The organism is Hydrogenothermus marinus (assembly GCF_003688665.1).
Classification (GTDB): Bacteria; Aquificota; Aquificia; order Aquificales; family Hydrogenothermaceae; genus Hydrogenothermus; species Hydrogenothermus marinus.
This window is the reverse complement of the sequence record NZ_REFO01000015.1, coordinates 1-57,671: the sequence shown is the minus strand read 5'-3', so window position 1 is coordinate 57,671 and position 57,671 is coordinate 1. Positions and strand designations below refer to the sequence as shown.

Below are 57,671 nucleotides of genomic sequence, written 5' to 3'. Positions count from 1 at the left end.
TTTGCTTTTTAAAGAAGAATTCTAAAGATTTTTTTAACTTCCTAATTTTTTCTAAAGATAACTCTATACTTTTATTAATATTATCAGAATAACTTTTAATTTCTTTTTTTATTTCTTCATTAACTTTTTTTATAAAATCATCTTGCATAGATTTAATTTTATTTTGGATAAAGGATTTTTCATATTCTTCATCTATTGCTGTATATAAAAATTCTATCAATTCACTTTCAAATTTTGATAATTCTACATTTATAACTCTGTTAATATTGCTTTTTAATAACTCTTTTTCTTTTTTTAATTTTTCTTTAGTAGCATATAAATGATCTTTAAAATCTTTAATTGCTTTATCCATATCCTTTTTAAAATATAAAATTTGACTTATAACTTGTTCTTGAGATTTTAATATCTTTTTTGTATTATCCCAAGGTATTATTATCTCTTTTTTTTGATTTTCTTTTTTTACAATCTCTTCTATCTGCTTTATTTTTGATAATTCTTCTAATTCTTCTTTTGATTGATAAATATTTAAAGCTTTTTCATAACTATTTTTTAAGTTATCTGGTATCTGTCTTGCTCTTGAAAAAAAAGCATATAATGTATGAACAATAAAAATATCTTTAAAAGCATCTTTAAGATATTCTTTAAGATGTCTTTCAGAATTTTCTTTTACAATTTTAATATTTTCATTAAGAATCTTTTCTAATGCTTGCTTAGGTAAATTACCTCTAATATTTATTAATCCATATACATAAGCATTTTTATTTAAATACTTTCTAATTTTCTTTAAAGTTTCCCTTTCTGGTTCTTTTGTATGTGGAAATATATAAAATATAATATGAGCTTTATTAACTGCTTTCCATATTTCATTTTTAACCTTTTTTTCATCTCCTTCAATTCCAGGCATATCTAATAATTTAATTTTTTCACCAAAAGAATAATTTTTTATTTCTGTAGTAAAATCTTTTACTCCTGTTCCTACAGTTCTACCATCACCTTTAATTAGGGCTTCTATTAATGTACTTTTACCTGCATTAGTTTCGCCAAAAAATGCAATATTTAATGTATCCCACTCTAAATTTTGAAATCTTTTTAAGTTATTAATTAAATTTTCAACTTCTTTTGTTATAGCATCTCTCAGATTATCTATTTTTTCAGTTTCAACACCTTCAAAAGAAATTTGCTTGGCTTTTTCTGAAGCTCGTATAAATCTATTAACTAAAAATTTTATTTCTTGCCTTAAACTTTGCATGTTAATTAGCTTTGCATTTAGTTAAAACATTATTCAGTTTTTTTAACTTTTCTAAATTTTCCTTTGTTTCTTCATACTGCTTTAGTACTATTTTTCCTTCTTTTTCATATTCAGCAACTACAGGAAAAATTTCTTTCAATACTTCTGGATTTGTATTTTTTATTAGTTCTCCAAAAAGGGAATTTATATTATTTTTTAATTCTTCTTTTTTATTATTAAATTTAATATCACTATATATTTTCCCTGCTGCTACTGCAACATCTAAAATCACTCCTCCTATTCTTGCTATTGTAGAAATGTTTGTTGCTAATTTATTAGCTCCCCATGGTTTAAATTTTATTGGAATTGAAAAGATTTTTCTTGTTTTAAAAATGGTTGATTTTATTAAAGTTTCTGATGTATTAGTTAACAAACCTTTTAATGCTGGACTTGTAGAAGATAACTTTTGAGCTACATTTAAAATTAAATCATCTATTTCTTCATATGCAAGAGCTATTTCCTCTAATATTTTTTGAACATTAAATAAATAATTATGGAAATCTTCTAATTCTTCATTATATATCTGTTCTATCTGTGATTTTAATGCTTCTGCTTCCTTAGGATTTCCTATCTCAGTCTGGATAAATTGCTTTAGTTCATCTATATTAGATGCAGAAGCAACTGAAGAAATTAAATCTCTTCTTAAACTGTCTAATCTATTTTTAATTCTATTGCTTGCTTTTACTAATTGAGAGTTAATTCCATTTAACTCACTTTCTAATTCTTTCTTTTTTATTTCTAAGTCCGCTAATCTTTCTTGAAATACTTCTATTAACTCTGATAAGTTATCTTGGGTATTTAATATAATATCTTGTAAAACAGAATTAACTTTTTCTTGAATCAAGTCATATTTTCTACTTTTTATTACAGAATCAATAATTTCTTCTAACTGCTTTATATTTGATAACCTTTCATACTCTTCTCTATTGTTTAACCAGTGTTTAATGCCCATTCCCCAAGGATCAGCAATTAAACATACAGTTAAATAATCATCTCTTTCTTCTTCTAAAATATTATTTAAAGTAGATACAACAACTTCCTTTTTCGTTGAACACATTTTATCAAAATCTTCTCTATTTTCTATATCTATTCCTGTTTCGTCTAGTTTATTAATCACAAATATAGTTTGATTTAGTTTTCCTAAATCTTTTAATAACCATTTGATTGTTGGATGTTGACTTTCTTTTAATGGATTTACTGCATCAGTTGTAAAAATAATAAGGTCAGCTTCAGAAATATAATGTTTTGTTTTTTCATCATGTTCTTCTTGCTCAGAAAAAAGTCCTGGTGTATCTATTACTATAAAATCCTCAAATTTATACTCTTCTATTTTATCTGTTGTTGGTGCTGGAGATATTTTTAAATCTGTTCTGTTCAATAGAGCAGATAAAATAGTAGTTTTTCCATCTGAAAAGCCACCAAAAAATACAACTTTTAATTTTTCTTCTTTTAAATCTTCAATTGTCCTATCTATTTTTTCTAAATAATCATTTACAGATATATGATCTTTTGCTTCATTAAGAATTTTTTTACAATTGCTAAGTTTTGATATTGCTTGTGTTTTAAATTCGGAAAATTTTTTCATTTTTCCCTCCATTTTAATCAAGCTTTAATAATATATACTAACTCTATTTTAAACTAAATTTGACTATATGTTAACTATTTCTTCGTTAACATAATTATATATAATCTTTATTTATAAGACAGTATAAATCTTTTCGGTGTTTAGTTTTAAGTAAATTCAAAGCTTTAAAAGTATATTTTTAGCTTTATTAAAAATCAAAATTTACTCTTTAACCAAAAATCAATTTTTTTAGAATCTAAATTCCTTATAGGTAGGCTACACACCCTTTATTCTTTATTCATATTCTGTTGCCAAGAAACCAGCATAAATATTAACTACATTTAAAATTTATATTAAAAAAATTTTCTCGTCAAATTGAGTTTAGCAGATTTTACAATATTATGGGAAAAGGTAATAATTTTGATAAAATCCTTTAAAATCTCATCTTTAGCATTTGCTAAATCTCTTTCAAGAAACTTAGAAGCTATATCCATTACATATAAGGTATGATCTTCTAAAAATCTATCTGGATAGGAAAGCAGATTTGAATTTTTATTTTTCACTATTGCTTTTTTTCAATTAAAGATTTAAGATAAAAATCTACATACAACATAATTAAAAAATTTTTTCTATGGGAAATTAATTATGAGAATAAAGCTTGTACTTAACTCAGAAAAAAATTTTATATCTTTACCTATCCATCATAATGAGATAATTCAGGCTATGTTATATAAAAGTCTTCCAAGTTCTATAGCTAAATATCTTCATGATACTGGTTTTTTCTTTAATGGTAGAAAGTTTAAACTTTTTACATTTTCTAAAATATATACAGAAAAATTTATTATTAAAGATGAAGAGATATTTTATAAAACACCTATTACAATATTTATTTCATCAGCTATAGAAGATATTGGCTTAAATTGGGGAGAAAACTTTTTAAAAAAAGATATAGTAAATTTAGGAAAAAATAAATTATTTCTTGAAGAGATTCAAATTTTAAAAAAACCAGACTTAAAAGAAACAAATATTATTAAAACATTATCTCCAATAACAGTTTATAAAACTTTAACAAAAGATGGAAAGAAATTTACTCAATATTATAGGCCTACAGATTTAGAGTTTAAGCAATTAATAAAAGAAAATATAAAGAAAAAATATAGCATTTTAACAGGTATGAATATAGATGATTTTGAGTTTGATATAAAGCTAATATCAAAATTTAGAGAAGTACCTTTAAAGTATAAAAACTTCTTTATAAAAGGTATAGAAGGTAAGTTTAAAATAAATATAGATCCAGTAATTTTTAATGCTATTTACGATAGTGGTTTAGGAGCTAAAAATTCACAAGGTTTTGGGATGATAGAAATAATAAATACTAAAAATTCAGTTGTTTAATATTTAGTAAAAATAATAGTCAGATTTTAGGAAAAAATTAGTTAATATAATATGAAAAAATAATTTATGAAGGTTTTAAAATGGTAAAAAATTTTTCAAAAGATGATGCAAAAAAAGAACTTTTAGAAAGAGCTAAAAACATTACAGAAGAAGATTTAGAAAAAGTTTTACAGAAACAAGAAGAAATTAGAAAAAAATTTGAAACAGGTGGTCCTCTTGGAAGATATATAGATGATGTAAAGCTTTTATTTTCTTTAATAAAGGATTATTTTAATGGAAGTTATAGAAAAATTCCTTGGTTTTCAATAGCGGCAATAATAGCGGCATTATTTTATGTATTAAACCCCATAGATGTAATACCAGATTTTATCCCTGTAATTGGATATTTAGATGATTTAGCTGTTATGGCTGTTTGCTTAAATTTTGTAGAACAAGACTTACATAAGTACAAAAAGTGGAAAATCAATAATATGTAAGATAGATTTGGATTAGATTTATACTAAATTTTTTTTTAACTTTATTTAAAAGTATTTTAGCCATATGAAAAAGGTTAAAATACTTGACAAGAGAAATTTTTTTATTAACCTAAACTAAAAGGGGTTTTATTTGAACTGTATGGAATAAAAAGCTAAGATAATAAGGATGAGGTGGAAGTATAATGTGGTTTTTAGGGTTTTTATTATTTATCATAGGCTTTTTTATAATATTCATAAGCGCAACAATTTTTTTAATTAAAAGCGCATTTTTCTTAGCAATATTCTTTGTTATTTTAATACTATATGGTCTTTCTGCTGTATTTTCATCCTGACAATAAAAGATCTTGTTGAAAGTATAGTAAAAAATGATAATACCCAGTGAATAAATTGAACTGGAAAGATAAGAATATATAGAAGTAGCTGATATAGGTTTAAAGGTTTAGATTGTAATAGGATTTAGGAATTACATAAAAAGATAAATGCAATTATTAGAGAAACTCTTGATCAGGAAAGTTTAGAAGCTTTCATTGATTGGATTTATAAAGATAATAACTCTTGGAATGTTTATTAAACTAAATCTCTAATTCTTTGTTTGATTAAGTTAATTTTTTCTTCCATAGTGTCCACCTCCTAAAATTTATTGAATTATTTTTACACACTTTGGTGGACACTCCCTTTAATTTACCCTATACCCTACATTCTAATTAGCACCTAAATATAATACTCCACTAAAAGTATATCCCTTAAATATCTATATATATCACTGCTTTCAGAAGACAAGCTATTTAAACTTATTGATTTTTAAGGATTTACCATAAAACAGGATTAAAGAAGGTAGTAAAGATACGACTTTACAGACTAAAAGGTATCTCCGAATCCCTGCTTGATGAGGGGATAGGAGTAGTTGGCAGCGTGAACCTGCTAGGAGGGACAAGGACAGCGTTAAGCTGTCAAACTCCCTCAGAAGCTCCCCGTCCGTAAGGGCGGGGAGTAGTTCACTAACATTTATGGAAAAGATAATCTTCTTATAGAAATTACAGAACAGCAAGCTCTTGAAAACTTTGATATTTTAGAAAATCTTAATAAAACTCATAAAGTAAAATTCGTAATAGATGACTTTGGAAGTGGCTATTCTTCTTTAAAAACTTTAGTAGATATGGTTAGTAAAGAACTTATAGATATATTAAAAATAGATGGTTCCTTAATAGTAAATTTAGATAAAGAAGAAGAAACTCAGAAAATCGTTCAAGTTATTACTAATATGTGTCAGATTCTTAATATAAAATCCTTAGCAGAGTTTGTAGAAAATGAAAAAACTGTAGAAATACTTTCTAAATTTGGAACTGACTTACTACAAGGATTTTATTTAAGTAAACCTCTAAGAGTTGAGGAAATTTTAGTAGTAAACTGATATAGAAATTTTGTGTTGATTTATGATAGAATATTTTTTTGCAATTTAAAAGTAGAAATAGGAGGTTTTTAATGTACGCTGTTATAAAAACTGGTGGAAAGCAATATAGAGTAGAACCTGAATCTATAATAAGAGTAGAAAAATTAAATGCTAATGAAGGTGAAACTGTTGAAATTCCAGCTATATTAGTTAGAGATGATAATGGAAATATAAAAACAGAAGGAAAAGTAAAAGCAGAAGTTGTAAAACATGGAAAACATAAAAAAGTTATAGTATTTAAATTTAAAAGAAAGAAAAATTATAAAAGATGGAATGGCCATAGACAGCCATTTACTGAATTAAAAATAACTGAAATATCTTAAGTAGGAGGTCATAAATAATGGCATCAAAAGCAAGTGGTGGTTCAACCCGTAATGGTCGTGATAGTAGATCGAAACGCCTTGGTGTTAAAAGATATGATGGACAAGTTGTAAAAGCTGGAAATATTCTTGTAAGACAAAGAGGAACTAAAATATATCCTGGAAAAAATGTAGGACTTGGAAAAGACTATACTCTTTTTGCACTTGTTGATGGTAAAGTTAAGTTTGAAACCTCAAAAGGTAAAAAAGTAGTAAGTGTTTATCCTGTAAATGCATAAATAGTTTGATTTTCACTTAAACCTATCCCCTTCTTTAAAAAAGAAGGGGATTATATTTTTTATATTTAATTGTCAATAAAATATTCCTATTCTCTAAAAATATTGCTATTACGGAGATATATAAATAGTAATGATGAATAATAAATCAACATGCAAAGTATTAATGTACCACAACATAGCAAAACCACCAAGAAATGCAAGATTAAAAAGTCTTTATATAACACCTGCACAGTTTGAAAGACAACTTAAATTTTTAAAATTAATTGGATATAAATATTCAGAAATAGATAAAATAGAAGATAAAACAGTTATTCCAACTTTTGATGATGCTTATAAGGATTTTATAGAAAATGCTTATCCTTTACTTGAAAAATATGGTTATAAAGGATATGTTTTTGTTCCTGCCAAACTTGTTGGTAAATATAATGAGTGGGATTATGAAAAATTAAATGTAAAAAAAGAAATAATGGATTGGGAAGATTTAAGATTTTTAGTAAGTAAAGGTTATAAAATAGGTTCACATACATTAACTCATCCTGATTTAACAAAATTATCAGATGAAGAGTTAAAAAAAGAGATTTTTGATTCTAAAAAAATACTTGAAGATAAATTAGGAGTTGAGATAGATACTTTCTGTTATCCATATGGATATTATAATGATAAAGTAACAGAAATGGTAAAAAAAGCAGGCTATAAATATGCATTTTTAGTTGAAGAAAAAAGATGTTCCTTAGATAAACCTTATGAAATAGGAAGAATAAATGTTGCTGGAAACAGAGTTTTTGTATTCTTAAGTTTTCTTGAGAAATTTTTAAGGTTTTGATAATGAAAGTATTATGGTTAAATGGAAGACCTGTAAAAAATCCAGGTGGTACAGAGCAACATACAGTTGATTTTGCAAATTCTCTAAAAAAAGTTAAAGATATAGAACTATTTTTGGCTGTTGCAAAGGATAGCTTTGTAAATTCAAAATTAGAAGATTTTAATAACAAAATATATGTAAAATTTAAAGCTGAATTTGCTCCAAGAAATAGTTATAAACTAATAAAAGAAAGTTTAAGAATAAAACCTGATGTAATTATTGCAAATAATGGAAATGAATATGTAAACGCTTTTGTAGCTGGTAAACTATCAAAGGCAAGAATATTTCTTTTTAGACATATGGTTGCAAATCAGCCTTTTACTATAAAAAAATTTATTTTTCCAAATGTAGATAAAATATTAGCTGTAAGTGATTATGTTAAAGAGTTTCTTATAAATGAAGAAAAAGTAGATCCAGACAAAATTGATGTTATATACAATTTTATAGATCCTGAGGAATTTAAATATTCTGATGAGAAAAAAAAGGAAATTAGAAAAGAGCTTAATTTTTCAGAAGAAGATATGATAATGCTTTTTTGTGGAAAAGTAGAGATTGGAAAAGGTATAAATGAGTTTATTGAAGTATTTAGGATTTTAAAAAATAAACATAAAAATCTAAAAGCTATACTTGTTGGAGGAGGAAAAAAACTAAAAGAAATAAAAAAAATCTTTGAAGGAAACAAAGATATATTAATCTTAGGACCTCAAAAAAAAGTTGCAAAATTTTATATAGCATCTGATATTTTTTTAATGCCTACTTATGCTAATGAAAGTTTTGGAAGAACTATAATTGAAGCATTTGCAACAAAAACCTCTGTTGTAGCAACAGACTTAGGAAATATCCCTTATCTTATTAAAGATGGAGTTAATGGTTTTCTAACAAAAGTTAGAGATATAAATGATATGATTAAAAAAGTAAATATTCTTATAGAAAATAAGCAGTTAAGAAATAAATTTCAAGAAGAATCTTATCAAATTTATAATAAAAAATTCCATAAAGATGTTGTATTTAATAAATTTTTAAATTTAATAAAATCTTAAGTGATATTAATCCCCTGTAAACTGTAATTTTTGCATTTTATTGATTCTTATCACACTTAAAACTGTACCTACCATTAAAGAAAAAGTAATTAAAGAACTTCCACCATAACTAATAAAAGGTAAAGTAATTCCAACAACAGGTGCAAACCCTATAGTCATAGCTATATTAATAAATGCTTGTGTTGCTATTAAACCGCCAAATCCATAACATATAAACTTACCAGCTTTATCTTTTACTTTACTTCCCCAGTATAATATTCTTAAAGCTAAAAGAAGAAAAACTAAAACTATAATTGCCGATAATACAAAGCCAAATTCTTCACTTAAAGTAGCAAATATAAAATCTGTATGTTTTTCAGGTAAAAATAAAAGCTTAGATTGGGTACCTTGTAAAAATCCTTTTCCAACTAATTTTCCTGAGCCTACTGCTATCTTTGATTGAATTATATGATAAGCAGTACCATATGGATCTGCCTCTGGTTTGATAAAAGCAATAATTCTATTTTTTTGATAATCTTTTAGATGCATCCATATAAAAGGTGAAGAAAAGATTATAATTAAAAAACTTCCTATTATAAATTTTTTATCTAAACCTGCTAAAAATATAATAAAAAGAATAGGGATTAATATAGTAATTGCAGTTCCTAAATCTGGCTGTTTTAAAGTTAAATAAAATGGAATTGAAACAACTATTAATATTTTTGCTACATCTTTATAAGATATAGGAATTTTTGCAACTGCTAAGATATATGCTACAAAAATTACAACTATATATTTCATAAATTCAGAAGGTTGTAATGAAAAAAATCCTAATTTTATCCATCTTTTAGCACCAAGAACTGTTATCCCAAAAAATTTCACATATATTAAAGACAAAATCCCAAGAATATATAACCAAATAGAGTTGTTTACTATCTTTCTATAATCTAAAAAAGGTAATGAAAATATTATTATCAAAGAAAGGATTGCAAATATTACCTGTTTTTTTATATATGAAGAAGATTCATTTATTGTTGCACTATAAATACCAATTAGACTTACTGATATTAAAAATAATACAGAAAATAATATTACAAAATCATAACTTTCAAAAATTTTTTTCATTGTTAAAATTTTATTATAAATTCATTATATTTTTTGTCTGTTTTTAACTTAATTTTTATATTATATGATTTTGCTATCTCTTTTACTATAGAAAGGCCAAGACCTGTTCCTTGAGAAGTTCTTGCTTTATCTCCTCTATAAAATCTTTCAAATATTAAATCTTTATCTTTTTCAGAAATAATCTGTCCTGTATTTTTTATTGAAACTTCTTTTTTATCTATTTTTATTATTATTTCTCCGTTTTCTTCATTATATTTAATTGCATTTTCTAAAAGATTTGAGAATAGCTTTTTTATATCTTCATAATTTGCAACAAAATCTATATTTTCCTTTTCTATTATCTCAAGGTTTATATTTTTTTCTTTTATATCTGTTTCAAAATCTGATATTAAATCTTTTAAAATGCTATTTATATTAAGTTTTGTTTTTTCTTTATTACCTATATTTGCCATAAAAAGCATATCATTTATTATTTTTTTCATATACTCAATATTTTTCTCTAAAATATTTATATTTTTATCTATATTCTTAAAATTTTTCTGTTTTATTAAATAAAAATTAGAAGAGATAATAGATAATGGTGTTTTTAAATCATGAGATGTGTTTTGAATAAACTTTTCTTGAGTTTCCAATGCTATTTGAAGAGGCTTTACTATATATTTTGATATATAAAAAGCAAAAACAAAGATGATTAGAGAAAGTCCAAAAAAAGTATAAAAAATTGTAGCTTTTAGTTTATATACAGATCTTAAGATTTTATTAAGATTTTCTCCAACATATATATGATATTGATCAAAATTTTTTGTTAAGGTAATACCAAAAATAACTTTATCATCTAAAACTTTAAATCCTGTAAAATTAGTTTTATAATTACACATTTTTTTATTATAAAAAAGAAGACCATTTGAATAATTATAAATACAAACAAAATTATCTTCAGGTATTTTTAACTCATTAATAACAGACCAATCATCTGTAGAACTTTCTAAATTTCTTGCAACATCAAAAGCAATACTTTTTAATCTATCACTTATTTCAAAAACAAGTTCCTTTTTATAATAATAATAAACAGTGCCACCAAAAGCAGAAAGTATAATAGTAGCTATAAAAGAAATAATAAAAGTTATTTTAAGACGGGCCTTTATAAACTCATTTAATCTCATTCTATTTTATAACCAACACCGGTGATATTTTTTATTAAATCTTTATCATTCAATGTTTTTCTTAAAAGTTTTATATTTGCTCTAACTGTTTCTTTTGTTGGATAATCATTTATATCCCAACATTTATTCATTAAACTTTCATAACTTACTATATTTCCTCTATTTCTAAGGAGTTGCTCTAAAATACAAAATAGCTTTGGTGTAAGTTGAATTTCCTGATTATCTTTAAAAACTTTTCTATTTTTTAAATCAAAAATATAATTGCTAATTTTAATAATATCCTTTTTTTGAGAAGATGTTCTTCTTATTAAAGCTTTAATTCTTGCAATTAGTTCTTCTATCTCAAAAGGTTTTACCAAATAATCGTCTGCACCAATATCAAGTCCTTTTACTTTATCCTTTGTTGTATCTTTTGCAGTTAGCATTAAAACAGGTGTATCTATTCCTTTATCTCTTATTTCTTTACATACTTGAAAACCATCTATTTTAGGAAGCATAATATCAAGAATTATAAGGTCATAATCAAAATTTTGTATAAAGTCTAAAGCCTCTTCTCCATCATAAGCAGAATCTGATAAAAACCCATTAATTTCTAATATCTCTTTTATAGTTTCATTTAAGTCTTTATTATCTTCCACTATCAGTATTTTCATTTTCTACCTTTTATATTTTTTCTTAATAATATAGACTTTTTCAGTGAAAAAACTATAAAAATTTTTGTTTTATATATTCTAAAGCTTGTTTTTTATCTTTTATCTCATTATCAAGATATTTTTTAAATATTTCAGTTTGTATTTTTGAAAATTTAGGTGATGGTTTCAAACCTAAGGATATTAAATCCTTTCCAGTAATAAATTTTTCTTTCTCTTTGTTTAAAATATCTAAAATTCTTTTAGATAAGTTTTCAGGTAGATATGATATTAAAAATATCTTTGTTTCTAATGTTATACCTTTTATATATTCATAAATTTCACTATTTTTTAAATTTTCATTTATTTTATCTTTTAGATAATAAAACTCTTCAAAAGATTTAAATGCTTTTTCAAAATAATATTTTTCTAAAAACTCAGTAGCTATTTCTAAAGGAAGATGATATAAAAGTCCTAAAAGATAGATTATAGATTTATCTGCTTTTTTGTTAAAAATTAATTCAAAATATAAAATATTGTCTCTTATCTTCTCTAAAACTTTTTTTCTAAAATCATTTAGCACAAAATATTTTATTAAATGATTTAACAGCTTATATTCATCCATTAAAAATAAGATTTCAATTACATTTTCTTCATTAAAAGTTAAGTTTAGTTCAAGATTTATTCTCCCTTCAGGGGCTACTTTTATAAAGTTTTGCTGAATAGCTACCTTTAATAGTTTTTCAGTATGACTTCCAAGTTTAAATCCAAATCTTCCTGCAAATCTTAAAGCTCTAAATATTCTTATTGGATCTTCTATAAATGAAAGCTCATGCAGAACTCTTATTTTTTTATTTCTTATATCTTGATAGCCATAAAAATAATCAAGCAATATTCCAAAATTTTCTTCAGTAATATCTATAGCAAGTGTATTTATTGTAAAGTCTCTTCTAAATAAGTCTTCTCTTAAGGTTGCTTTTTCTACTTTAGGATACGCTCCAGGATATTCATAAATTTCCTTTCTTGCTGTAGCAAAATCAAGCTTTATATTATCTTTTGTTTTAATTTGTGCAGTCATAAACTCTTCAAATTTATGAAATACAAAACCATTTTCTTTTGCAAACTCATAAGCAAGTTTGATAGCATCTCCTTCTACTAATATATCTATATCTAAATTTTTCCTTCCCAGAATTATATCTCTTACAATACCTCCAACAAGATAAATCTTCATATTTAATTTTTTTGCAGTATTACCAAGTTGAAGAAAAATATCAATTATATTTTCAGGAAAATATTTTTTTACTTTATGTTTAAGATTATAATGCTTAGGAAATAATCTTTGTCTTGATTTAAATATATCTTTTTCCTCTTCAAATGGTGATATATGCAAAGATGCAATATAAGATTTTTTTGATATATAACCTATAGGTTTTTTATCTTTTAAAACTGGGAATATATCTTGATTTGAAGAAAAAACTTTTGTTTCAACTTCATAAATAGGTGTATTTGCATCAAAAACTATAATATCATCAATAGAAAACTCTTTTGCTGTTAAATTTTTAATATCTTTATGTTTTAAAGCATTTTTAACTGTTTTTGTAAAAAGTATTCCTTTAAATATACCTTCTTTATCAACTACAAATAAAAAAGGTTCATCTAAATTTCTTATATTATTTAAAGATGTATTTTCTTCTACCACTTGAAAATTTTTTATTGCTATATCTTCAACCTTTCTATCTTTTAAAATCTGTTTTAAAACAAGAGTTTCTATAATATCTATTATTTCTTCATAATCTGCATTTTTTATAGTTGCTGCAGCTGCATTCTTATGTCCTCCACCTCCAAAAACTGCTAAAACAGATGCAACATCTATTTTTCCATTTGATCTTCCTATAATCGTTATTTTGTTTTTTGATATTATTAATATAAATAAAGCATCTTGACTTGAAAATTCTTTTACTAAGTTTAAATATTGGGATATATCAGGTATGTATTCATTACAAAAGGCTTTTGATATAGCTATTTTTGTATTTTCTATATATGAGATATCTAAATTTTCTAAAAGCTCATTAATCACCTTTAAACTTTTTTCATCTATCCTTTTTGATAATATCTCATTTAAGATATTAAAATCTATTCCTTTTTTTACTAAAAAACTTAAAGCTTTTATATCTTCATATGTTGTATTTGAATATCTAAAAGAACCTGTATCTTCATATAAACCAAGAGCTAAGATTGTTGCATCTTTTTTATCAATATTAATATTTTTTTCTTCTATTTGCTTTATAAAATATGTAGTACAAGCACCATAATTTACAGTTATTTTTTTTATATCTTTTGGAAAATTTTCAAAACTTTTATGATGATCAATTGCAGTTATTTCAATACTTTTATTTATATTAGCTTCATTTAATATCTGTTTTATTTTTTCATATGATGAAGTATCTACAATAAATATCTTTTCTAATTTTTTTACATCTATATTTTTTATAATTTTAGGATTTAGCTTATTTTTGAAAAAACTTAAAGCTATTTTTATACTATTTGAATAACTATGGGGCAAATATATATATGTGTCTTTCTCTAAAAGAGTTAAAGCGTATGCAGAAGATAAAGAATCTAAATCAGAACCTTCTGTAAGTAAAACTACTTGCAAATTTCTATCCTTTGACATATAATATTTTTCTCATTTGCCCAGGTGGCGGAACAGGCAGACGCGCTATCTTGAGGGGGTAGTGTCCGAAAGGGCGTGTGGGTTCGAATCCCACCCTGGGCACCATTAATTAATCTTTTAATACATCTAAAAAAGCTTTTGGTATAGATATTATCTTTTTTGTTTTTATACTTATAAAACAATGTTTTGTTTCACCTGTACAACAGATTTTATTTTTTTGATTTTTTAATTTATATTCAAAAGAAAAGAAATATTTATTTTCTATTTTAGGTTTTAAATGAATAAAAAAAGAATCTCCAAATGTTAAATATTTTTTATATTCAATGCTTAACTGAGTTAAAACAACATCTAATCCTAATTCTTCTCTTATTTTTTCATAAGGAAGATTATTCTTTTCTAAAAAATAGCCTCTTGCTTCTTCAAAATAACGGGGATAGTTTGAGTGGTGAACTATCCCCTGAGCATCAGTTTCGTAAAAAAATACTTTTCTTGAATAAACAACCATACCTAAATATTTTTAACTGCTTCCCACATTCTTGATGCACCAGCAATAAAACCTTTATTAAACTCATCTATTTCTATTGAAATAGTAATTGCATCGCTAACATCTCCATGGTCAAGATCAAACTGTGTAAGAAGTGCTATTGTTATTACTCCTTTATCTATAAGAGCATCCCAAGCTTCACCATAAGGCAAAGCTATAAATATTTGTCCATTATCTTTGTGTAAAAATATCATTAAATAAGCTTCATCTGTTTCATTATCATAATCAACATCTACTTCCATTTCCCAGCATGTTTCTTCATTTTCTATCATCTGTTTTAAATAACTTTCAGGTTCAACAATAGCTATTATTTCACCATCTTCGGCCATTCTAACATCAAAAGGTTGATAAATGTGCTCTTCCATAATTATCCTCCAATTAATTTTTTTGCTTCTTCTATTAAATATTTTACTTTTTCTTTATCTGGTGCTTCTGCATATATTCTTAAAACAGGCTCTGTTCCTGATGCTCTAAGAAGTAGCCAACTATCATCTTCTAATATAAATTTTATTCCATCTGTTAAATCAATATCAGCTACTTCATATTTCCCTAATTTTTTTATAGGCTCTTTTCTTAATTTTTTAACTAAATTTCTACCTTCATCCCCTTCTACTTTTAAATCTACTCTTTCATAATAAGCAGGTCCAAACTCTTTAAATAGATCTTCAACAAGTTCTAAAACTGTTTTATTTGATAAAATCATCATATCAAGCATCATTAAACCAGATAATAAACCATCTCTTTCAGGAATATGGAATCCAAAACCATACCCTCCAGACTCTTCACCACCAAAAGCTATTTTTTCTTTCAAAAATAAATCAGCTATATATTTAAACCCTACAGGTGTTTTAAAAACTTGTCTTCCTTCTTTTTTTGCTATTCTATCTACTAAATATGTAGTTGAAACTGTTTTTGCTATAGCTCCATCTATCTTTTTATTTCTTATAGTATGAAGTAATAAAAGTACATAAACTATTTGAGTGCTTACAAATTCACCAGCCTCATCTACAATCCCAACTCTATCTCCGTCTCCATCATTTGCTATACCTAATTGTGCTTCTTCTGCTACAACTTTTCCTTTTAATAAACCTAAATTTTTATCTATTGGTTCTGGATGTTTAAATCCAAAAAATGCATCTCTATAGTTATTAATCTCTTCAACTTCTACTGCTGAATCTCCTAAGACTTTGCTTAAATATCCTATAGTTGCTCCATGCATAGGATCATGTACTACTTTTATATTTTTTTGCATCCATTCTTCTTTATCAAAATATGAAGATAATTTATTTAGATATAACTTATTAAAATCTTTTTTTTCCCATTCTTTTTTTCCAAATTTTGGCTTTGCAGTTTTTAGTTTTGATTCAATCTTTTCTATCATCGAAGCAGTAGCAGGACCTCCATATCCACCTTTTACTTTATATCCATTATATTGGTAAGTATTATGAGAAGCTGTAATCATCACACCTTCATCTAAACCAAGCTCTTTTACGGCTAAGGATAAAGCAGGTGTGCTACAAAATCTATCTGAAAGTATAACTTTAAAATCATTAGAAGCAAAAACCTCTGCTACAAGCTCTGCAAAATCTTCAGACATAAATCTTGGATCGTATCCAATAGCTATTTTATTTTTTCCTTCTTCTTTAAGATAATCTGCATGAGCTTGAGCTACTTTTGATAGGTTTTCAAAGGTAAAATCCTTAGCAATGATAGCTCTCCAACCATCTGTTCCAAACTTGATAGACATTTTTCTCCCCTTAATATTGATCATAGGAATAATTTTAGCATAAGATAAGCTTAAACTCTGATGCTGATTTTATTTTTTTTTTGATTAAAATTTTTTTCTGAAGAAAGTTCCATTCTTGCTTTTATTTCTAACATAGTTGCTTTTGCTGCAACTTTTAAATCCTGTGGTGAAGGATCTGCAGGGGCTAAAGCAGCAGCTCTTATTTTTTCTGCTATTTTTATTGTTTCTTCTGCTGTTTTCCCTTCTTTAAAATAGATAGGAACTTCTCCACCAACTATATACATCTTGCCATCTGGTCCTTTTACATATTGATAATGTACACTACCTGCCAGTTCTCCACCAACAGTTTTATGGGCCAATTCATGAGCTATAACTTTTCTTTCAATAGTTTTCAGCTCATTTATTATTTGATTTATTTTTTGTTGTTTAATTGAAGTCTTTGAAGAAATATGTGTAGAGGTAAACTCTTTTGATCTATCTATTTTATTAAAATCGGGGGCATATATATAAGGGAAAGATATATTATTTACCTGCATCTTTATTTTTTAGAAACGGTTATTTATTTTATAAATTTTATCTTTTATATGTGCTTGTCAATAAATATTTTTACAATAAAAATTTTTGGTCTCCGGTTGTATAGTTATATGGTTTATTCCTTTTTTCCGTAGCTTTTCTTCTATTTTTTGAGTAATTTTTTCTATATTCTCTAAGGGTTGATTATCAAGAAGAATATGAGCCGTTAAATAAATATCTTTTGAAGATAAAGCCCATATATGAATATCATGAACTTCTTTTACTTCAGGAAAACTTTTTATCTCTTTTTCAATTTCTTCTAAGTTAAAACCATGTGGCACTGATTCCATTAGTATGTTAAAAGTTTTTTTTAAAATAGGAATAGTTTCTTTTAATATATATAGAGAAAATAATATTGCTAAAATAGGGTCTATCCAATAGATATTTGTAAAATACATAATAATTCCACCTAAAACAACTCCAAGAGATATTAAAGCATCACTTAAAAGATGTAAGTAAGCTGCCTTTATATTTAAATCTTCTGTATGTCCATGATTATGCTCGTGATGATGATGGTGAAAACCTAAAATATAAGCAGAGATTGAGTTTATAATTAAAGCAATTGTCCCAACAATTATCACAATAATACTATTTACAGTTTCAGGATAGATTATTTTTTCTATAGCCGTTATTATTACAATAAAGATAGCACCTACCAAAAATGCAGAATTTATAAAACCAGCCATAGCTTCAGCTCTTAGATAGCCAAAAGTCATTTTTGAAGTTGGTTTTTTCACAGCAAAAACAGCAGCGATAAAAGCAATTACTAAAGAAAGAACATCTTGAAAATTATGAACTGCATCTGTAATTAGAGCAGTAGATTTAGCAAATATTCCAAAACCTATCTGAGAAAAAACAATTATAAGATTTAATATAATTGTAATTATTAAAACTTTCTTTTTAGCAGTAATATCTTCCAATGTTATTACTTCCTTTGTTTTATAATTTTTCCTTCATAATTTCTAAAAATTATATAATTTTCTCCTTCTTCTAAGATATAGTTTGGAAAAACTGGTACTTTACCAAGTCCATTTTCAAGATCAACAGCATAAATTGGTGTTGCAAGTCCTGATACTCTTCCTCTTAAATGTTCTATTATTGCGATACCTTTTTTAATATCTGTTCTAAAATGTATACTACCTTTAACTGGATCGCAGTAAAAAAGATAATAAGGCTTTATTTTTACTTTTAATAAATCCCTCATAAGAGTTTCAATTATATATTTATCATCATTTATATCTTTCATTAAAACAGTTTGATTTAATACAGGTGTTCCAGTTTGTAAAATATTTCTTACTGCTTTTTTTGTGATATTAGTTATCTCATTTGGATGATTAAAATGGGTAATAAGCCAAACTTTATCATATTTCTCAAATAGATTTAATAAATCTTCATCAAAAAATCTATATGGATTAACAACAAGCTCTCTACTTCCAATTCTTATAATATCTATATGCTCTATTTCTTGAAGATTTTTTAAAATATACTCAATCTTTTTATTTGGTAAAGTTAAAGGGTCCCCACCTGATATTAAAACTTCTTTTATATTTTTATTCTGTCTAATATAATCAAACATTTGATCATATTCTTCTTTTGTTCTTGCTCTTTCTTCTTCTAAAAACATTCTTTTTCTCATACAATGACGACAATAAACACTACAAAAATTTGTAGCTCTAAATAAAACCCTATCTGGATATCTATGAGTTAAACCTTGTACTGGTGATAAAAAACCATCTTCCAAAAATGGATCTTCATAAGCAAATTTTTGTTTTTCTTCATCTATTTCATCTAAATGAGGAAATATCTGTTTAAATATAGGATCTTTATAAGAAAACTCTTTTATTAAAGAAAGATAATAAGGCGTTGTCCCAAAATGATAAATCTGTGTGGTTCTTTGAAAAGCTTTAATTAAATCCTTTTCAGGATTAAAAATTTTTAATATATCTTCTATAGAAACTAATCTATTTCTTATCTGCCATTTCCAATCTTCCCATTGATTTTTTTCAATATTTGAAAAATAGGGAATTTTTTTCCAGTAATTTTCTTTAAGCTCTAACATTATCCTCTACATAGAAAAAATTTACATTTCCAATAGTTTTAGATTTTACAATATTTTTAGATAAAAGCTCATTAAAATTCTTTTTTGATTTTTCAGAAAAAAGATTTTCAATATCAGATATTGTAAAAGGTCTTCTTTTAAGGGTGTTTATTATTTCTTCCTTAGAATAATCAAACTTTTGCAAATTTTCTTCTTTCCTATAGACTACATTTATATTTAAATCTTTAAAATACTTAGCTATCTCTAAAAGTTTTTTATTTGAAACAGGATAAACTTTGTAAGCAGGTGGCCTATCTACTGTTCCTAAATCTATTCTGTCTGGATTTATCTCTTTTAAAATTTGGGCAAATTTCTTAAAATCTTGATTATCATTTATATTCTTTACAACTAAAATCTCAATTACAAGCAAACCATTATAAATTTTTCTAAAACTTTTTAATCCTTCTATAATCTGATTTACAGAAATATTTAATGGTCTATCTACTTTTTTGAAAATTTTATTATCTATAGCATCTAAGGAAACCTTAACAATATCTAATTTTCTTAGTATGTTTTGTATCTTAAGATTAAATATTGTAGAGCCATTTGTAAGAATTAAAAGCTTTGATTTTCCTTTTATTTTATTAAGTTCATCTATAAGTTTTTCTAATTTAGAATATAAAGTAGGTTCTCCATTGGCAGTGATTGTTATTACATCAGGATATTCATTTTTTAAAAGAAAATCTTTTACTTCTTCTATAATTTCTTCTGGATTTGCTTCATTTTCTATCTTATCTGTTGTTCTTGATTTTTCAAGTTCACAATATAAACAATCAAAATTACAAGATTTTTTTTCAGGACTTAAATCTATACCAAGAGATGACCCAAATCTTCTTGAAAAGACTGGGCCAAATATATATTTATACATTTTTTAATATTGAGGTACAGAAGGATCTATTTCTTGAGACCAAGCTAAAATACCACCATCTACATTTTTTACATTTTTATATCCTTTTTGTAACAACCAGATTGTAGCTTGCAAACTTCTGTTTCCGCTTCTACATAAAACATATATTGGCTTGTCTTTTGGAAGTTTATCTAAAACTGTAGGAAGTCTCATTAATGGTACGAGCATTGCATCTTTCTCTTTAATTCTTGAGAAATTATATTCTTGAGGCTCTCTTACATCAAGTAGTATAAAATCTTCACCTTTATCTATTTTTTCTTTTAATTCTCTAACTGAGATATTAATATCATTATTTGTTCCACTACCGAAGAACATAAATTTACCTCCATTTTAAATTTTCTATTAAAATATAGATGAAGAATAAATGTATAACAATAATTTATATCATAGTTAGAATATTCAAATATTTTTAAGAGGTTATTTAAATGAAACACTTAATGATTATATCATTAATAACATTGTCAGTTATAGTTTTACTTTATCTTTTTAAAGATGAACTTTTTTATAAGCCAGAAAGTATAGTAAATACAAAAATAAATAATAGTTATTCAAAAGAAAAGTCTGCTAATGAAAAAAATACAGAAAATAAAGTAATTCAAACAAATGAAAAAGATACACCTGAGGAAAATAAAGATATAAATAGTTATTCAAAAGAAGCATCTGTCAAAAAAGAAAAAGTAAAAAATAAGAAAATTCAAACAAATGAAAAAAATACATCTCAGGAAAATACAGATATCCAACAAGATGAAATTGTAAAAATATTAGAAACAAAAGGGCAAGTAGTTGAGGTATCAAGAAAAGATAAAAAAATATATGGAAAAATAAAAATAAAAGATAAAGTTTTAGATTTTGAAAAAAAATATGATCCAGATATATATCTTTTATTTGAGGATGCAAAGAAGTATAATCTATCTTTGACATTTATCATTCAAAAAAAAGGTGATAAATTCTATATTGAAGAAATAAAATAGATTGTGAGGTAGAAAAATGTTTAATGCAGTTCAAAAAGAGATAATACCTGTTCCAGATAATGTAAAAAGAGCTTTAAAAGAAGTTTTAGGTGAACATAGAGTTTTAGATGATGAGATGGATAGACTTTTATATTCTTATGATGCTACAAGAATAAAGATGCTTCCAAATGTTGTTGTTATTCCAGAAACTCAAGAAGAAGTTCAAAAAATTGTAAAAATATGTTATGAGAATGAAATTCCTATAACTCCAAGAGGAGCTGGTTCAGGATATACAGGTGGAGCTTTACCAGTAAAAGGTGGTGTTTTAATATCTTTTGAAAAAATGGATAAAATTCTTGAGATAGATGAAGATAATGCAATAGCAAGAGTTCAACCGGGAGTTATAACTTTTAATCTTCAAAAAGAAGTAGAGAAAAGAGGCTTATTTTATCCGCCTGATCCTGCAAGTTATAAATTCTGTACACTTGGTGGAAACGTGGCAGAAAATGCAGGTGGTCCAAGATGTGTTAAATATGGTGTTACAAGAGAGTATGTAATGGAATTAAACACAGTAATTCATAATGGAGAGATTATCCATTCTGGAAAACCAACCTTAAAAGATGTTGCAGGATACGATATTACAAGACTTTTAATAGGTAGTGAAGGAACAATAGGATTATTTACTGAAATTACTTTAAAACTTATACCAAAACCAAAAGCAGCAAAAACAGTTAAAGCTATATTCTCAGATATTGCATCTGTTGGAAAAACTGTTAAAGATATATTTAAAGCTGGAATATCTCCTTCTGCTTTGGAATTTATGGATAATCTTGCAATAAATGCAGTTGAAGACTTTGGACATTTTGGCCTTCCAAGAGATGCAGAAGTTTTACTTTTAATAGAGGTAGATGGTCATCCTAAAGCTATAGATGATGAAATAACAGAAGTAGCAAGAATATGCGAAATGAATGGAGCAAAAGTTGAGATAGCAAAAACTACTCAAGATGCGGCAAAACTATGGGAAGCAAGAAGGGCATTATCTCCTGCAGTAGCAAAACTTGCAAGAACAAAAATAAATGAAGATATAGTATTCCCAAGAAGTTATTTACCAGAAGCTCTTCCAAGACTTAGAGAGATAGGAAAAAAATACAATCTTAAGATGGTTAATTTTGGACATATTGGTGATGGAAATGTTCATGCAAACTTTATGATAAATGGTCTTGATCCTGATGAAGTAGCAAGAGCAGAAAAAGCAGTAGAAGAAGTGTTTAATTTAGCTCTTGAATATGGTGGTTCTATTACAGGAGAACATGGAGTTGGTATTACAAAAGCAGAATTTATGCCAAAACAGTTTAAACCTCAAGAACTTGAAATAATGAAAAAGATTAAAAGAGTTTTTGATCCATTAGATTTAATAAATCCAGGGAAAATGGGTATAGATTAAAAAAATATGAATATAAAAAGATTAAAAACCTGCTTTAGATTTTAAAACTAATCTAAGAATGCTATAGTTAGCATTCTTTCCTTTATATCTCCTTTTCTATAAGAAAATAGATTTTCAGAACATATAGTACATTTTCCGCTATCTATTATTTGTTTTGCTTTAACCGTTAGCTTATCTTTTATTGCCAATTCCATATCAAAATATATTTTATTTCTATTTTTCTTTATATACTTAAAATAATCTTTTCCTATTTTTTTAAAAAAATCTTCTTTAACTTCATAACAACAAACTTTAGCATGTGGTGCAATATATGCTATTTCAATTTTATTATCAAATAGATTAATTGCATTTTCGACAATTCCTGATACTATTCCTCTCCAACCTGCATGGATAACTGCTATCTTTTTAAAATCTGACAAAACAACAGGTACACAATCAGCTGTTTTTACACCTATAGCCATATTCTTTTTATCTGTCCATATACCATCACAGCTTATATTTAGATTATTATCATTAATACTACATACTATATTAGAATGGGTTTGCTTTGGAAAAATTACATCTTTAACAGGAAGATTTTTTAGAACTTCTTCAGGATTATCTTCTTTTTCTCTATATATAATATTTAGATTTTTAAATTGCAGATGTTTCATACTTTTTAACTATCTCCTTAAATTTTTCACCTCTATCTATATAATTTTTAAACATATCAAAACTGGCACAAGCAGGGGAAAATAAAACAATTTCATTTTCTTTAGCAATTTCAAAAGCTTTTTTTACTGCATCTTCAAGAGTATTTTCTAAAAATATATTTGTATTGTAAATAAAAGATTTATCAGAAGTTAACTGTTCTTTTATCTGGTGTTTATCTCTTCCTATTAAAATAAATGCTTTAATTTTATTTTCATATTTATTTAATATTGAAAAATCACTACCTTTATTTATTCCACCAATTATTAATATAATTTTTTTATTAAAAGACTGGATAGCTTTTTCTGTAGCATGAACTGTTGTTGATTTTGCATCATTATAAATTTCAATTCCATTAATATTTTTTATAAATTCAAGTCTATGAGGAATAGGTTTAAAATCTTCAACTGATTTTTTAATTTTTTCAGGGTTTATACCAAGATTTAAAGTAGTTAAAACTGCAAAAGCTATATTCTCAAGGTTATGTTTTCCTTTTAATTTTAAATTATTAATATCAATTTCTATATTTTCTATCTTTAATAAATTTTCATTTATATATTTATTTATATCTACTGTTAAAGTTTTAGGACAGGTTTTGCCCTTTATAAGATTTTTAATTTTTGAATTAATTATTAATAAATCATCTTTTGTTTGATTTTTTATTATTTTTAGTTTGCTTAAAATATAATGTTTTCTTTTTTTATGCCAATCTAAATGGTCTGTATCTATATTTAAAATTAAAGATATATCTGCCTTAAAATTTTTTATTGAATATAACTGAAATGAAGAAAGCTCTAAAACTGCTATTGAATTATTATTGTTTTTTTCAACTATTTCTAAAAAAGGAATTCCATAATTTCCACCAATATAAACATCTTTCTTTGCATCTTTTAAAATTTTGTATATTAATGAAGATGTTGTTGTTTTTCCATCTGTTCCTGTAATTGCTATGATTTTACCTTTATAAAATCTATATCCAAACTCTATATCAGAAATAATTGGAATTTTATTTTTTTTAGCTAATTTAAAAATATTATGATAAAAAGGTATTCCTGGTGAAACTATTATTTCTTTAACTTTGTTTAAAATATCTGAATTAAAATCTTTATCATCTACAAGTTTAGCATTAATATTATGCCTTTCACAAAACTTATAAACAGAACTTCCTGTTTTTCCTTTTCCATAAATAAGAATCATAGATTTTAAAAACCTGCTAATTCTTTTAATTTTTCTTTTGGTATAGAACGATATTCATCATAAACTTTTTTTGATAAATCTGCATAATTTGATAATCCCCCTTTACCATCTAAATACCTAAAATTGGCAATTCTCATTTTTAAACTACTTGAACTTACGCCAATAAGATTTGCAACGTCTTCTGCTGTTGGATAAGATTTAGGATATCCATACAAATATATATATAGGACTTTTAAATCATCTTCTTTAGTCCATTTATGTTTCATTTTAATGAGTCTCCTATTAAAGTATTTTTTATAAAAAATAACTAGTTTTATAAATAAAAGCAATACACTATATCCTTAATATAGACTCTTAAGGATTTTATGGGATAAAAATATAGAAGCAGTTTTATCTAAGTAGTCATTTGAATTTCCACATTTTGGAGAAAATATGCAAGAAGGACAACCACCAGAACATTTACATTTTGATATATTTTTGTAAACACTTTCCATCATCTCTTTTAATCTATAAAATCCTACTTCTGCATAACCAACACCACCTTCATATCCATCATATATATATATTGTTGGTTTATTTGTATCAGGAGAAAAATTTGTAGAAATTCCACCTATATCCCATCTATCATTCATTGCAAAAAGAGGATAAATTCCAATTAAACTATGCTCAACTCCATGTAAAGCACCTATGAAAGATTTTCTTCTTTCTCTTATTCTTTTTACAATATCATTAAACCTATTTCTATCTTTTTCTGAAAGTTTGTTAAGAAATGGATTTATAGCTTTTAAAGCAATTTCCAGATAATCAAAATCTTCTTTTTCTATAAATAATCTTAAATTTTCAAAAGCTAAATCTTTATAAACAAAAAATCCTGGGGTTTCTTTATCTTTTTCAAGTAGAAAGCTTTTTAAAAGTCTTATATTATATCTAAAGTTTGCATTTATAATATACTTTTCCCAACTTTCAGGCATAGCAAACCAAAAACCTTCTGTCTCAAACTCTCTTGTTAATATCTCTTCTTCTGAAAAGAATATCTCGTTTAGTTTTTCATCTCTTTCTAAATCTCTTAATGTATATCCTAAAACAGAAGTTTTTACATTAACTTTTCCTTTAAAAAGTTCAATACTACCTAAATTTTTACTATCTTCTATTTCTATAACATCAATAAAACTTTCTTTTAAGGGTTCTGTAATATAAGAAACAGAAGTTTTTACCACATAAATAGTTTTTTCTTTCTGATCTATATGCTCAACTGCAAATTTTTCTCCATTATGTAGATAAATGGCTCCTGGATGAGCTTCATATAAAAGAATATCTTCAGATATATCTCCTATAATTTTATTTTTTACTGTTTCTACAATTTTATAGCTTTGCCCTGCTGATCTAATACTAAAAGGCTGTTGCTTAGATGCATAAAGTTTATTATTATAAAATCTGATTTTCTTTTCTTTAAAAAGCTGTCTTGCCACTTCTTTTTCTTCTTCTGTTAATTCTTGTAATTTTATAGGAAGCTCATTTGCCATTACAGGTATATGTTTTCTTAATATATGTTTGTTATATGGATTAATAATAGGTTCTTCCATCTGTCTTTGGAAAAGCTCTTCAGGATTTTTAACAAAATATTGGTCTAATGCATTTCTTTTTGGAATTAAGATATTATAAGCTTTCTTATTTCTTCTACCTGCTCTACCAAATCTCTGCCACAGCTGAGCAAGGGTTCCCGGATAACCTACTAATATACAACATTCCAAATCACCTATATCTATTCCCATTTCTAAAGCACTTGTAGATATTAAAGCAAGTATATTCCTTGTAATTGCCTTAAATTCTATCTCTCTTCTTTCTTCTGGAGTATATCCTGATCTATATGGACTTACTTTATCTATTAAATCTTCTCTACCTTTTTTTATTAAAGTATCTTTTACTCTTAAAGATAAAAGTTCTGATTCCTTTCTTGAATCAACAAACACAATGGTTGATATATCTTTTATTATATTTTCAGCAATTAAATCAGCTACTTCTAAGGTTCTCATATTTTGGTAAATCTGGATTACTTTAGGAGGACTACCTGCTCCTGATTTTGAAACTTCAACTACTTTTTCTCCAATTAATTTTGATGCAAACTTTTCAGGATTATGGATAGTTGCAGAGTTTGTAATAAAAATAGGCTTTTTTGATTTATAAAAAGCAGTTATTCTTTTTAATCTTTTTATTATATTGCATATATGAGAGCCAATAATTCCTCTATATGAGTGAATTTCATCAAGTACTACAAAATCAAGATTTTCAAAAAAAGAAGACCAAGTGGTATGATATGGAAGTATTCCAACATTAAGCATATCTGGAGTTGTAATTAAAAAGTTTGGTGGATTTTGTTTTATTTGCCTTCTTTTTTCTTTTGGAGTATCTCCATCATAAACTTCTACTGTAGCATCAAGACCTATCTCATTTATTAAATCAAGAATTTTTCCATATTGATCCCTTGCAAGAGCTTTTAATGGGAAAAGAATAATAGAAGTTGAATAAGGATTTTTTACTAATTTTTCTAATATTGAAAATATATAAATATAAGATTTACCTGATGCAGTAGGTGTTGTAATAACTACATTTTTATTATCTTTAATAAGATTTATAGCTTCTGCTTGATGAGAGTATAATTTTATCTTTTTTTCTTTTAAAAAATTTTCTAAATGTTTATTCTCAAATTTTATATCTTTAAATTGTGGACTTATAGGTAGTAAATATTTTTCATAAACCACTTTATTTTTATATTTTAAAATTTCCATAAGGCTTATAAATATACTATATTATTTATAATTTAATCAATGAATTGAAAGAACTCTAAGGAAATTTATTTTTTATCTTACATTTATTATTAAGATAAATATTTTAATTATGCATATTTTGAAATAGTTCCATTTGGATTTTCTGGCGGTTTAATTTCAGGAGAAGACTGGACTGCTTTGGAACTATCTGTTTGCACATTTTGAGCAGGAAGCATTTGTAATATATCATTTACAAGCTGTTTTTGTAAATCCATCATATCTTTATAAAGTCTTACTTGAGCTTCTGCTTGATTTTTTATTTCCATAACAATCACCTTCTTTTCAATTATTTAAACATAAATATAAAGTATCTCTAAAAATTTGCAATCTAATTAAGCAACTCTATTTCTATCTTTACCTTCTAAAAATGCTTTAATATTTTCTGCTATTTCATTTATTAATGTTTTTCTTGCTTCAATACTTGTCCACGCAATATGTGGAGTAATAAAAAGTTTTTCTTTATTCTTTATTTTTAAAAGTGGATTATCTGGAGTTATTGGCTCTTTTTCTAAAACATCAAGACCTGCTCCTGCAATAATATCTTCATTTAGTGCTTTTGCCAAGTCTTGTTCTTTAACAATGCCACCTCTACCAAGATTTAAAAGAATTGCTGATTTTTTCATTAATTTTATCTGCTCATATCCTATTAAACCTTTTGTTTTTTCATTTAAAGGTGCATGGATTGAAACAATATCTGAACTTTTTAAAAGCTCTTCTAAGGAAACTCTTTCATATTTTTCTTTTCTTTCTACTCCAGATGTTGAATAATAAATAACATTACAACCAAAGCTTTCTGCTACCTCTGCAACTCTTCTTCCAATTGTTCCAAGACCAATTATTCCCCAAGTTTTTCCTTGTATCTGCCAAAAAGGTTTTCCTATATGTGTAAAAATATCACTTTTTGCATATTCCCCAGATTTAACATACTCATCGTAGTATTTTAAATGCTCAAGTAAATAAAAAAGCATTGCAAATGTATGTTGAACAACACTTTCAGTAGAATATCCTGCTACATTTCTAACTTGAATACCTTTTTCTTTTGCATAATTAATATCTATATTGTTGTATCCTGTAGCTGCTTCACATATTAATTTTAGATTTTTGGCATTGTCAATTATCTCTTTATCAATTACAACTTTATTTGTAATAATAATATCTGCATCTTTAGTCCTTTCTAAAGCAAGCTCTTTTGATAAAGTAGTTTTATAAGATATAAACTCTCCAAACTGGTTAAAAATAGAAAGATCTATATCATCTCCAACTGTTTTCGAGTCTAAAAATACTATTTTCATTTTTAACTCCTATTAAAAAGTTCTTCTAAGATGGATATTTCTATCTTATTTTTTATATTTTTTAAAGATTTTACAAAATATTTCTTTGCTTTTTCTTGTATCTCTGAAATATTCCCCTCAAATACTGCTTTTTCATTATCTTTTTCAACAGTCATAATATATATATTTCTTTCTGTATCAAGTTCTAAAGTGATGCTTATACCTTTATCTGTTTTAATTTTTTCTATTAATTTCTTCATCTTGCACCTCTTTTAATGCTTTTATTAAATTTTCAATTTCTTCATATTTATGATTATAACTCAAAGTTATTCTTAATCTACATTCTCCTTCCGGCACTGTTGGAGGTCTTATTGCTTGTACAAAAAATCCTTTTTCAAGTAGTTTATCTCTATAGTATATAGCTCTTTCTGGTGTATTTAATATTAAAGAGATAATAGGAACACCATAATATTTTATATTAAATTCTCTTTCTTTTAATTTTTCATATAAATATTTAGCTTTTTGTAAAACATCTTTTCTTCTTTCTGGCTGATTTATTAATATCTTAAGATTTTCTAAGGATATAAAATTTTGTATCGGAGACAAAGCAGTTGTAAATATAGCTGTTCTCATTTTGTTTACTAAATAATCTATTAAAAGATTTGTGCCACATATGAAAGATCCATAACTTCCAACTGCTTTTGATAAAGTCCCCATCTGAACAACTCTTTTATTTGGTTTTAACCCAAAATGAAATAAACTGCCTTTTCCTTCTCCTAAAATCCCTGTTGAATGAGCATCGTCTATAATTAAAACTGCATCATATTTTTCTGCAATTTCATATAATTTATCCAGTTTTGCAATATCTCCTTCCATACTAAAAACACCATCAGTTATTATAAATCTATTTCCATTAACCTTTTCTTTTTTTATCTTTTCTTCTAAATCTTCAATATTGTTATGTTTATAAATAACTTTTTTAGCTTTAGAAAGTCTAATACCATCTATTATTGATGCATGATTTAAACTGTCAGAAAAGATAATATCTTTTTCAGTTGTAATGGCAGATATTAAACCAACATTAGCAAGATAACCAGAACCTACCACAATACAGTTTTCTGTTTCTTTAAAAGAAGAAAGTTTTTCTTCTAATTTCTTTTGAATCTCTGTATATCCAGAAATATGTGTAGATGCACCACTTCCAAGAGAAAGATTTTTTATATTTTTGCATAAATTCTCTTTTGTAATTGGATTATCTTTTAATCCAAGATAGTCATTAGATGAAAAATTTATTATGTTTTCTTTTAATATTAGTCTATTTCTTTTAAGTTCCTTTATTTCTAAGGATTTTAAGCTGTTTAGTAAAAATTTTTCAAAATTCATCATAATTGACTTGAAGGTTAACTTTAGTTATCATTTATTAACTCTGGGGGAAAAAATTTATAGCTATGTATAATATTATAGATATAAAAAAAATTATATCTTATTTATATTTAATCGCCACATCCAGCATTATTATATATGCTATTATACATTATTTTTACGGTGATTTAAAAGCTTACTTGCCATTTTATATAGTATCTGAAATTGGACTTACATCTGGATTTATATATCTACAAAGAACAAATAAATACGAAATATCTATATTAATAATGCTTATTTCTTCAGCAGTAGTTACATATGCTGCATTTTCTTTGGTGGAATAAATAATTTTGGATTAATATGGTCTATTCTTTTAGTAGCTATCTCTTATCATCTTCTTCCTGTAAGAATAGCAAATATATTTAATTTTTCATATTTATTTGTATTGATATTTACTACAATTGCCCATTTAATAGGTATTATAAATTTACCATACAAACCTATCTCCTATATAACTTTTTATTTAGCAATCTTTTTGATTATATATATTGGTAATAGCTTTATTAAAGAAACTGTTAATACTTTAAATCTTCTTTATGAAGTAGCAAATTTTGATACTTTAACTAATGTTTATAATAGAAGAAAATTATATGAAATATTAGAGTATGAAATTGAAAAAGTAAAAAGATATAAGAGGCCTTTATCTCTAATGATTATAGATATAGATGATTTTAAAAAAATAAATGATACTTATGGACATAATTTTGGTGATGAAATTTTAAAAGAAGTTGCAAAAATTTTAAAATCAAATATTAGAAAGATTGATTATGTTGGGAGATTAGGAGGTGAAGAATTTCTTGTTATTTTACCTGAGACAACTAAGGAAGAAGCTTTCTTCGTTGGAGAAAAATTAAGATCTGCAGTAGAAAGATATTTTGAAGCAAACTATGGTAAAAAACTAACAATCTCAATAGGTATTTCTGAACTTGATGAATCTTTATTATGTAATGAAGATTGTAAACTAGAAAAAATTATATTAGATTTAATTGAAGTTGCTGATAAATCTCTTTATATAGCAAAAAGAAATGGAAAAAATATGGTAATTATATCTTAATGCGCCCGGAGGGACTTGAACCCCCAACCTTGTGATCCGTAGTCACATGCTCTATCCAGTTGAGCTACGGGCGCGAAATTAAGCAATGGATTTTAGCTTTTCTTCTTGATCTTTCAATATAAGTTGATCTATTATTTCGTCTAAATCACCATCTAATATTTCATGAATTCTATGAGATGTATATCCTATTCTATGGTCTGTAACTCTATTTTGTGGAAAATTATATGTTCTTATTTTTTCACTTCTATCTCCAGTTCCAACTTGAGATTTTCTTTCTTTTTCTATTTTTTCTCTTTCTATTCTATCGTAATAATCTTTTAATCTGGTTCTTAAAATCTGCATAGCTTTAGCTCTATTTTGTATTTGAGATCTTTCCTGTTGACAAGAAACAACTATACCTGTTGGTATATGAGTAATTCTTACTGCTGAATCTGTTGTATTAACATGCTGTCCACCTGCACCTGATGCTCTCATTGTTTCTATTCTTAAGTCGTCAGGATTTATTTTTACATCTACTTCTTCTGCTTCTGGTAATACTGCAACAGTTACTGTTGAGGTATGTATTCTTCCTGAACTTTCTGTTTCTGGCACCCTTTGAACTCTATGAACACCACTTTCATACTTTAATTTTGAATAAGCACCTTCTCCTTTTATTAAAGCTATAGCCTCTTTCACTCCGCCCCTTTCATTTTCATGTAAACTTAAAATTTCAAATTTCCAGCCATGTTTTTCTGCATATCTTTGGTACATTCTTAAAAGTTCAGCGGCAAATAAAGCTGCCTCATCTCCTCCAGCACCTTGTCTAATCTCAAGAATAACATCTTTTTCATCATTTGGATCTTTTGGTATAAGAGCAAGTTCAATTTCCTTTTCAAGTCTTTCTTTTTCTTTTCTTAAAGATTCAAGCTCTTCTTCTGCAAGATCCTTTATTTCTTCATCTTGAGAATTTAAAAGTTCTTTTGCCTCTTTGATGTCTGCATTTACCTTATCATACTGATCAAATAAATTAACTATATGAGATAAATTTTTATGTTCTTTTGCAATCTCCTGAAGTTTTTTTGGATTAGATGTTACTTCAGGAGATGATAATTTTTCCTCTATGTCTTTTAGCTTTTTTTTAAATTCCTCTTTTTTTAAAAGTAATGTTTTTTTCATTGCTCGTTAGAAACGCCTTTTAACTCCAAAAATAATGGTTTTACTTTTAACTTACCAACATAAAATGGATGGCATTGGTTACAAACCTCAATATGAACAGTTCCACCTTTAGTAGAAAGAAGTTCAAACTGGTTTCCACAACTACATACAAATTTCGTAGGCTCAATATTAGGGTGTATTCCTTTTTTCAATTTATTACCTCCATAAAATTTTTCAAGAATTGCAAACAAATATTGTATAATTTTTAAATTTCTATATCAAGCATTCATAGATTTTAAGAACTCCTCATTTGTTTTAAATTTAGAAAGCTTACTTAATAAAAATTCCATTGCTTCAACTTCGTCCATTGTTGAAAGGAATTTTCTAAGTATCCATAATCTTTGGAGTTCCCAATCTTCAAGTAAAAGTTCTTCTTTTCTAGTACCTGATTTTGCTATATTAATAGCAGGGAATATTCTTCTTTCCATAAGTTTTCTATCAAGGTAAAGTTCCATATTACCAGTTCCCTTAAATTCTTCAAATATAACATCGTCCATTCTTGAACCTGTCTCTACTAAGGCTGTAGCAAGAATAGTTAAGCTTCCTCCTTCTTCTATATTTCTTGCAGCTCCAAAGAATTTTTTTGGTCTTTGTAAAGCAGTAGCCTCAATACCTCCTGATAAAACTCTTCCTGTGGGTGGTGTAATTGCATTTGAAGCTCTTGCAAGCCTTGTAATTGAATCTAAAAGAATAACAACATCATGTCCGTTTTCTACAAGTCTTTTAGCCCTTTCAATAATAAGTTCTGCTACATGCACATGTCTTTCTGGTGGCTCATCAAATGTTGATGCAACAACTTCTGCACCTTCCCCAACTATTCTTCTCATTTCTGTAACTTCTTCTGGTCTTTCATCAACAAGTAAAATAATTATATAAACTTCAGGATGATTTTTAATTAAAGCTTTTGCAATCCTTTGTATTAAAACTGTTTTACCTGCTTTTGGTGGTGCAACAATTAATCCTCTTTGCCCTTTACCTATTGGCGAAACTAAACTTACAACCCTTGTTGATAAATCAGAAGGATCATACTCTAAATTAAACCTTTCTGTAGGATGAAATGGTGTTAATCTATCAAAGCTTTTTCTTGGTCTTAACTGTTCAGGTTTTATTCCATTTACAGTATCTATTTTTATTAAAGCTCTATATTTTTCTCCTTCCCTTGGAAGTCTTGCTATACCTACTATATAATCTCCTGTTTTAAGTCCAAATTTTTTAATTTGAGAAGGAGATACATATATATCAGACGAGTGAGGATTATAATTATTCTCTATAGATCTTATAAAACCATATCCTTCAGGTAAAACTTCTAAAACACCTTGTATAAAATTTAATCCTTCTTCTTGTGCTTTTTTTTCTAAAATTTTTGTTATTAATTCCTGTTTTTTTAAACCTGTTGTTCTTGATAAGCCTATATCTTTCCCAAGTTTTTGAAGTTCTGCAAGAGTCATTTTCTGCATTTGATCTAAAGTAATATCCTTAATATTTATGGTTTGTGCCATTTTCTGTAATCCTCCTTGATTATTTTCCGATACAAAAAGAACTGAAAATTTTTCCTAAAATATCTTCAGTTGCTATTTCTCCAATTATTTCAGACAGATAATTCTCTGCTTCTTTTATATCAATCATTAAAATTTCTTTAAAGTCTTTATAATTTTCAAAATTTGTATAGATTTTATTTAATACATCTAAAGCTTTTTTTAAACTTTCTTGATGTCTTAGATTAATATAAATTTCAGAATCACTATCTTCAGTTAAATGTAAATTTTTGAGTATTTCTTTTTCTAATTCAGAGATTCCTTTTTGACTTTTTACACTTGTATATATTATATCTTTAAAATAACATTTTTTCTGATTTTTATCAAGTATTAAATCAGTTTTATTACCAACTATTATTGGATTTTTATCTTTTACTTCTTCATATATTTTTTTATCTTCTTCTGTAAATCCTTCACTTACATCAAAAACAAATAAGACTATATCTGCTTCTTTTATTTTCTCTTTTGTTTTTTCAATTCCTATTTTCTCTATCTCATCTTTTGCATCTCTTACTCCAGCAGTATCAATTAATCTAATTGGTATTCCATCTATTTGATAACTTTCTTCTATAAAATCTCTTGTTGTTCCTTGTATATCTGAGACTATTGCCCTTTCATATCCAACTAAGGCATTAAACAATGAAGATTTACCAACATTTGGTCTTCCAACTATAGCAAGTTTTATACCTTCATTTATAATTTTTCCTTTTTTATATGTTGAAATTAATTTTTTTATTTCATCAATAACTTCTTTTAAATTTTCTTTTACAATATTCATATCAATCTCTTCAACATCTTCTGGGAAATTAAGTTCTGCTTCTATTAACATATTTATATTCATTAATTTTTCTTTTAATTTTTTTATCTGTTTTGAAAGTTTTCCTTCAAGTAAATTTACTGCTGCTTTTGTTGCTTTCTCTGTTTTAGCTTCTATAAGTTGAGCAATTGCTTCTGCTTGAGTAAGGTCAATCTTGCCATTTAAAAAAGCTCTTTTTGTAAATTCTCCTGGCTGTGCAAATCTTGCTCCTTTTTCTATAGTCTGTTTTATAATCTGTTTTACGACTGGAACACTTCCATGGGTTTGTATCTCTACAACATCTTCTCCAGTAAAACTATTTGGTGCTTTAAAATATATAAATAGGCCTTCATCTATAATATTTCCTTTATCATCTATAAATTTACCAAAATAAACCTTTCTAGGTTCAATATTATTTTTCCTTGAAAAGATAGATTTACCTATTTTTAAAGCATCTTTACCACTAATTCTTATTATTGAAACTGCTGAAGCTACTAAAGGAGTTGCATTAGCAACTATTGTATCTTTTTCCATTGTTTATCAAAGACTAAAACAGATTTCTCTTAAAATATCCAAAATAATAAGTTTTTCAAGCTTTTTTCCCTTCTTTATTCATTGATTTATTTATAATAAAACTTTGGAAAACTCCAAGTATATTATTTGTAAGCCAGTATAAAACAAGCCCAGCAGGGAAACTCATAAATAAGAAAGTAAATACAGCTGCCATTACATACATTATTATTTTTTGATTTTTATCTGAAGAAGGAGTTATCCATTGTTGAGCTACCATAGATAATCCCATTAATATAGGCAGAATATAATAAGGATCTTGCTGTGATAAATCTGGAATCCATAAAAATGGAACATTTTTTAACTCTACAGTAACTAATAAAACATTATAAAGAGCAATAAATATAGGTATTTGAGCTATAATTGGGAGACAACCACTCATTGGGTTTGCACCGTGTTCTGCATAAAGTTTCATCATTTCAGCTTGGAGTTTTTGAGGATCATCTTTGTATTTCTTTTGCAGCTTTTTTATTTCTGGAGCAAGATCTGCCATCCTTTTCATAGCTTTTAAAGATTTATGATTTAATGGGAATAAAATAATTCTTAATATAACAGTTAAGATAATTATTGCTAAAGCCCAGTTATGGATAAATGAGTAAATAAAATGTAAAACTAAGAATAAAGGTTTTCCAAGTATTCCAAATATTCCAAAATCAATTGTATTTCTTAAAGAAAGATCTTTTCCCCAAGCTTTTTTATATTTATCTTCTATCTGTCCAAGTAAAGAATATAATTTTGGACCTCCAAAGAAAAAGCCATCTAAATTACCTTTTATTTCAGAAAGGGTTACTGTAGTTTCTTTTGCTATAGGTATTACATAAGTTGTGCTAAATCCTGATTTGTTAGCTAAAGCTTGGAGGAAATATTTATTTTCTTCACCTGCCCAGATAATATTACCTCTAATAATCTGGGTTGTTTTGATATCAGCATCTATTTTTATTAAATCTTTGTCTGTTTTGATCAAAGAGCCTATATGTCCAAAAGCTGATTTTTCAGGATCAGGAGTAATTCCATTAATTACAGCAATTCCAACATTATTTAAACCTGAATAATTTAATTTATAAGAAATAGTTTCATCAGGATTTAAGATAAATTCTTTAGTTATTGAAATTCCATCTTTTTTTAAGGTAAAAATATATTTATTGCCTTCTTGTTTAAAATCATACTTAGAAAAATTTATTAAAGCTGTCAATTTTGGATTTGTTGTTATTATTTCTGTAGGAAATATTTTATTTTCCTTTGCTACTTTACTTATACTATCTGTTTTATATTTATCCATATAAATAGATATTATCCTTGCACCAATTCTAGATATTTTTACTGTTCCATAACTAGTTTTTATTTCAACTATATCTTTAAAATCATCTGCTTTAAATCTTTCATTATTTAACAAAAGGTCGTAACTACCTGATTGAGAATATGTTATTTGCTGAGGATTCTTTTGTTTTGGAGAAGATTGATTGTTAGATTCTTGTTTTACAACTTGAGATTGATTTGTTTTATTTTCAACTTTTCCCGTAGGTGGATTAATTATCTGATTAATAACTGTATATCCAATAAGAAGAACTGAAACTATAACAAAGAACATTAATGTTCTTTTGTGCATATCATTGTCTTGATTAAACATCTATATACCTCTCTTTATGGTTTATCTATTCCACCTTTTGAAAAAGGATTACATCTTAATATTCTCCATATAGCTTTAACACTACCTTTTAAAACACCATACTTTTCTATAGCCTCTATACTATAATGGGAACATGTAGGATAATACCTGCAAGAAGAAGGAAATGCAGGTGAGATAAATCTCTGATAGAACTTAATAAAATTAATTAAAATTTTTTTCATTTAACTCTCTTAAAAACTCTATCAAAGCTTTTATATCTTTATTTAAATCAGACATTTTCTTTTTTAACAGATTTTTTTTTGGTACTAAAACTATATCATAACTAAAATTTTTCATTTTTGGAAGAACTAATCTTAATGCTTCCCTTAATATCCTTTTTACTCTATTTCTTTCTACAGCTTTTTTAGAAAATTTTTTAGATACAACAAATGCAAATCTTGGATAATTAAGATTATTCTTTTTTATTAATGCTATAAAATAAATTCCTTTAAAACTTATTCCTGTTTTTAAAATATCTTTTATCTCTTTAGATTTCTTTATTGTAATTAAACTGCCAATCTTTTTCTACCTTTTCTTCTTCTTCTTGCAAGTATTTTTCTTCCTGATTTAGTTCTTTTTCTTGCTAAAAAACCTGAAGTTCTTTTTCTTTTTTTGTTTGATAAATTATTATGTATTTTTTCAGCCATTTATAAAAAACCTCCTTAATAGTTAGAATAAAAAAAGCGTATCTCAAGGATACGCTTTTAAAAAAAGGCTAAAAATTATATCACAAAAATTTTAAATTATTATCCTCTAGTAAATCCTGCAGAACCGTCGTAGATTCCTGTAAACATGAATATGATTGCAATTAAGAAACCATAAAGAACAAAAGTTTCTATAAGTGCCATACCAATAAACATTGTTGTTAAAAGTTTAGGACCCATATTAGGGTTTCTTGCCATTCCTTCAATAACACCTTGAACTGCAGAACCAAGACCTGCACCACCACCACCAGCAGCAGCACCTACTGCAACTCCAGCACCTATTGCAAGTGCACCATAAAATATAGCTTTTGCAATTTTCTCAGCATCTGCACTGCCAAGATCAGCAAAAGCTCCTGTATATGCACCTGCAACTAAGAGTAAGAGCATGAAAACTGTAAATTTTCTCATAAAGTATGACCTCCTTAGATATTTAATTTATTTAGTTATCAAAACAGGACATTTAATTTTTGGTGTAATTGATAAATATTTTTCAGCAAGTATTGCTAAATCTACTTTGTTTTCTTCTACGTATCTTGTTAAATTATCTTTACCACAACAGAAAAACTCATATTTATAATTTCCTTCAAATTCTTTCATATATTCTTCAAATATTTTTTTTACTTTTTCTTTTGTTTTTTCTTCTACATTAATATCTAAAGGAAATGCAAATAAATTTGCATAATCTTCAGCTGCTTTAACTTCTTCCATATCGTAAAACAGTATTAACTCAGCATTTGATAATTTTGCTAATGTTTTTCCCCACTCTATTGCTTTAACTGAGCTTGCAGTTATATCTATATTTACTATTATCTTTTTGATATCTACCATTTTTTTCTCCTTATTAATGCTCAGGTTCTATAATTGCAGTTGCTATATAGGCAGTTGTAAGAATCATAAATACATAAGTTTGTAAAAATACTTCAAAAAGGTGAATAAACATTATTGGTAATGGAACAAGTAAAGGAACTAAAAATATTAATACTATAGTTAGTATTTCACCACTTGTCATATTTGCAAAAAGACGAAGAGCAAGAGTTAAAGGTCTACTTAAATGAGATATTATTTCTATTATAAAATATAAAGGAGCCATCCACTTTATTGGTCCAAAAAAATGGCTAAAATATTTAAAAAATCCTTGTTCTCTAATTCCTTCAAAGTTATAGTAAAAGAATACAAGAAGAGCTAAAGCAAAGGTAGTATTTATATTGGCAGTAGGAGCTTCAAGTCCTGGTATCATTCCAAGTAGATTACCAAAGAATACAAATAAGCCAATACCTGCAACTAAAGGGAAGTATTTCATCCCTCTTTTTCCCATATTTTCTTCTATCATATTTTTTGCAAAGTCAATATAAGCTTCAAATATATTCTGAATTGGAGAAGGTACCAATTTTGGATTTTTAGCAAAGATTGCAAAAATTGCAAATACAACTATCATTTCAATAATTGTCATCGTTATATGGTTTGTGTAAAGACCTTCCACTATTTCCTCCATCTATCGTTTAGTAAAGACAAACTTTAGATATTATAGCAAAATTTTATAATTATAGTAAAGTCTTAATTTTACAGATTGCTATAGTGTACATATTTCAGATAGTTCAACTTTTTCTATGTCTAAATCCGGTATTAATAAATCTTTTAGAACATAAAAAGATGGAGATTCATCTGTAATAAATATTCTTCTCTCTCCATTTTCTTTTAGATTAATATTTTGATTTTTAATAAATTGAGGAATTATATCTGTAGAATCGACAATGTTTAAATCAGGATACAAATTTTTAATTTCATCCTTTAATAAAGGATAATGGGTACAACCAAGTATTAATGTATCTATTCCTTCATTAACAATATCGTCTAAGTAGTCTTTTATTATAAGTCTTGTAATATTTCCTTTTATTCTTCCTTCTTCTACAAGAGGTACAAATAAAGGACAAGCTTTTGAGAAAACTTGATAATCTTTTCCTATATCCTTTATTTTTTTTTCATAAGATTTACTTCTTATGGTAGCTTGAGTACCTATTACTCCTATTTTTTTATTCTTTGTTTTAGAAATAGCATTTAAAACTCCAGCCGTAATTACATCTATTACAGGAATATTTGTATATTTTTTTACTGTTTCAAAAGCATAAGAAGATGCAGAATTACAAGCAATAACAAGAAGATCAACATTAAAGTTTTTTATTAAAAAATTTGAAAGCTCAAGACTATATCTTATTATTGTTTCTGCTGATTTATTTCCATAAGGAACTCTTGCAGTATCACCTATATAGTAAATGTTAGCTTCTGGAAAATTTTCTGAAATAGATTTAAAAACAGTAAGACCACCTATACCAGAATCAAAAACTCCAATAGACATATATTAGCCTTCTGCTGTTTTTAATTCAAGTTTTGGTGCATCTTGCCAAAGCCATTCAAGTTGATAATAATCTCTAAGTTCAGGTAAAAATATATGCACCATAATATCTCCATAATCTATAGCTATCCATCTTCCTTCTGTATAACCTTCTACATGAGAGTGGGTTAAGCCTTCTTCTTTTAGAGTTTTCATTATTTCATCTGCAATAGCTCTGGTATGGGTTGGAACATCTCCTGAGGTAATTATCATATAATCTGCTATTGGGTTTACTTTACCAATATTTAAGACAACTGTATCTTTACCTTTTTTATCTTCTATTGCTTCTACTATTTTTTTTACAGTTTTTTCTGTTTTAATAGGTGAAACCTCCTTTTTTCTTTTATATATATGTATTAATTATATTTTTTCAAGATATTTTCAATCTCTTTTTTATATTTCCCTTTTTTAGCAAGTTCTTTTAATATTTCTTTACCTTTTATTTTACTTTCTTTGATTCTTTTTTCGTATGTATATAATTGCTCTTCTAAAAGTTTTTTTCTATTTTGTAAAACATTCTTTTTATCTAAATTTTTCTCTTTCTTTATTTTTTCTTCTAACTCTTTTAGTTTTTCTTTATAGTCTTCTATAGTATCTTCATACTGCTGTTGTGTCTTTAAGAGATTTATTCCCATTTTATACTTTATATAATCTTTATCAATATAGTTGTAATATTTGTTGTAAATAAAGTTGTAATAAAAATAAGCTGAGTAAGGTTTCCCAAGATGCTCATATAAATCTGCTATATCTTTATAATGTTTAATCTCTATTTGTTTAACTTTCTTTATTATTTCTTTTGCTTTTTCTACATATTTACTATTAGGGTAATTTATTATTATCTCTTTTGCTTTTTCTTCTGCTTTTCTTACATATGTAAGGTCCCTTTGATAATCTGGTGAAACTTTTAAGTAAGAAATAGCCAATTTATAAAGAGCTTCTGGTATATTTGGTGCAGTAGGATACATAGATATATATTCTTCAAACTCTACAATTGCATCTACATACTGTTTTTGATGGAAATATATATTTGCAAGGGCAAATTTAGCATTCATTATATCTTCAGTTGTCATACCTTTTGCTTTGTATATGGCTTTTTTTAGATAATCTTTTGCTTTATCATATTTTTTTTCTTTATAAGCTTTCATACCTTGATAGTATATATCCTTTGGATAAAACTCTTTTTTAGCACAGGATAAAAATAAACTAAATACTAAAGCTACTATTAATAATTTTTTCATGCTTTTCTCTCTATTATATATTTATCTACAGATAATCTTTCATCTTTTATAATTTTAACATTTTTAGAAATATCTAAATTTTTTAGTATTAATTTTAACCCTTTTTCAAGTAAAGGATTAATTTTTATCTGTAATTTTGCAAATGGTTTTATACATTGGATTTTCTTTTCTATATCAAATAATACTAAATTAATACTTTTTGTATAACCTTTTCCATTACAAATATAACAAAATTGGGATAATTTTTTTATATTACTTTCGTCTATTTTTTTTCTTGTAAGTTCTAATAATCCTAAACTTGTAAATCCTCTTATTTTTATTGGCTTTTTATCAAAAAAAGTTTCTTGTTTTAAGATATTTATAAGTTCTTCTTTTTTACTATCTTCATTCATATCTATAAAATCTATAATTATTATTCCTCCTAAATCTCTAAGTCTTAAATGTTTTGCTATTTCTTTACAACTTTCTACATTTGTAGCAAAAGCAGTTTCTTCTAGATTTTTACTTTTACAACTACTACCACTATTTACATCTATAGAAACAAGGGCTTCAGTTTCTTCAATTACCAGATAACCACCACTTTTTAACCATACATAAGGATTTAATATCTTATGAATAGTTTTTGGTATCTCATAATATTCATAAAGACTTTTATTGTTTTCTTTAAAAAGCTTTATCTTTATATCTATGTTTCCAAAAAAGTTTTTAGTATATTTTCTTAAGATCTTATAAAGCTTAATATCATCAGTGATTATATTATTAAATTTACCTGCATAATCTTTCAATATAGTATAAAGTTTATAGTCTTCTAAGAATAACTGAGAAGGGGCTTTAACTTTATCAAATCTTTTTAATATATTTTCCCATATTGATTTTAAATTTAAAAAATCCTCTATTATATCTTCATCTGATGCTTCACAAGTTAGTGTTCTTATAATATAGCCATAATTTTCTGGATTATATTCAGATAAAATATCTTTAACTCTATCTTTTAAAACAGCCTTTTGATTTTCATCTGTATATTTAGAGGAGATATTTACTGTTTTTACTGTTGGGGTTAAAACTAAATATTTACCTGGAATAGCTATTTTTTCAGTTAATTTTGCACCTTTATTTCCTATTTGTCCCCTTTTAACTTGAACAAGTATAGGTTGATTTAATTTATAATTATTTATATCTTTTACATGTAAAAAGGCTTCTCTATCATTTCCTATATCAACAAAGACTGCATTCATTGCAGGTGCTAATCTTTTAATTCTACCTTTATAAACTCCACCTACATTTTGAAGTTCATCCTTATTTTCTACATATAATTCAACATTTTCGTTATTTTCTCTTATTATATAAATAATTAAATTTGTAGATGTTAAAATTATTAAATCTCTATCCAATCTAAAAAACCACAATAAAATCTTATCTTCTTAAGTTTAACATATGATTATTAAGAATTGTAAGAGTTTAGTTTGATATGGCTTGATTTACATAAAATAAAACTTGATCTAAATTTATTTTTTCTTTAGCAGAAGTTAAAATTACAGGAATAGTATCATCAAGTTCTAAAACTTCTTTTATTATCTTTTTTGCTTTTGCTTTTTCACTTTGATTTAATTTATCCAGTTTTGTTCCAACAACTATATATGGTATTTCTAAAGCTTCTAAATACTCTTTCATTATAAAATCAAGGTTTGTAGGTTTATGTCTACTATCAACAAGAAGTATAACAAGTTTTAGATTTTCTCTTGTTTGAAAATATAAATCCATCATTTTTTGCCATTTTTTTCTTTCTGCTTTAGAAACAGAGGCATAACCATAGCCAGGAAGATCAACAAAATAAAAGTTATCATTTATTTTAAAAAAGTTTATAAGCCTTGTTTTTCCTGGTGTGGCACTAACTTTTGCTATCTTTTTATTTAAAAGGGAATTTATTAAAGAAGATTTCCCAACATTTGACCTTCCTACTATGGCAACCTCAGGTTTATCTGGTGGAGGATAATCTTCAGGTTTTACTGCACTTTTAATAAATTCAACCTTTTTAATTTTCATTTTAGCTGGCTTTTTCTACTTCTTTTTCCCTTTCAAAAATAAATTTAGGTTTTGATTTATTTTTTACAGTATCTTCTGTTATTATTATCTTTTTAAGACCTTTTTTCTTTAAAGAAGGAACTTCATACATAATATCAAGCATAATTTCTTCAACTATAGCCCTTAAACCTCTGGCACCTGTTTTTCTTGCTATTGCTTCCTTTGCAATCTCTCTTATAGCTTCTTCTGTAAATTCTAATTCTATACCTTCTAATTCCATTAATTTTTTGTATTGTTTTATAAGAGCATTTTTAGGTTCTGTTAATACTCTTACCAGAGCGTCTTCATCAAGTTCTTCTAATGTAGCTATAACAGGAATTCTACCAACAAATTCAGGTATAAGGCCATAATGAATTAGATCTTCAACTCTAACTTGTTTTAATAAATCTTTTTCTTCCTGTTTTGTTTTTACATCAGATGTAAATCCTATAGATTTTTTACCAATTCTTTTTCTTATAATATCTTCAAGGCCAACAAATGCTCCACCAAGAATAAATAGGATATTAGATGTATCTATTTGTAAAAATTCTTGGTGAGGGTGTTTTCTTCCACCTTGAGGTGGGATATTTGCAACAGTTCCTTCTAATATTTTTAAAAGGGCTTGCTGAACACCTTCACCTGATACATCTCTTGTAATAGATGGATTTTCTCCTGATTTTTTAGCTATTTTATCTATCTCATCTATATAAATAATGCCTTTCTCTGCTTTTTCTATATCATAATCTGCTGCTTGAACAAGCCTCACAAGAATACTTTCTACATCTTCACCAACATATCCTGCTTCTGTAATGTTTGTAGCATCTGCAATTGCAAATGGAACATTTAATATTTTTGCCAAGGTTCTTGCAAGTAATGTTTTACCAGAACCAGTAGGTCCTATTAAAAGAATATTACTTTTTTCAAGTTCTACATCTTCTTCATTAAAAGCTGATTGTTTTTCTTTAAAAAGTATTCTTTTATAATGATTGTAAACTGCTACAGAAAGAATTTTTTTAGCTCTTTCTTGTCCTATTACATACTCATCTAATTTTTTCTTTATTTCTTCAGGGGTTGGAAGTTCTTTTAGCTGTTCTTCTGTATTTTCCGTATTCTGCAGTTCTTCTTTTATTAAAAGATTACATTGATTTATACAATCATCACATATATAAATATCATCTGGTCCTGCTATTAAAACTTTTGCTTCTTCTTTACTCTTTCCACAAAAAGAGCATTTATCTTTACTCATTAATCTCCTCTTTTAAGTAAAACTTTATCTATTAAGCCATACTCTTTGGCTTCTTCTGCTGACATAAAATAGTCCCTTTCTGTATCTTTTTCAATCTTTTTAACAGATTTTCCTGTAAATTCTGCTAATTTTTCATTAAGGTATTTTTTAAGTCTTAATATCTCTTTAGCATGTATTTCTATGTCTGTAGCTTGTCCTTGAAAACCTCCTAATGGTTGGTGAATCATAATTCTGGAACTTGGAAGAGCATATCTTTTCCCTTTTGTACCTGCTGCAAGTAAAAATGCTCCCATTGATGCTGCTTGTCCCATACATATTGTAACAACATCAGGTTTTATATACTGCATAGTGTCATATATTGCAAGCCCTGCAGTAACTACTCCCCCCGGAGAGTTTATATAAAGATATATATCTTTATCTGGATCTTCTGATTCTAAAAATAAGAGCTGGGCTATAACAAGATTTGCTATATGGTCGTCAATTGGAAAACCAAGAAGTACTATTCTATCTTTTAAAAGTCTTGAATAAATATCATAAGCTCTTTCTCCTCTTGGAGTTTGCTCAACAACTATAGGAACTAACTGACTTACTATTTTATCTATTTCATTTTTATTTTTGCTCATTTGTTTCCTCCTGTTTTTCTTCAACTTCTTTTGTTTCTTCTAAAGGTTGTCCTTCTACCTTACCATATTTTGCTTCATACTCTTCTTTAGTCATTTCCACAATTTTAACTTTTTCTTTTAGTAAATCAAGAACTTTATCTCTTAATAAATTATATTTAATTCCTGCTAAAGCTCCTTGCTCTTCTATAATTTGTTTCATTTGCTGTGGAGATATTTGGTATTCTTGAGCCATTTTTTCTATTTCTTGGTTTAATTCTTCGTCTGTTACTTCTATTCCTTCTTTATCTGCTATTTTGTTTAAGATAAATGCAAGTTTAACATTTTTTATAGCTGTAGCTTCAAGACCTTGAGCCGCTGCCATTAACATATCTTGATTTGGTTTTACACCAAACTGTTCAAGCTGTCTCATATAATTTTGCAATAAAACTTCTAATTCTGCTTGAACTAAAGAAGTAGGTACTTCAAAATCATACTGCTCTGCTAATTTATCTAATATTTTTTGTTTTAATTCTGCTTCTTTTGCTTCTTTTACTTGTTTTTCTAAATCTTCTTTTATTTTCTTTTTAGCTTCTTCTAAATTTTCTCCAAGGCCAAGTTCTTTTACAAACTCATCATTAAATTCAGGAACTATTTTTTTCTTAACTTCTAAAACTTCTATATCAACAGTTGCTTTACCAAATTCTTCACCTTTTTCATTATAAAGTGGCACATTTTCTAAATGTATTTTATCTCCTACTTTTTTACCTTTTAATTCATCTTCTATTTCTTTTCTTAATTGGTTTGCACCTATTATAGCTTCTATTTCATCTTCTTCTGTATTTCCTTTCTCATCTGTTATTTTATAGTGTAGTTTAACTAAATCGCCTTCTTCTATAGCTTTATCTTCAGTTTCATATTTTGCATTTTCTTCTAAAAGTCTTTGGATAGCTTTTTCCACATCTTCATCTGATACTTCATATTTGATCATCTCTATTTCAAGTCCTTCATAATCTTTTAGTTCAAATTCTGGTGCAACTTCAAATCTAACTTTAAAACTTAATTTACTATCATTTTCTATTTTTATTTCTCCTAAATCTAAATTAGGAGACACTGGTGCTAAATCTTTTTCTTTTAAAATTTCTGGTAAATGTTTATTTATATATTTTTTTGCAACTTCTTCATTAATTGCATCTTTGTATTTAGCTTTTATTATTGAAGGAGGAACATGTCCTTTTCTAAATCCAGGTAAAGAAACATTTTTTGAAACTTCTTTTAATACAGAGTTTACTAAATCTTTTATTTCTTGTCCTTCATCTTCAATAGTTAAAGTTCTTAAAAGCCCTTTTTCTTCAACTGCTACATTCATTCCTTTCTTACTCCTTTTATATTAATTTTATTTTCAGCAAAATATTCTTATATTATATACTAAACAGAAAAAAGGTAGCTATTTTTAGGTATTTCCTGTAATCTTTTAATTGAAAGGTTAACATAATTTTCGTCTATCTCAACTCCTATAGCCTTTCTTCCTTCTTGGTATGCCGAAATTAAAGTAGTCCCACTTCCAACGAAGGGATCTAAAATTAAATCATCTTTATAAGAAAATAATTTTATACATCTTTTTGGAAGTTCTATAGGAAATGGTGCAGGATGTCCTATTCTTTTCTTACTTTCTCCAGGAAATGTCCAAACACCATTTGTCCATTCTATAAATTCATCTCTTTCTATACTACTTTCTCCTTTTTTTAACCTTTTCCATTGATTTTTATACATTACTACAATCATTTCAACAGGAGCTATAACATAAGGAGCTGAAGCAGAAAGCCAAGAACCCCAAGCTGTCCTTCTTGATATATTTTGTTCATTCCATACTATAGTAGATTGATATTTAAAGCCTACTTCTTTTGCTACTTCTACAAAATCAGCATATATAGGTTTTAATCCATTTTTATTTTTATCAAGAGGGATGTTAACACAGATTCTTCCATCATCAGCTAAAAGCTGATAACTCTTTTCAAGCCAGCTTTTTGTAAAATATAAATAATCCTCATAATCTAAATTGTCATTATGTTTTCCATAATCAATAGATAGATTGTAAGGAGGAGATGTGATAATTAGGTTGATTTTTCCTTTATATTTTGAAAAATCAACTTTAATAAAATCATTATGATAAAGTTTTATATTTTCTTTATCAAAAACTAAATTAGTTTTTTCTGTAAAAAATTGCTGAATATTATTTGTTTTTAGATTTTTATTAAGAATTTTATCAAGTAATTCATTTACAATATAATTGAAACTTTTTTCTTCTAGGATAGAAATTTCTTTCAATTTTTCAAAAATATTCCATTTTAATCTAATTTTTAATTCTTTAGTTTTTTTATCTGTTAGATATTTCAAATTTATACCCCAACTTTTTAGGTGCTATTTTTAAGATTGAAATCATTTTAACATAACTAAATTATGGAAGAAAAAGAAATAATTAGTAATAGACAAAGTAAAGCTTCTAAAGAAGGAAAAGCAAAAGAAGAAGAAGTCAAAAATTTACTTCTTGAAGACAATTTTATAAAAGAAAAATTTTTCGTAGGAAAACCTTCTGAAGTACTAAAAGATCTTTCTATTTTATATATTCCATATGGTAAAGAAAAAGCAATGATAGATGCTGATTTATGCATAATAAGAAAAAAAGACAATAAACTTGTTTGTGTAATATCAGTTAAAAAATCTTTTAGAGAAAGAGGTGGTCAAACTGCATACTGGTCTATAAAGGTAAAACAAGAAAATAAAGGTTTTAAATATATTCTTACAACTCCTGATGTAGATAAGGAACTTTTCAATCCTAAAAAACCTGAAAATAAAAGAAAATGGAGAATAATATTACCTTATGAATGTGATGGAGTATTCATTTATAGTTATAAAGGAAAAATTTACAAAGATAATAACTTTTATGTTGGAGATGAATACCTTAAAGAGTATATCAAAAATCTTGTATAATCATTGAAACAGAAGAAATTTTCTCTAATTTATTTAAGATAAATTTTTGAATATAGAGGTTTTTTATGATAAAAACACCTTTTAATGCAAAACTTCCTTTTGAACTTGCGGGAGATCAGCCTAAAGCAGTAAGACAGCTTTATAAAAATCTAAAAGATGGAGTTAAAGAACAGGTTTTACTTGGAGCAACAGGAACAGGAAAAACAGTTACTTTTGCTAAGACTATAGAAAAGTATGGAAAACCTGCTTTAGTTTTAACCCATAATAAAACATTAGCGGCACAGATTTATAGAGAGCTTAAAGAAATTTTTCCTGATAATGCAGTAGAGTATTTTGTTTCTTATTATGATTACTACCAGCCAGAAGCATACCTTCCAGAAAAGGATATATATATAGAAAAAGATAGTTCTATAAATGATGCTATAGATAGATTTAGACATTCAGCTACAAAAAGTTTAATAGAAAGGCCAGATACTATAGTTGTAGCATCTGTTTCTTGTATATATGGACTTGGAACACCTGAATTTTATGAAAAATTAAGACTTCAACTTTATGTTGGGATGCCAATTGATAGACAACAATTTTTAAGAAAACTTATAGAACTTCAATATCAAAGAGATGATTATTCTTTTAAAAGAGGAACTTTTAGTGTGAAAGGTGATACTATTGAACTAATTCCATCTCATACAGAAGATACTATTTTAAGAGTTGAGTTTTTTGGTGATGAGATAGATTCTATATCAGAACTTGATCTTTTTAATAGAAATACAAAAAAAAGAGTTGAAAATGCAGTAATATTTCCTGCAAGCCATTATGTTATACCAAAACCAGATATTGCAGATGCAGTAAAACAGATTCAAAAAGATTTAGAAAAAGAGGTTGAAGATTTTAGAAAAGCTGGGAAAGAAATAGAAGCAAATAGATTATGGCAAAGAACCAACTATGATATAGAAATGATTTTAGAGCTTGGAACATGCAAAGGAATTGAAAATTACTCAAGATACTTTGATGGAAGGAAACCGGGAGAGCCACCTTATACACTACTTGATTATTTTCCTGATGATTATCTTCTTATTATAGATGAAAGTCATGTAACAATACCGCAGATTAGAGCTATGTATAATGGAGATAGAAAAAGAAAGGAAAATCTTGTTAAATATGGTTGGAGAATGAAGTCTGCATTTGATAATAGACCTTTAAAATTTGATGAATTTTTAGAAAAAATAGAAAGAGCTATATATGTTTCCGCTACTCCTGCAGATTGGGAAATAGAAAGAAGTAAAGGAATAATAATAGAACAGATAATTAGACCTACAGGATTATTAGATCCTGAAGTAATAGTAAAACCAACAGAAGGGCAGATAGACGATTTAATTTCTGAAATATGGAAGATAAAAGAAAGAAATGAAAGAGCTATAGTAATTACATTAACTAAAAAAATGGCTGAAAATCTTTCAGATTATTTAATTGAAAGAGATATAAAAGCAGTATATCTTCATTCTGAAATAGATACTATAGAAAGAGCAAAAATAATAAAAGAATTAAGAGAAGGAAAATATGATGTTATTGTTGGAGTTAATTTATTAAGAGAAGGAATAGATATGCCAGAAGTTTCTCTTGTAGCTATATTAGACGCAGATAAACAAGGATTTTTAAGATCAACAACTGCATTAATCCAGATAATAGGAAGAGCGGCAAGAAATATAAATGGAAAAGCAATTTTATATGCAGATAAGATTACTCCTGCAATGGAAAAAGCAATTAAAGAAACAGAAAGAAGAAGAAAACTACAAAAAGAATACAATGAAAAGCATAATATTACTCCAAAAACAATCAAAAAAGAAATAAAAGATCTTATAAATCTTGAAGAAATTGGGATAAAAATATATGAAGATATACCCGATAATATAACATCAGAAGAAGAACTTTTAAATGAGATAGAAAAATTAGAAAAACAGATGTGGGAATATGCTAAAAATTGGGAATTTGAAAAAGCAGCACAACTAAGAGATAAAATTGAAAAATTAAAAAAGGTGGCTGTATCCCTTTGAAAAAATTGATTATTTTACTGCTTATTGTCTTGAATGTTGCTTATGCAAAGAAGTTTTTAATCAAAAAAGGTGATATTGTAGATGGAAAATTAAATGTTGGAATAGTTATTGCAAAAAAGCCAAGTGTTAATACCGAGTTTTTAAACCCTTATCAGGAAAAAGAACCCCCTCAAGTTTATCCTATATCAATAACATTTAGTTCTAATATCCTTCAAAACTGTAATGCAATAGGATATTTAATATATAATACAGATTTTAATAGGTTTTATGGAAGTATCTCTGAAATAAGCTGTAATGAAAATGGAAAGATAAAAAATTATGAAACTAAAGGATATATTTTAAATAATCAAGCTATTGTTGGATTAAGTGAATTAGAAACACAAACAAATACACCTATAAAAATAATGTTTATAAAAGAGATAACTCCAAAATAATTAAGATTTGTTTAACAGTTCAATAATTTCTGGTATTGGTTTTGGTAGTTCTTTTAAACTTATTTCTATTTTTTTATTTGTTCTTGGATGGATAAATGCTATTTTATAAGCAACTAATGCATGATAATCAAGTATATCAGAAGATTTTTTAGCCTCTTCTGATTTTAAAGAAGATTTTTTAAATCCATATACTTTATCATTTAAAAGTGGATGGCCTATTGCTGAAAAATGCACCCTTATTTGATGTGTTCTTCCTGTATGCAATTTAATATCAACAAGAGATAAATTATGCTTTTCCCATTTTTTTTCTACCCAATATTCTGTAAGAGCATCTCTTGGATTTACTGCATCTATTCCCATTTTTTGTCTATTATAAATAGAGCGACCAATAGGTAAATCTATAAGATCATGATCTTTTTTCACAATTCCTGAAACAATTGCTTTATATCTTTTATCAACTAACCTTTCTTGGAACTGTTTTTGAAGTTCTTTATGGGCAAATTCTGATTTTGCAACTATTAAAAGTCCTGCAGTTTCTTTATCAAGTCTATGTATAATTCCTGCTCTTTCTCTTCCTTGATATTCAGATACATTTTTAAAATGATATAAGAGAGCATTTACTAAAGTACCTGAAGTATGCCCAACAGAAGGATGAACAACCATATGTGGTGGTTTATAAACTACTGCTAAATCTTCATCTTCATAATATATATCAAGAGGTATATTTTCTGGCTCTATATTAAGGCTTGGAGGTGGTGGTATTATTATTGTAATTTCTTGACCTTCTTTAATTTTAAAAGAAGGTTTTTTTATTGGTTTTCCTTTTTCTAATACATTTCCTTCTTTTATTAATTTTTGATAATATGCTCTTGAAAATTCAGGATAGACCATAGATAAAAACTGATCTATTCTTTTATTTTTATATTCCTTTTCTACTTTAAATATTAATACTTCTTCCAAATTTTTTATATAGCCGCTCCTTCTAAACTTGACTGGCAATCACATTTAAAATTTGTAGGAAGATTTTCTGAAAAATCAAGTATTAATTTTTTTATCTCTTCTGTTTTTCTTTCCATCATTTCAATTACTTCTTCAGAAGTTAGTTTTTCTCCTTTTATTCCTGCAGCCAAATTTGTAACTACACTCACAGAGGCAAAATGCATTCCAAGTTCCCTTGCTAAAACAATCTCAGGCACTAAAGTCATTCCTACAATATCTGCGCCTATGGTTTTTAAAGCTTTTATCTCTGCTGCTGTTTCAAGTCTTGGACCTTCAGTTGCTACATATACTCCATTTTTATGATAACTAAATCCTAGTTTTTTCAAACTATTTTCTAAACTATTTCTAAGCTCAGGGCAAAAAGGATCTGAAACATCTATATGTACTACCCTTTTATCTTTCAAATACTGGCTAACTAAATCATCTTTAATATAATCATCTTCTTTTGTATATATTCCTTCAAAAAAAGTAGATGCTCTTGTTTTTGTAAAATCTAAAAATTGATAAGATATTACAAAATCGCCTGGTTTATAGTTCTCATTTATTCCACCTACTGCACTTACAGAAAGAATTTTATTTACTTCTAACTTCCTAAAACCCCATATATTTGCTCTATAATTTATAAGATGAGGTGGGTAAAGATGGCCTCTCCCATGTCTTGGAAGAAAGATAATTTTATTGCCTTTGTATTCAGTAATTATATATTTATCAGAAGGTTTGCCCCAAGGTGTATTTAGCTCAACTTCATCAATAAGCTTTAAACCTTCTATTTTGTATAAACCACTACCACCAATAACACCAAGCATTATAAAACCTCTCTTATTATTTCTTGAGCTTTAGAAACTGCTTTTCCAAATTCAACAGGATATCCTATTTTTTGTAAAGCAATTTCAAGACCTGCTATAACTTGAATCATATCCATAAAATCAAAATATCCCATATGAGCAATTCTAAATATTTTTCCTTTTAAATGATCTTGTCCTCCTGCAACTCTAAATCCTATTTTTAAAAGCTGTTTTCTTAAATCATCTGCATTAATTCCTTCTGGTGCATAAACGCCTGTAGCAGAGTTTGCTGGACTTTCAGATAAAAGTTTTAAACCAAGTTCTTGTACTGCTTCTCTTGTAGCTTTTGCCATAACTTCATGTCTTTTTGCAAGATTTTCCAAACCTTCATCAAGGATTAAGTTTAAGCTTTCATTTAAAGCAAGTATTAAATTTATTGCAGGTGTATAAGCAGTTTGACCTTTTGCTTGTTTTTTGCTCTCTGCTTTTACATCAAAGTAATATTTTGGAAGGTTTGATGTATCAAGTCTTTTTTCTGCTTTCTCACTATAATATAAAATAGAAAGTCCCGGTGGTAGCATTAAAGCTTTTTGAGAGCCTGTAACTAAAATATCTATTCCAACTTCTTCAGGATAAACTTCATAAACCCCTACAGATGTAATTCCATCTACTACAATAAGACAGTCTTCAAGCATTTCATTTGCTTTTTCTGCTAAAAATTTAACATCATGATAAGTTGTTGTTGAGGTTTCTGACTGTTGAACTAATATTCCTTTTATTTGGGGATATTTACCAAGTATTTCGATTAATTTTTCTTTATCGTAAGTTTTTCCCCAAGGAATTTCATAATCTATAACTTTAAGATTATATCTTTTAGCTATTTCTCTCCATCTTTGTCCAAATTTACCTGCATTTATAACTAAAACAGTATCTTCTTCACTAAAAAAGTTAACTATAGAAGCTTCCATAGCTCCTGTTCCTGAAGATGCAAACATCAAAACATCTCTTTTTGTTTTTAAAAGTTTTTGAAGTTTTTCTCTTACTTGTAAAAACGCATTGGTGAATTCAGGTGTTCTATGATGTATTATCTGTTGTCCTAAAGCTTTTATTACTTGTGGTGGAAGTGGTACTGGACCTGGAGTAAAAAGTCTTTCTTTAATAAGCATAAAATCCTCCTATGATTAAAACTTTAATTACTTATATTTTACAGTAATTACTGTTATTAAGTTATTTTTCTATAGGAAGATTTTCTTTTTTCCAGTTTAATATGCCACCATTTAGATTATAAACCTTTTTTACTCCCCACTTCTCTAAAAGTTTTGATGCTATTGCACTTCTATTACCACTTCTACAATATACAAATACAGGTCTTTCTTTTATTCCTTTCCCTGCTAAAAATATATATTTAAAAAGCTGAACTGGAATTAAATTAGCATTTGGAATATGTCCTTCTTGGTAAAACTCCTGAGGAGTTCTTACGTCTAAAAGTATTGCATCTTTTGTTTTATTTAATAAATTGTAAAACTGTTTTGGATTTAAATTTTCATAAGCAAAAGATATATTTAAAAATGCTAAAATAGTTAAAATATATCTCATTATTAATTCCCCTTAATTTTTTAATTAGAATATATTTATAACATAAAGAGGAAAAGAATGTATAGAGTAGCCATAGTTGGAAGGCCAAATGTTGGTAAATCTTCCTTGTTTAATAGAATAATAGGAAAAAGAAAAGCAATAGTTGAAGATATTCCGGGAGTTACAAGGGATAGATTAATTTCAACTACTGATTGGAGGAATATTCCTTTTGAAATTGTAGACACTGGCGGATATATCCAATCAGATACAGATAAATTTGCACCTTATATAAGAAAAGAGATAGAAAAAGAGTTAGAAAATGCAGATGCTTTTATTTTGGTGGTAGATGGGCAAACAGGACTGACAGAAGCTGACAAAGATATAGCAAGAATATTACATAAAACAGAAAAACCTGTTTATGTAGCAGTTAATAAAATAGACAATCCAGAAAAGGAAGATAATATATATGAATTTTATGAACTTGGATTTGATAAAATCTTTCCTATTTCTACTATTCAAAAAATGGGAGTAGCTGATCTTTTAGATCAAATAATAGAAGATATTCCTGATTATGAAAGGGAAGCTTTAAAAGAAAATAAAGAAAAAGAAACTAAATCAGATTTTATAAAAGTAGCATTAGTAGGAAAACCAAATGCTGGAAAATCTTCTTTATTAAATGCAATACTTGGAGAAGAAAGAGCTTTAGTTTCTAACATCCCTGGAACTACAAGAGATACAGTAGATACAATCTTTGAAAAAGATGGACAAAAATTTTTATTCTTAGATACTGCAGGGCTTAGGAAAAAGAAAAATATAGATTATGGAATAGAATTTTTCAGTGTAGGAAGAACCTTAGAATCTATAAAAAAAGCAGATGTAGTAGTATTAGTAATAGATGCTGAGCAAGGAGCAACAGAACAAGATCAAAAAATAGCTCATCTTATTCAAAAGTATTATAAACCTGCTATCATAGCAGTAAATAAAATAGATAGACTTCCAAAAAGAAAAGATATTTTAAAAGCTTTAGAAACTCAAATTAGAGAAAAACTTTATTTCTTACCATATGCACCAATTATTTTTGTTTCTGCCAAGAAAAAAATAAATATAGATAAATTATTAAATGAAATTATTGAAGTATATAATCAAGCTTGGAAAAGAGTTGGTACAGGAAAATTAAATAGAGCATTAAAACAACTTCAAACTTTACAAGCTCCTCCTACTTATCAAGGAAAACCTTTAAAGATATATTATGGTACTCAACTTGAAGGAAAACCACCTGCATTTTTACTTTTTGTTAATTATCCTCAAGGATTTAAAGCAAATTATGTTAAATATCTGGAAAATAACTTAAGAAAATTACTTGGATTAGAAAAAACACCTATGAAGTTAATCCTTAGAGACAGACATATAGAAAAGAAATAAAATATTACCTAACTATTTTCAGCAATTTCTACTGCTTTTATCATTCCTTTTGCTTTATTAACTGTCTCTTCATACTCTTTTTCAGGAATACTATCTGCTACAATTCCAGCTCCAGCTTGAATATATATATTTTCTCCTTGAACTATAGCTGTTCTTATTGCTATTGCAGTATCAAGATTTCCATCAAAAGATATATATCCTACTGCTCCTGCATAAGGCCCTCTTTTATCTGGCTCAAGTTCTTCTATTATCTGCATAGCTCTAACTTTTGGAGCACCACTTACAGTTCCTACAGGAAAAACTGATTTTAAAACATCTATTGGATGTAAATCTTTTCTTAATTGCCCTGACACATCAGAAACTATATGCATTACATGAGAATATCTCTCTATATACATAAATCTATCTACATTAACAGATTTAGCTTTTGCTACTTTACCAACATCATTTCTTGCAAGGTCAACAAGCATTAAATGCTCTGCTTTTTCTTTTTCATCTGATAAAAGCTCTTTTTCAAGCTTCTCATCTTCTTCTGTAGTTTTTCCTCTTGGTCTTGTACCTGCTATAGGTTTAGTAAATATCTTTCCATCTTTTACAGAAACAAGTATTTCTGGAGAAGAACCTATAAGCTTTATATCTTTTAAATCAAGATAAAAAAGATAAGGAGATGGATTTATGATTCTAATAGCTCTATAAATATTTAAAGGTTCAGTATTTAATCTTTTAGAAAATCTTTGGGATATTACTACTTGAATAATATCACCTTCTCTTATATAATCTTTAGCCTTTTTTACAGCATTTAGAAAATCTTCTTTTTTGAAATTAGATTTCCAGTTTTCTATTTTAACTGAAGAAATTTCCTTAATTGATAATCTTTTTATATTTTTTTCTTCTTCTAACTTAGATTCTATTTCATTTATTTTTTTAATACTTTCTTCATAAAGTTTTTCTATATCTGAATTTTCATCAATAAATGCAGAGACTATTATCTTAATTTTTTTGTTAATATTATCAAAAGCTATAACTTCATCACTTAAGAAAAAGAATATATCAGGAAGTTTTAAAGTATCAGGCTTTATATCAGGAATAGGCTCATAAAAGTGTATAACGTCATATCCTATATATCCTACAATACCGCCCCAGAAAGGAGGTAGATTTTCATCTTTATATGGTTTGAAATTTTTTATAATAGTTTTTATTTCTTCTAATGGATCTTTAGTTTCTTTTATTTCTACTTTCCCTTGATTGTAACTTTCTATAAAACTTTTCTTAGATTTTATATATACAGATTTTGATGAACCTATAAATGAATATCTTCCAATATTTTCACCTTGTTCTACACTTTCAAACAAGAAATTAAATCTATCTTCTGATTTTATTTTTAAAAATACAGATAAAGGTGTATCAATATCCGAAACAATTTCTTTCCATATAGGTATAACATTATAGTTATTTGCTAATTTTTTAAAACTATCTAAGGATAAACTTACAGACATTTACATATCCATTTATGTTTTTCTTGAAATTATACAGGAATTAATGCACAAATTTCCAGTTTTTTAGAGTATGGTGAAATTAAGATATAATTTTTAAAAGGTGTTTTTATTAATTCAATAGTTAATCTTTTACCAATAATTGGATCTCTTTCATCTAATTCTTCTAAGATATATTCCCAATCTAAATAGATATTATCATTTATTTTAGCTAAAATTTTAGAAATAGTCTTTATCCCTTCTTTTGTATAAAGCCTGAAAATAAGCTTAAAATTTTCTTCGTCATAATGATAAATTTTAATCATATAAAAATTTTAAAATAAAAAAGGGGATAATTCATCCCCTTTCGAATATTACTTAAGTTCTACTTTTATTTCTTTTTCTGATGTTTCTTTTGGAATAATTACTTTTAAGATTCCATCTTTCACTTCAGCTTTAGCTTCTTCGGCTTTTACTTCTGCTGGTAAAGGTATTACTCTTTCAAATTTTCCATAAAATCTTTCACTTCTGTAATAGTTTTCATCTTTTTTCTCTTCTTCTTTTTTAACTTCTCCTCTTATTACCAAGTTGTTTTCTTTGATTTTTACTTCAATATCTTCTTTTTTAGCACCTGGTATTTCCGCTTCTACAACTATATTGTTGTCTTTTTCGTAAATATCTACTCTTGGAGCCCAAACTTGAACTTCTGAAATATCTTTTTGTGCTGGAAATACATCTGTAAATAATCTGTTAAGTTCATTTTCAATTCTTGCAAGTTCTCTAAATGGATTCCATCCTCCAAATGCTGGTAAATTTCTTCTGTCCATCTTACATCCCTCCTTTATAAAGTTAATTATATAAAATATAATATTACTTTACTAAAATTTGTCAAGTTCTTTTTAAAAGGTGTTCTAAAATTAAGCAATCAAAAATAAAAATAAGTGAAATATTATTAAAAATAAGGTAGTAATAAGAAAGA

At 26.6% G+C, this 57,671-nt stretch carries 65 protein-coding genes and 2 tRNA genes (1 of these 67 running past the window's edge); 16 read left to right on the top strand and 51 right to left on the bottom strand.

The window, feature by feature from the left end; all coding sequences use genetic code 11:
* The 3 genes from CLV39_RS07710 to CLV39_RS07700 all read right to left on the bottom strand — a co-directional run.
* Positions 1–1,249 carry the 5' portion of a GTPase gene (locus tag CLV39_RS07710; RefSeq protein WP_121923664.1) on the bottom strand. Its footprint begins 704 nt before the window's first position, so only the first 1,249 of its 1,953 coding nucleotides appear in the window; it begins with the start codon at positions 1,247–1,249; the stop codon falls past the left edge of the window.
* Between the two features lies 1 nt (position 1,250).
* Entirely contained in the window at positions 1,251–2,873 is a 1,623-nt protein-coding gene (locus CLV39_RS07705; protein WP_170145624.1) for a LeoA/HP0731 family dynamin-like GTPase, read from the bottom strand.
* 332 nt (positions 2,874–3,205) lie between these two features.
* On the bottom strand, positions 3,206–3,415 hold the full coding sequence (locus CLV39_RS07700; protein ID WP_121923662.1) for a hypothetical protein: 210 nt from the start codon (positions 3,413–3,415) through the stop codon (positions 3,206–3,208).
* A gap of 82 nt (positions 3,416–3,497) precedes the next feature.
* Between CLV39_RS07700 and cas6 the strand changes: the two genes are divergently transcribed.
* The 7 genes from cas6 (at position 3,498) to CLV39_RS07665 (ending at position 8,673) form a co-directional block, all read left to right on the top strand.
* On the top strand, positions 3,498–4,247 hold the full coding sequence (gene cas6 / locus CLV39_RS07695; RefSeq protein WP_121923661.1) for a CRISPR-associated endoribonuclease Cas6: 750 nt from the start codon (positions 3,498–3,500) through the stop codon (positions 4,245–4,247).
* 80 nt (positions 4,248–4,327) lie between these two features.
* Positions 4,328–4,723, top strand: a complete 396-nt coding sequence (locus tag CLV39_RS08870; protein WP_121923660.1) for a YkvA family protein — start codon at positions 4,328–4,330, stop codon at positions 4,721–4,723.
* Positions 4,724–5,726: 1,003 nt separating this feature from the next.
* Positions 5,727–6,134: an EAL domain-containing protein gene (locus CLV39_RS07685; protein ID WP_121923659.1), complete on the top strand. Its 408-nt coding sequence runs from the start codon at positions 5,727–5,729 to the stop codon at positions 6,132–6,134.
* A gap of 71 nt (positions 6,135–6,205) precedes the next feature.
* Positions 6,206–6,496: a 50S ribosomal protein L21 gene (gene rplU, locus CLV39_RS07680; protein WP_121923658.1), complete on the top strand. Its 291-nt coding sequence runs from the start codon at positions 6,206–6,208 to the stop codon at positions 6,494–6,496.
* A gap of 17 nt (positions 6,497–6,513) precedes the next feature.
* Positions 6,514–6,771 carry a 50S ribosomal protein L27 gene (gene rpmA / locus CLV39_RS07675; protein WP_121923657.1) on the top strand — a complete coding sequence of 86 codons (258 nt, stop codon included), beginning with the start codon at positions 6,514–6,516 and terminating at the stop codon, positions 6,769–6,771.
* A gap of 130 nt (positions 6,772–6,901) precedes the next feature.
* A complete protein-coding gene (locus tag CLV39_RS07670) occupies positions 6,902–7,594 on the top strand; it encodes a polysaccharide deacetylase family protein (protein WP_245960354.1) in 693 nt (230 codons plus the stop codon).
* A 2-nt stretch (positions 7,595–7,596) separates the two neighbouring features.
* The gene (locus CLV39_RS07665; RefSeq protein WP_121923656.1) at positions 7,597–8,673 is read left to right on the top strand and encodes a glycosyltransferase family 4 protein; all 1,077 of its coding nucleotides are present in this window, start codon (positions 7,597–7,599) and stop codon (positions 8,671–8,673) included.
* 6 nt (positions 8,674–8,679) lie between these two features.
* Here the strand turns inward: CLV39_RS07665 and rodA are convergent, their stop codons facing one another.
* From rodA to CLV39_RS07645, 4 genes are read right to left on the bottom strand one after another with little or no spacing between them, the layout of a single operon-like run.
* Positions 8,680–9,777, bottom strand: coding sequence for a rod shape-determining protein RodA (gene rodA / locus CLV39_RS07660; RefSeq protein WP_121923655.1), 1,098 nt, complete (start codon positions 9,775–9,777; stop codon positions 8,680–8,682).
* 2 nt (positions 9,778–9,779) lie between these two features.
* Complete coding sequence (locus tag CLV39_RS07655; protein ID WP_121923654.1) at positions 9,780–10,940, bottom strand: sensor histidine kinase; 1,161 nt, start codon at positions 10,938–10,940, stop codon at positions 9,780–9,782.
* The gene (locus tag CLV39_RS07650; RefSeq protein WP_121923653.1) at positions 10,937–11,593 is read right to left on the bottom strand and encodes a response regulator transcription factor; all 657 of its coding nucleotides are present in this window, start codon (positions 11,591–11,593) and stop codon (positions 10,937–10,939) included. Before CLV39_RS07650 ends, CLV39_RS07655 begins: the two co-directional genes overlap by 4 nt.
* 52 nt (positions 11,594–11,645) lie before the next feature.
* Positions 11,646–14,243, bottom strand: a complete 2,598-nt coding sequence (locus tag CLV39_RS07645; RefSeq protein WP_121923652.1) for a DHHA1 domain-containing protein — start codon at positions 14,241–14,243, stop codon at positions 11,646–11,648.
* An 18-nt stretch (positions 14,244–14,261) separates the two neighbouring features.
* On the opposite strand from CLV39_RS07645, the gene CLV39_RS07640 reads away from it, so the two are divergent.
* Positions 14,262–14,348 (top strand) — tRNA-Leu (locus CLV39_RS07640).
* A 4-nt stretch (positions 14,349–14,352) separates the two neighbouring features.
* Here the strand turns inward: CLV39_RS07640 and CLV39_RS07635 are convergent.
* The 8 genes from CLV39_RS07635 to CLV39_RS07600 are packed head-to-tail and all read right to left on the bottom strand — an operon-like array spanning position 14,353 to position 20,427.
* Positions 14,353–14,748, bottom strand: a complete 396-nt coding sequence (locus tag CLV39_RS07635) for an acyl-CoA thioesterase (protein ID WP_121923651.1) — start codon at positions 14,746–14,748, stop codon at positions 14,353–14,355.
* Positions 14,749–14,750: 2 nt separating this feature from the next.
* Complete coding sequence (locus tag CLV39_RS07630) at positions 14,751–15,152, bottom strand: hypothetical protein (protein ID WP_121923650.1); 402 nt, start codon at positions 15,150–15,152, stop codon at positions 14,751–14,753.
* Positions 15,153–15,154: 2 nt separating this feature from the next.
* A complete protein-coding gene (locus CLV39_RS07625; RefSeq protein ID WP_121923649.1) occupies positions 15,155–16,534 on the bottom strand; it encodes a phosphoglucomutase/phosphomannomutase family protein in 1,380 nt (459 codons plus the stop codon).
* A 50-nt stretch (positions 16,535–16,584) separates the two neighbouring features.
* Positions 16,585–17,070: a putative metalloprotease CJM1_0395 family protein gene (locus CLV39_RS07620; protein ID WP_121923648.1), complete on the bottom strand. Its 486-nt coding sequence runs from the start codon at positions 17,068–17,070 to the stop codon at positions 16,585–16,587.
* 57 nt (positions 17,071–17,127) lie between these two features.
* A complete protein-coding gene (locus CLV39_RS07615; RefSeq protein WP_245960353.1) occupies positions 17,128–18,027 on the bottom strand; it encodes a cation diffusion facilitator family transporter in 900 nt (299 codons plus the stop codon).
* A 5-nt stretch (positions 18,028–18,032) separates the two neighbouring features.
* Entirely contained in the window at positions 18,033–19,166 is a 1,134-nt protein-coding gene (locus CLV39_RS07610) for a KamA family radical SAM protein (RefSeq protein WP_121923647.1), read from the bottom strand.
* Positions 19,153–20,073 carry a radical SAM protein gene (locus CLV39_RS07605; protein WP_121923646.1) on the bottom strand — a complete coding sequence of 307 codons (921 nt, stop codon included), beginning with the start codon at positions 20,071–20,073 and terminating at the stop codon, positions 19,153–19,155. Before CLV39_RS07605 ends, CLV39_RS07610 begins: the two co-directional genes overlap by 14 nt.
* Before the next feature lie 3 nt (positions 20,074–20,076).
* A complete protein-coding gene (locus CLV39_RS07600; protein WP_121923645.1) occupies positions 20,077–20,427 on the bottom strand; it encodes a rhodanese-like domain-containing protein in 351 nt (116 codons plus the stop codon).
* A gap of 110 nt (positions 20,428–20,537) precedes the next feature.
* Between CLV39_RS07600 and CLV39_RS07595 the strand changes: the two genes are divergently transcribed.
* On the top strand, positions 20,538–21,083 hold the full coding sequence (locus tag CLV39_RS07595; RefSeq protein WP_121923644.1) for a hypothetical protein: 546 nt from the start codon (positions 20,538–20,540) through the stop codon (positions 21,081–21,083).
* A 16-nt stretch (positions 21,084–21,099) separates the two neighbouring features.
* A complete protein-coding gene (locus CLV39_RS07590; RefSeq protein ID WP_121923643.1) occupies positions 21,100–22,506 on the top strand; it encodes an FAD-binding oxidoreductase in 1,407 nt (468 codons plus the stop codon).
* A gap of 47 nt (positions 22,507–22,553) precedes the next feature.
* Here the strand turns inward: CLV39_RS07590 and CLV39_RS07585 are convergent, their stop codons facing one another.
* From CLV39_RS07585 to CLV39_RS07550, 8 genes are all read right to left on the bottom strand, one after another.
* Positions 22,554–23,159: a polyphenol oxidase family protein gene (locus tag CLV39_RS07585; protein ID WP_121923642.1), complete on the bottom strand. Its 606-nt coding sequence runs from the start codon at positions 23,157–23,159 to the stop codon at positions 22,554–22,556.
* Positions 23,140–24,393: a UDP-N-acetylmuramoyl-L-alanine--D-glutamate ligase gene (gene murD / locus CLV39_RS07580; protein WP_121923641.1), complete on the bottom strand. Its 1,254-nt coding sequence runs from the start codon at positions 24,391–24,393 to the stop codon at positions 23,140–23,142. The genes CLV39_RS07585 and murD overlap by 20 nt, the downstream gene beginning before the upstream one ends.
* Before the next feature lie 5 nt (positions 24,394–24,398).
* On the bottom strand, positions 24,399–24,659 hold the full coding sequence (locus tag CLV39_RS07575; protein WP_121923640.1) for a hypothetical protein: 261 nt from the start codon (positions 24,657–24,659) through the stop codon (positions 24,399–24,401).
* Between the two features lie 75 nt (positions 24,660–24,734).
* Positions 24,735–27,179: a DEAD/DEAH box helicase gene (locus tag CLV39_RS07570; protein ID WP_121923639.1), complete on the bottom strand. Its 2,445-nt coding sequence runs from the start codon at positions 27,177–27,179 to the stop codon at positions 24,735–24,737.
* 107 nt (positions 27,180–27,286) lie between these two features.
* Entirely contained in the window at positions 27,287–27,484 is a 198-nt protein-coding gene (locus tag CLV39_RS07565; protein ID WP_121923638.1) for a hypothetical protein, read from the bottom strand.
* Between the two features lie 66 nt (positions 27,485–27,550).
* Positions 27,551–28,510 (bottom strand): D-2-hydroxyacid dehydrogenase, encoded by a 960-nt coding sequence (locus tag CLV39_RS07560; protein WP_121923637.1) that lies wholly within the window; start codon positions 28,508–28,510, stop codon positions 27,551–27,553.
* Between the two features lie 2 nt (positions 28,511–28,512).
* Positions 28,513–28,749 (bottom strand): hypothetical protein, encoded by a 237-nt coding sequence (locus tag CLV39_RS07555; RefSeq protein WP_121923636.1) that lies wholly within the window; start codon positions 28,747–28,749, stop codon positions 28,513–28,515.
* Positions 28,724–29,875, bottom strand: coding sequence for an aminotransferase class I/II-fold pyridoxal phosphate-dependent enzyme (locus CLV39_RS07550; RefSeq protein WP_121923635.1), 1,152 nt, complete (start codon positions 29,873–29,875; stop codon positions 28,724–28,726). Before CLV39_RS07550 ends, CLV39_RS07555 begins: the two co-directional genes overlap by 26 nt.
* 62 nt (positions 29,876–29,937) lie before the next feature.
* Here CLV39_RS07550 and CLV39_RS07545 point away from each other — a divergent pair, with 62 nt between their 5' ends.
* Positions 29,938–30,195, top strand: coding sequence for a hypothetical protein (locus CLV39_RS07545; protein WP_121923634.1), 258 nt, complete (start codon positions 29,938–29,940; stop codon positions 30,193–30,195).
* Positions 30,196–30,386: 191 nt separating this feature from the next.
* The gene (locus CLV39_RS07540) at positions 30,387–30,965 is read left to right on the top strand and encodes a GGDEF domain-containing protein (protein WP_170145623.1); all 579 of its coding nucleotides are present in this window, start codon (positions 30,387–30,389) and stop codon (positions 30,963–30,965) included.
* Here the strand turns inward: CLV39_RS07540 and CLV39_RS07535 are convergent.
* The 21 genes from CLV39_RS07535 to CLV39_RS07435 form a co-directional block, all read right to left on the bottom strand.
* Positions 30,966–31,039: transfer RNA gene (locus CLV39_RS07535), tRNA-Arg, on the bottom strand. It lies immediately after the preceding gene.
* A gap of 4 nt (positions 31,040–31,043) precedes the next feature.
* Entirely contained in the window at positions 31,044–32,120 is a 1,077-nt protein-coding gene (gene prfA / locus CLV39_RS07530) for a peptide chain release factor 1 (RefSeq protein WP_121923632.1), read from the bottom strand.
* Positions 32,117–32,311, bottom strand: coding sequence for a 50S ribosomal protein L31 (gene rpmE / locus CLV39_RS07525; protein ID WP_121923631.1), 195 nt, complete (start codon positions 32,309–32,311; stop codon positions 32,117–32,119). Before rpmE ends, prfA begins: the two co-directional genes overlap by 4 nt.
* Before the next feature lie 66 nt (positions 32,312–32,377).
* A complete protein-coding gene (rho, locus tag CLV39_RS07520) occupies positions 32,378–33,658 on the bottom strand; it encodes a transcription termination factor Rho (protein ID WP_121923630.1) in 1,281 nt (426 codons plus the stop codon).
* 19 nt (positions 33,659–33,677) lie between these two features.
* A complete protein-coding gene (gene mnmE, locus CLV39_RS07515; protein WP_121923629.1) occupies positions 33,678–35,024 on the bottom strand; it encodes a tRNA uridine-5-carboxymethylaminomethyl(34) synthesis GTPase MnmE in 1,347 nt (448 codons plus the stop codon).
* 55 nt (positions 35,025–35,079) lie between these two features.
* Positions 35,080–36,687, bottom strand: a complete 1,608-nt coding sequence (yidC, locus tag CLV39_RS07510; RefSeq protein ID WP_121923628.1) for a membrane protein insertase YidC — start codon at positions 36,685–36,687, stop codon at positions 35,080–35,082.
* A 14-nt stretch (positions 36,688–36,701) separates the two neighbouring features.
* Positions 36,702–36,908, bottom strand: a complete 207-nt coding sequence (gene yidD, locus CLV39_RS07505) for a membrane protein insertion efficiency factor YidD (protein ID WP_121923627.1) — start codon at positions 36,906–36,908, stop codon at positions 36,702–36,704.
* Positions 36,889–37,227 (bottom strand): ribonuclease P protein component, encoded by a 339-nt coding sequence (rnpA, locus tag CLV39_RS07500; RefSeq protein WP_281271988.1) that lies wholly within the window; start codon positions 37,225–37,227, stop codon positions 36,889–36,891. Before rnpA ends, yidD begins: the two co-directional genes overlap by 20 nt.
* Positions 37,228–37,232: 5 nt before the next feature.
* On the bottom strand, positions 37,233–37,373 hold the full coding sequence (gene rpmH, locus CLV39_RS07495; RefSeq protein WP_121923625.1) for a 50S ribosomal protein L34: 141 nt from the start codon (positions 37,371–37,373) through the stop codon (positions 37,233–37,235).
* Positions 37,374–37,472: 99 nt separating this feature from the next.
* Positions 37,473–37,838 carry an ATP synthase F0 subunit C gene (locus CLV39_RS07490; RefSeq protein ID WP_121923624.1) on the bottom strand — a complete coding sequence of 122 codons (366 nt, stop codon included), beginning with the start codon at positions 37,836–37,838 and terminating at the stop codon, positions 37,473–37,475.
* A gap of 27 nt (positions 37,839–37,865) precedes the next feature.
* A complete protein-coding gene (locus CLV39_RS07485) occupies positions 37,866–38,258 on the bottom strand; it encodes an adenine nucleotide alpha hydrolase family protein (RefSeq protein WP_121923623.1) in 393 nt (130 codons plus the stop codon).
* 13 nt (positions 38,259–38,271) lie between these two features.
* On the bottom strand, positions 38,272–38,910 hold the full coding sequence (gene atpB, locus CLV39_RS07480; protein WP_245960352.1) for a F0F1 ATP synthase subunit A: 639 nt from the start codon (positions 38,908–38,910) through the stop codon (positions 38,272–38,274).
* A 90-nt stretch (positions 38,911–39,000) separates the two neighbouring features.
* A complete protein-coding gene (murI, locus tag CLV39_RS07475) occupies positions 39,001–39,783 on the bottom strand; it encodes a glutamate racemase (protein WP_121923621.1) in 783 nt (260 codons plus the stop codon).
* A 3-nt stretch (positions 39,784–39,786) separates the two neighbouring features.
* Positions 39,787–40,113 (bottom strand): ribosome silencing factor, encoded by a 327-nt coding sequence (rsfS, locus tag CLV39_RS07470; RefSeq protein ID WP_281271987.1) that lies wholly within the window; start codon positions 40,111–40,113, stop codon positions 39,787–39,789.
* 62 nt (positions 40,114–40,175) lie between these two features.
* A complete protein-coding gene (locus CLV39_RS07465) occupies positions 40,176–41,057 on the bottom strand; it encodes an outer membrane protein assembly factor BamD (RefSeq protein WP_121923619.1) in 882 nt (293 codons plus the stop codon).
* Entirely contained in the window at positions 41,054–42,448 is a 1,395-nt protein-coding gene (locus CLV39_RS07460) for an Rne/Rng family ribonuclease (RefSeq protein ID WP_121923618.1), read from the bottom strand. The genes CLV39_RS07465 and CLV39_RS07460 overlap by 4 nt, the downstream gene beginning before the upstream one ends.
* Before the next feature lie 67 nt (positions 42,449–42,515).
* A complete protein-coding gene (gene yihA, locus CLV39_RS07455) occupies positions 42,516–43,100 on the bottom strand; it encodes a ribosome biogenesis GTP-binding protein YihA/YsxC (RefSeq protein ID WP_121923617.1) in 585 nt (194 codons plus the stop codon).
* Between the two features lies 1 nt (position 43,101).
* Positions 43,102–44,364: an ATP-dependent Clp protease ATP-binding subunit ClpX gene (gene clpX, locus CLV39_RS07450; RefSeq protein ID WP_121923616.1), complete on the bottom strand. Its 1,263-nt coding sequence runs from the start codon at positions 44,362–44,364 to the stop codon at positions 43,102–43,104.
* Positions 44,364–44,987 carry an ATP-dependent Clp endopeptidase proteolytic subunit ClpP gene (gene clpP / locus CLV39_RS07445; protein WP_121923615.1) on the bottom strand — a complete coding sequence of 208 codons (624 nt, stop codon included), beginning with the start codon at positions 44,985–44,987 and terminating at the stop codon, positions 44,364–44,366. Before clpP ends, clpX begins: the two co-directional genes overlap by 1 nt.
* Positions 44,974–46,332 (bottom strand): trigger factor, encoded by a 1,359-nt coding sequence (tig, locus tag CLV39_RS07440; RefSeq protein ID WP_121923614.1) that lies wholly within the window; start codon positions 46,330–46,332, stop codon positions 44,974–44,976. Before tig ends, clpP begins: the two co-directional genes overlap by 14 nt.
* A 59-nt stretch (positions 46,333–46,391) precedes the next feature.
* Positions 46,392–47,360: a DNA-methyltransferase gene (locus tag CLV39_RS07435; protein ID WP_121923613.1), complete on the bottom strand. Its 969-nt coding sequence runs from the start codon at positions 47,358–47,360 to the stop codon at positions 46,392–46,394.
* A 63-nt stretch (positions 47,361–47,423) separates the two neighbouring features.
* Between CLV39_RS07435 and CLV39_RS07430 the strand changes: the two genes are divergently transcribed.
* The 3 genes from CLV39_RS07430 to CLV39_RS07420 all read left to right on the top strand — a co-directional run bounded on the left by CLV39_RS07430 (position 47,424) and on the right by CLV39_RS07420 (position 50,439).
* Positions 47,424–47,954 carry a BsaWI family type II restriction enzyme gene (locus tag CLV39_RS07430; protein ID WP_121923612.1) on the top strand — a complete coding sequence of 177 codons (531 nt, stop codon included), beginning with the start codon at positions 47,424–47,426 and terminating at the stop codon, positions 47,952–47,954.
* A 65-nt stretch (positions 47,955–48,019) separates the two neighbouring features.
* Complete coding sequence (uvrB, locus tag CLV39_RS07425) at positions 48,020–50,005, top strand: excinuclease ABC subunit UvrB (protein ID WP_121923611.1); 1,986 nt, start codon at positions 48,020–48,022, stop codon at positions 50,003–50,005.
* Positions 50,002–50,439, top strand: coding sequence for a hypothetical protein (locus CLV39_RS07420; RefSeq protein WP_121923610.1), 438 nt, complete (start codon positions 50,002–50,004; stop codon positions 50,437–50,439). The genes uvrB and CLV39_RS07420 overlap by 4 nt, the downstream gene beginning before the upstream one ends.
* Here CLV39_RS07420 and CLV39_RS07415 read toward each other — a convergent pair whose 3' ends face one another.
* The 4 genes from CLV39_RS07415 to CLV39_RS07400 all read right to left on the bottom strand — a co-directional run bounded on the left by CLV39_RS07415 (position 50,440) and on the right by CLV39_RS07400 (position 53,819).
* Entirely contained in the window at positions 50,440–51,399 is a 960-nt protein-coding gene (locus tag CLV39_RS07415; RefSeq protein ID WP_121923609.1) for an RluA family pseudouridine synthase, read from the bottom strand.
* Between the two features lie 5 nt (positions 51,400–51,404).
* Positions 51,405–52,244, bottom strand: coding sequence for an S-methyl-5'-thioadenosine phosphorylase (gene mtnP, locus CLV39_RS07410; RefSeq protein WP_121923608.1), 840 nt, complete (start codon positions 52,242–52,244; stop codon positions 51,405–51,407).
* Positions 52,244–53,389 (bottom strand): pyridoxal-phosphate-dependent aminotransferase family protein, encoded by a 1,146-nt coding sequence (locus CLV39_RS07405; RefSeq protein WP_121923607.1) that lies wholly within the window; start codon positions 53,387–53,389, stop codon positions 52,244–52,246. The genes mtnP and CLV39_RS07405 overlap by 1 nt, the downstream gene beginning before the upstream one ends.
* A 61-nt stretch (positions 53,390–53,450) precedes the next feature.
* Positions 53,451–53,819: a rhodanese-like domain-containing protein gene (locus CLV39_RS07400; protein WP_121923606.1), complete on the bottom strand. Its 369-nt coding sequence runs from the start codon at positions 53,817–53,819 to the stop codon at positions 53,451–53,453.
* Between the two features lie 57 nt (positions 53,820–53,876).
* On the opposite strand from CLV39_RS07400, the gene der reads away from it, so the two are divergent.
* Positions 53,877–55,220 (top strand): ribosome biogenesis GTPase Der, encoded by a 1,344-nt coding sequence (der, locus tag CLV39_RS07395; RefSeq protein ID WP_121923605.1) that lies wholly within the window; start codon positions 53,877–53,879, stop codon positions 55,218–55,220.
* Positions 55,221–55,228: 8 nt separating this feature from the next.
* Here der and trpE read toward each other — a convergent pair whose 3' ends face one another.
* From trpE to CLV39_RS07380, 3 genes are read right to left on the bottom strand one after another with little or no spacing between them, the layout of a single operon-like run.
* On the bottom strand, positions 55,229–56,716 hold the full coding sequence (gene trpE, locus CLV39_RS07390) for an anthranilate synthase component I (protein ID WP_121923604.1): 1,488 nt from the start codon (positions 56,714–56,716) through the stop codon (positions 55,229–55,231).
* Between the two features lie 29 nt (positions 56,717–56,745).
* A complete protein-coding gene (locus tag CLV39_RS07385) occupies positions 56,746–57,018 on the bottom strand; it encodes a hypothetical protein (RefSeq protein ID WP_121923603.1) in 273 nt (90 codons plus the stop codon).
* A gap of 48 nt (positions 57,019–57,066) precedes the next feature.
* Complete coding sequence (locus CLV39_RS07380) at positions 57,067–57,519, bottom strand: Hsp20/alpha crystallin family protein (RefSeq protein WP_121923602.1); 453 nt, start codon at positions 57,517–57,519, stop codon at positions 57,067–57,069.
* Between the last annotated feature and the right edge of the window lie 152 nt (positions 57,520–57,671).

Coding starts and splice junctions, on each gene's coding strand:
- rho (WP_121923630.1), bottom strand. CDS start 33,658: ATGGCACAAACCATAAATATTAAGGATATTACTTTAGATCAAATGCAG.
- CLV39_RS07655 (WP_121923654.1), bottom strand. CDS start 10,940: ATGAGATTAAATGAGTTTATAAAGGCCCGTCTTAAAATAACTTTTATT.
- CLV39_RS07490 (WP_121923624.1), bottom strand. CDS start 37,838: ATGAGAAAATTTACAGTTTTCATGCTCTTACTCTTAGTTGCAGGTGCA.
- CLV39_RS07380 (WP_121923602.1), bottom strand. CDS start 57,519: ATGGACAGAAGAAATTTACCAGCATTTGGAGGATGGAATCCATTTAGA.
- CLV39_RS07565 (WP_121923638.1), bottom strand. CDS start 27,484: ATGGAAATAAAAAATCAAGCAGAAGCTCAAGTAAGACTTTATAAAGAT.
- CLV39_RS07550 (WP_121923635.1), bottom strand. CDS start 29,875: ATGATGAATTTTGAAAAATTTTTACTAAACAGCTTAAAATCCTTAGAA.
- CLV39_RS07585 (WP_121923642.1), bottom strand. CDS start 23,159: ATGAAACATCTGCAATTTAAAAATCTAAATATTATATATAGAGAAAAA.
- CLV39_RS07430 (WP_121923612.1), top strand. CDS start 47,424: ATGGAAGAAAAAGAAATAATTAGTAATAGACAAAGTAAAGCTTCTAAA.
- yihA (WP_121923617.1), bottom strand. CDS start 43,100: ATGAAAATTAAAAAGGTTGAATTTATTAAAAGTGCAGTAAAACCTGAA.
- CLV39_RS07670 (WP_245960354.1), top strand. CDS start 6,902: ATGATGAATAATAAATCAACATGCAAAGTATTAATGTACCACAACATA.
- CLV39_RS07575 (WP_121923640.1), bottom strand. CDS start 24,659: ATGAAACATAAATGGACTAAAGAAGATGATTTAAAAGTCCTATATATA.
- murI (WP_121923621.1), bottom strand. CDS start 39,783: ATGTCTATTGGAGTTTTTGATTCTGGTATAGGTGGTCTTACTGTTTTT.
- CLV39_RS07485 (WP_121923623.1), bottom strand. CDS start 38,258: ATGGTAGATATCAAAAAGATAATAGTAAATATAGATATAACTGCAAGC.
- rplU (WP_121923658.1), top strand. CDS start 6,206: ATGTACGCTGTTATAAAAACTGGTGGAAAGCAATATAGAGTAGAACCT.
- CLV39_RS07645 (WP_121923652.1), bottom strand. CDS start 14,243: ATGTCAAAGGATAGAAATTTGCAAGTAGTTTTACTTACAGAAGGTTCT.
- CLV39_RS07635 (WP_121923651.1), bottom strand. CDS start 14,748: ATGGTTGTTTATTCAAGAAAAGTATTTTTTTACGAAACTGATGCTCAG.
- CLV39_RS07555 (WP_121923636.1), bottom strand. CDS start 28,749: ATGAAGAAATTAATAGAAAAAATTAAAACAGATAAAGGTATAAGCATC.
- CLV39_RS08870 (WP_121923660.1), top strand. CDS start 4,328: ATGGTAAAAAATTTTTCAAAAGATGATGCAAAAAAAGAACTTTTAGAA.
- CLV39_RS07405 (WP_121923607.1), bottom strand. CDS start 53,389: ATGCTTATTAAAGAAAGACTTTTTACTCCAGGTCCAGTACCACTTCCA.
- prfA (WP_121923632.1), bottom strand. CDS start 32,120: ATGAAAAAAACATTACTTTTAAAAAAAGAGGAATTTAAAAAAAAGCTA.
- CLV39_RS07385 (WP_121923603.1), bottom strand. CDS start 57,018: ATGATTAAAATTTATCATTATGACGAAGAAAATTTTAAGCTTATTTTC.
- CLV39_RS07590 (WP_121923643.1), top strand. CDS start 21,100: ATGTTTAATGCAGTTCAAAAAGAGATAATACCTGTTCCAGATAATGTA.
- clpX (WP_121923616.1), bottom strand. CDS start 44,364: ATGAGTAAAGATAAATGCTCTTTTTGTGGAAAGAGTAAAGAAGAAGCA.
- CLV39_RS07610 (WP_121923647.1), bottom strand. CDS start 19,166: ATGTTAGAGCTTAAAGAAAATTACTGGAAAAAAATTCCCTATTTTTCA.
- clpP (WP_121923615.1), bottom strand. CDS start 44,987: ATGAGCAAAAATAAAAATGAAATAGATAAAATAGTAAGTCAGTTAGTT.
- CLV39_RS07630 (WP_121923650.1), bottom strand. CDS start 15,152: ATGGAAGAGCACATTTATCAACCTTTTGATGTTAGAATGGCCGAAGAT.
- uvrB (WP_121923611.1), top strand. CDS start 48,020: ATGATAAAAACACCTTTTAATGCAAAACTTCCTTTTGAACTTGCGGGA.
- CLV39_RS07605 (WP_121923646.1), bottom strand. CDS start 20,073: ATGTATAAATATATATTTGGCCCAGTCTTTTCAAGAAGATTTGGGTCA.
- mnmE (WP_121923629.1), bottom strand. CDS start 35,024: ATGGAAAAAGATACAATAGTTGCTAATGCAACTCCTTTAGTAGCTTCA.
- mtnP (WP_121923608.1), bottom strand. CDS start 52,244: ATGCTTGGTGTTATTGGTGGTAGTGGTTTATACAAAATAGAAGGTTTA.
- CLV39_RS07650 (WP_121923653.1), bottom strand. CDS start 11,593: ATGAAAATACTGATAGTGGAAGATAATAAAGACTTAAATGAAACTATA.
- CLV39_RS07600 (WP_121923645.1), bottom strand. CDS start 20,427: ATGTTCTTCGGTAGTGGAACAAATAATGATATTAATATCTCAGTTAGA.
- CLV39_RS07625 (WP_121923649.1), bottom strand. CDS start 16,534: ATGTCTATCAAGTTTGGAACAGATGGTTGGAGAGCTATCATTGCTAAG.
- yidC (WP_121923628.1), bottom strand. CDS start 36,687: ATGTTTAATCAAGACAATGATATGCACAAAAGAACATTAATGTTCTTT.
- tig (WP_121923614.1), bottom strand. CDS start 46,332: ATGAATGTAGCAGTTGAAGAAAAAGGGCTTTTAAGAACTTTAACTATT.
- yidD (WP_121923627.1), bottom strand. CDS start 36,908: ATGAAAAAAATTTTAATTAATTTTATTAAGTTCTATCAGAGATTTATC.
- CLV39_RS07560 (WP_121923637.1), bottom strand. CDS start 28,510: ATGAAAATAGTATTTTTAGACTCGAAAACAGTTGGAGATGATATAGAT.
- CLV39_RS07620 (WP_121923648.1), bottom strand. CDS start 17,070: ATGCAGGTAAATAATATATCTTTCCCTTATATATATGCCCCCGATTTT.
- trpE (WP_121923604.1), bottom strand. CDS start 56,716: ATGTCTGTAAGTTTATCCTTAGATAGTTTTAAAAAATTAGCAAATAAC.
- rodA (WP_121923655.1), bottom strand. CDS start 9,777: ATGAAAAAAATTTTTGAAAGTTATGATTTTGTAATATTATTTTCTGTA.
- rpmA (WP_121923657.1), top strand. CDS start 6,514: ATGGCATCAAAAGCAAGTGGTGGTTCAACCCGTAATGGTCGTGATAGT.
- CLV39_RS07545 (WP_121923634.1), top strand. CDS start 29,938: ATGTATAATATTATAGATATAAAAAAAATTATATCTTATTTATATTTA.
- murD (WP_121923641.1), bottom strand. CDS start 24,393: ATGATTCTTATTTATGGAAAAGGAAAAACAGGAAGTTCTGTTTATAAG.
- rpmH (WP_121923625.1), bottom strand. CDS start 37,373: ATGGCTGAAAAAATACATAATAATTTATCAAACAAAAAAAGAAAAAGA.
- CLV39_RS07465 (WP_121923619.1), bottom strand. CDS start 41,057: ATGAAAAAATTATTAATAGTAGCTTTAGTATTTAGTTTATTTTTATCC.
- CLV39_RS07665 (WP_121923656.1), top strand. CDS start 7,597: ATGAAAGTATTATGGTTAAATGGAAGACCTGTAAAAAATCCAGGTGGT.
- CLV39_RS07570 (WP_121923639.1), bottom strand. CDS start 27,179: ATGGAAATTTTAAAATATAAAAATAAAGTGGTTTATGAAAAATATTTA.
- CLV39_RS07705 (WP_170145624.1), bottom strand. CDS start 2,873: ATGAAAAAATTTTCCGAATTTAAAACACAAGCAATATCAAAACTTAGC.
- cas6 (WP_121923661.1), top strand. CDS start 3,498: ATGAGAATAAAGCTTGTACTTAACTCAGAAAAAAATTTTATATCTTTA.
- der (WP_121923605.1), top strand. CDS start 53,877: ATGTATAGAGTAGCCATAGTTGGAAGGCCAAATGTTGGTAAATCTTCC.
- CLV39_RS07400 (WP_121923606.1), bottom strand. CDS start 53,819: ATGAGATATATTTTAACTATTTTAGCATTTTTAAATATATCTTTTGCT.
- CLV39_RS07595 (WP_121923644.1), top strand. CDS start 20,538: ATGAAACACTTAATGATTATATCATTAATAACATTGTCAGTTATAGTT.